The 55857-nt window shown below is 71.7% G+C and carries 58 protein-coding genes and 2 riboswitches (1 of these 60 cut by a window edge); of the genes, 35 read left to right on the top strand and 23 right to left on the bottom strand.

Annotation, left to right across the window (positions count from 1 at the left end; translation table 11 throughout):
- The 8 genes from AC07CM_RS26050 to AC07CM_RS26015 form a co-directional block, all read right to left on the bottom strand.
- Window positions 1–1008, bottom strand: the 5' portion of a protein-coding gene (locus AC07CM_RS26050; RefSeq protein ID WP_478878859.1) for an ABC transporter ATP-binding protein. It extends 432 nt beyond the left edge of the window; the window shows 1008 of its 1440 coding nt (coding positions 1–1008); it begins with the start codon at window positions 1006–1008; its stop codon lies off the left edge, out of view.
- On the bottom strand, window positions 1005–2099 hold the full coding sequence (locus AC07CM_RS26045; protein ID WP_478878858.1) for an ABC transporter ATP-binding protein: 1095 nt from the start codon (window positions 2097–2099) through the stop codon (window positions 1005–1007). The genes AC07CM_RS26050 and AC07CM_RS26045 overlap by 4 nt, the downstream gene beginning before the upstream one ends.
- Window positions 2096–3103 carry an ABC transporter permease gene (locus AC07CM_RS26040; RefSeq protein ID WP_478878857.1) on the bottom strand — a complete coding sequence of 336 codons (1008 nt, stop codon included), beginning with the start codon at window positions 3101–3103 and terminating at the stop codon, window positions 2096–2098. Before AC07CM_RS26040 ends, AC07CM_RS26045 begins: the two co-directional genes overlap by 4 nt.
- A gap of 72 nt (window positions 3104–3175) precedes the next feature.
- Window positions 3176–4927, bottom strand: a complete 1752-nt coding sequence (locus AC07CM_RS26035) for an ABC transporter substrate-binding protein (RefSeq protein WP_478878856.1) — start codon at window positions 4925–4927, stop codon at window positions 3176–3178.
- Between the two features lie 55 nt (window positions 4928–4982).
- The gene (locus AC07CM_RS26030) at window positions 4983–5981 is read right to left on the bottom strand and encodes an ABC transporter permease (RefSeq protein ID WP_478878855.1); all 999 of its coding nucleotides are present in this window, start codon (window positions 5979–5981) and stop codon (window positions 4983–4985) included.
- A 350-nt stretch (window positions 5982–6331) separates the two neighbouring features.
- Window positions 6332–7099 (bottom strand): enhanced serine sensitivity protein SseB C-terminal domain-containing protein, encoded by a 768-nt coding sequence (locus tag AC07CM_RS26025; protein ID WP_478878980.1) that lies wholly within the window; start codon window positions 7097–7099, stop codon window positions 6332–6334.
- Between the two features lie 190 nt (window positions 7100–7289).
- On the bottom strand, window positions 7290–8081 hold the full coding sequence (locus tag AC07CM_RS26020) for an enhanced serine sensitivity protein SseB (RefSeq protein ID WP_478878854.1): 792 nt from the start codon (window positions 8079–8081) through the stop codon (window positions 7290–7292).
- A 73-nt stretch (window positions 8082–8154) separates the two neighbouring features.
- Entirely contained in the window at window positions 8155–8823 is a 669-nt protein-coding gene (locus tag AC07CM_RS26015; protein ID WP_478878853.1) for an AAA family ATPase, read from the bottom strand.
- 177 nt (window positions 8824–9000) lie between these two features.
- A riboswitch (glycine riboswitch) is annotated at window positions 9001–9098 on the top strand.
- Window positions 9099–9212, top strand: a riboswitch (glycine riboswitch).
- Between the two features lie 46 nt (window positions 9213–9258).
- Here AC07CM_RS26015 and gcvT point away from each other — a divergent pair.
- The 11 genes from gcvT (at window position 9259) to AC07CM_RS25960 (ending at window position 20951) form a co-directional block, all read left to right on the top strand.
- Window positions 9259–10386, top strand: coding sequence for a glycine cleavage system aminomethyltransferase GcvT (gcvT, locus tag AC07CM_RS26010; RefSeq protein ID WP_478878852.1), 1128 nt, complete (start codon window positions 9259–9261; stop codon window positions 10384–10386).
- Window positions 10387–10499: 113 nt separating this feature from the next.
- Entirely contained in the window at window positions 10500–10877 is a 378-nt protein-coding gene (gcvH, locus tag AC07CM_RS26005; RefSeq protein WP_478878851.1) for a glycine cleavage system protein GcvH, read from the top strand.
- A gap of 14 nt (window positions 10878–10891) precedes the next feature.
- Window positions 10892–12157, top strand: a complete 1266-nt coding sequence (glyA, locus tag AC07CM_RS26000) for a serine hydroxymethyltransferase (RefSeq protein ID WP_478878850.1) — start codon at window positions 10892–10894, stop codon at window positions 12155–12157.
- 66 nt (window positions 12158–12223) lie between these two features.
- Window positions 12224–13591 carry an L-serine ammonia-lyase gene (locus AC07CM_RS25995; RefSeq protein ID WP_478878849.1) on the top strand — a complete coding sequence of 456 codons (1368 nt, stop codon included), beginning with the start codon at window positions 12224–12226 and terminating at the stop codon, window positions 13589–13591.
- A gap of 27 nt (window positions 13592–13618) precedes the next feature.
- The gene (locus AC07CM_RS25990) at window positions 13619–14269 is read left to right on the top strand and encodes a PadR family transcriptional regulator (protein WP_478878848.1); all 651 of its coding nucleotides are present in this window, start codon (window positions 13619–13621) and stop codon (window positions 14267–14269) included.
- A gap of 124 nt (window positions 14270–14393) precedes the next feature.
- Window positions 14394–15368, top strand: coding sequence for an ATP-binding cassette domain-containing protein (locus AC07CM_RS25985; protein ID WP_478878847.1), 975 nt, complete (start codon window positions 14394–14396; stop codon window positions 15366–15368).
- Window positions 15365–16171: an ABC transporter permease gene (locus AC07CM_RS25980; RefSeq protein ID WP_478878846.1), complete on the top strand. Its 807-nt coding sequence runs from the start codon at window positions 15365–15367 to the stop codon at window positions 16169–16171. The genes AC07CM_RS25985 and AC07CM_RS25980 overlap by 4 nt, the downstream gene beginning before the upstream one ends.
- Window positions 16172–16382: 211 nt before the next feature.
- A complete protein-coding gene (locus AC07CM_RS25975) occupies window positions 16383–17648 on the top strand; it encodes a beta-ketoacyl-[acyl-carrier-protein] synthase family protein (protein ID WP_478878845.1) in 1266 nt (421 codons plus the stop codon).
- A complete protein-coding gene (locus AC07CM_RS25970) occupies window positions 17645–18895 on the top strand; it encodes a beta-ketoacyl synthase N-terminal-like domain-containing protein (RefSeq protein WP_478878844.1) in 1251 nt (416 codons plus the stop codon). Before AC07CM_RS25975 ends, AC07CM_RS25970 begins: the two co-directional genes overlap by 4 nt.
- A 76-nt stretch (window positions 18896–18971) precedes the next feature.
- Entirely contained in the window at window positions 18972–19232 is a 261-nt protein-coding gene (locus AC07CM_RS25965; RefSeq protein WP_478878843.1) for an acyl carrier protein, read from the top strand.
- A 75-nt stretch (window positions 19233–19307) separates the two neighbouring features.
- Complete coding sequence (locus AC07CM_RS25960) at window positions 19308–20951, top strand: FAD-binding oxidoreductase (RefSeq protein ID WP_478878842.1); 1644 nt, start codon at window positions 19308–19310, stop codon at window positions 20949–20951.
- Between the two features lie 71 nt (window positions 20952–21022).
- Here the strand turns inward: AC07CM_RS25960 and AC07CM_RS25955 are convergent, their stop codons facing one another.
- Entirely contained in the window at window positions 21023–21316 is a 294-nt protein-coding gene (locus tag AC07CM_RS25955) for an antibiotic biosynthesis monooxygenase family protein (RefSeq protein WP_478878841.1), read from the bottom strand.
- A 110-nt stretch (window positions 21317–21426) separates the two neighbouring features.
- Between AC07CM_RS25955 and AC07CM_RS25950 the strand changes: the two genes are divergently transcribed.
- The 11 genes from AC07CM_RS25950 to AC07CM_RS25900 all read left to right on the top strand — a co-directional run bounded on the left by AC07CM_RS25950 (window position 21427) and on the right by AC07CM_RS25900 (window position 33127).
- Entirely contained in the window at window positions 21427–24264 is a 2838-nt protein-coding gene (locus tag AC07CM_RS25950; protein ID WP_478878840.1) for a DEAD/DEAH box helicase, read from the top strand.
- Window positions 24261–25595: an SWIM zinc finger family protein gene (locus AC07CM_RS25945; protein ID WP_478878839.1), complete on the top strand. Its 1335-nt coding sequence runs from the start codon at window positions 24261–24263 to the stop codon at window positions 25593–25595. Before AC07CM_RS25950 ends, AC07CM_RS25945 begins: the two co-directional genes overlap by 4 nt.
- A 256-nt stretch (window positions 25596–25851) precedes the next feature.
- Window positions 25852–27360, top strand: a complete 1509-nt coding sequence (locus AC07CM_RS25940; protein ID WP_478878838.1) for an AMP-binding protein — start codon at window positions 25852–25854, stop codon at window positions 27358–27360.
- Window position 27361: 1 nt separating this feature from the next.
- Window positions 27362–27625, top strand: a complete 264-nt coding sequence (locus AC07CM_RS25935) for a phosphopantetheine-binding protein (RefSeq protein ID WP_478878837.1) — start codon at window positions 27362–27364, stop codon at window positions 27623–27625.
- A 2-nt stretch (window positions 27626–27627) separates the two neighbouring features.
- Entirely contained in the window at window positions 27628–28662 is a 1035-nt protein-coding gene (locus AC07CM_RS25930; RefSeq protein ID WP_478878836.1) for a hypothetical protein, read from the top strand.
- Window positions 28655–29503, top strand: a complete 849-nt coding sequence (gene trpA, locus AC07CM_RS25925) for a tryptophan synthase subunit alpha (RefSeq protein WP_478878835.1) — start codon at window positions 28655–28657, stop codon at window positions 29501–29503. Before AC07CM_RS25930 ends, trpA begins: the two co-directional genes overlap by 8 nt.
- Complete coding sequence (locus AC07CM_RS25920; RefSeq protein WP_478878834.1) at window positions 29490–29864, top strand: ectoine synthase; 375 nt, start codon at window positions 29490–29492, stop codon at window positions 29862–29864. Before trpA ends, AC07CM_RS25920 begins: the two co-directional genes overlap by 14 nt.
- Complete coding sequence (locus tag AC07CM_RS25915) at window positions 29864–31003, top strand: acyl-CoA dehydrogenase family protein (RefSeq protein WP_478878833.1); 1140 nt, start codon at window positions 29864–29866, stop codon at window positions 31001–31003. Before AC07CM_RS25920 ends, AC07CM_RS25915 begins: the two co-directional genes overlap by 1 nt.
- A gap of 47 nt (window positions 31004–31050) precedes the next feature.
- Window positions 31051–31746: a transglutaminase-like domain-containing protein gene (locus AC07CM_RS25910; protein ID WP_478878832.1), complete on the top strand. Its 696-nt coding sequence runs from the start codon at window positions 31051–31053 to the stop codon at window positions 31744–31746.
- Window positions 31746–32414 carry a phosphoribosylanthranilate isomerase gene (locus tag AC07CM_RS25905; RefSeq protein WP_478878831.1) on the top strand — a complete coding sequence of 223 codons (669 nt, stop codon included), beginning with the start codon at window positions 31746–31748 and terminating at the stop codon, window positions 32412–32414. The genes AC07CM_RS25910 and AC07CM_RS25905 overlap by 1 nt, the downstream gene beginning before the upstream one ends.
- The gene (locus tag AC07CM_RS25900) at window positions 32411–33127 is read left to right on the top strand and encodes a beta/alpha barrel domain-containing protein (protein ID WP_478878830.1); all 717 of its coding nucleotides are present in this window, start codon (window positions 32411–32413) and stop codon (window positions 33125–33127) included. The genes AC07CM_RS25905 and AC07CM_RS25900 overlap by 4 nt, the downstream gene beginning before the upstream one ends.
- Before the next feature lie 7 nt (window positions 33128–33134).
- Here AC07CM_RS25900 and AC07CM_RS25895 read toward each other — a convergent pair whose 3' ends face one another.
- A complete protein-coding gene (locus tag AC07CM_RS25895; RefSeq protein ID WP_478878829.1) occupies window positions 33135–33725 on the bottom strand; it encodes a DUF2269 domain-containing protein in 591 nt (196 codons plus the stop codon).
- Between the two features lie 125 nt (window positions 33726–33850).
- Here AC07CM_RS25895 and AC07CM_RS25890 point away from each other — a divergent pair, with 125 nt between their 5' ends.
- The 6 genes from AC07CM_RS25890 to AC07CM_RS25865 all read left to right on the top strand — a co-directional run bounded on the left by AC07CM_RS25890 (window position 33851) and on the right by AC07CM_RS25865 (window position 38584).
- Window positions 33851–34636 carry a TetR/AcrR family transcriptional regulator gene (locus AC07CM_RS25890; protein WP_478878828.1) on the top strand — a complete coding sequence of 262 codons (786 nt, stop codon included), beginning with the start codon at window positions 33851–33853 and terminating at the stop codon, window positions 34634–34636.
- A gap of 168 nt (window positions 34637–34804) precedes the next feature.
- Window positions 34805–35632, top strand: a complete 828-nt coding sequence (locus tag AC07CM_RS25885) for an NAD(P)H-binding protein (RefSeq protein WP_478878827.1) — start codon at window positions 34805–34807, stop codon at window positions 35630–35632.
- Window positions 35629–36711 (top strand): zinc-binding dehydrogenase, encoded by a 1083-nt coding sequence (locus tag AC07CM_RS25880; RefSeq protein WP_478878826.1) that lies wholly within the window; start codon window positions 35629–35631, stop codon window positions 36709–36711. The genes AC07CM_RS25885 and AC07CM_RS25880 overlap by 4 nt, the downstream gene beginning before the upstream one ends.
- 104 nt (window positions 36712–36815) lie before the next feature.
- Complete coding sequence (locus tag AC07CM_RS25875; RefSeq protein ID WP_478878825.1) at window positions 36816–37259, top strand: ester cyclase; 444 nt, start codon at window positions 36816–36818, stop codon at window positions 37257–37259.
- Between the two features lie 26 nt (window positions 37260–37285).
- Window positions 37286–38173 carry an MBL fold metallo-hydrolase gene (locus AC07CM_RS25870; protein WP_478878979.1) on the top strand — a complete coding sequence of 296 codons (888 nt, stop codon included), beginning with the start codon at window positions 37286–37288 and terminating at the stop codon, window positions 38171–38173.
- Window positions 38174–38230: 57 nt separating this feature from the next.
- Window positions 38231–38584 carry a hypothetical protein gene (locus AC07CM_RS25865; RefSeq protein ID WP_478878824.1) on the top strand — a complete coding sequence of 118 codons (354 nt, stop codon included), beginning with the start codon at window positions 38231–38233 and terminating at the stop codon, window positions 38582–38584.
- A gap of 67 nt (window positions 38585–38651) precedes the next feature.
- On the opposite strand, the gene AC07CM_RS25860 is transcribed toward AC07CM_RS25865, so the two are convergent.
- From AC07CM_RS25860 to AC07CM_RS25850, 3 genes are read right to left on the bottom strand one after another with little or no spacing between them, the layout of a single operon-like run.
- Window positions 38652–39536 (bottom strand): NmrA/HSCARG family protein, encoded by an 885-nt coding sequence (locus tag AC07CM_RS25860; RefSeq protein WP_478878823.1) that lies wholly within the window; start codon window positions 39534–39536, stop codon window positions 38652–38654.
- A complete protein-coding gene (locus tag AC07CM_RS25855) occupies window positions 39533–40420 on the bottom strand; it encodes an SDR family oxidoreductase (protein ID WP_478878822.1) in 888 nt (295 codons plus the stop codon). The genes AC07CM_RS25860 and AC07CM_RS25855 overlap by 4 nt, the downstream gene beginning before the upstream one ends.
- 3 nt (window positions 40421–40423) lie before the next feature.
- A complete protein-coding gene (locus tag AC07CM_RS25850; protein ID WP_478878821.1) occupies window positions 40424–40858 on the bottom strand; it encodes a SnoaL/DnrD family polyketide biosynthesis methyl ester cyclase in 435 nt (144 codons plus the stop codon).
- Between the two features lie 208 nt (window positions 40859–41066).
- Here AC07CM_RS25850 and AC07CM_RS25845 point away from each other — a divergent pair, with 208 nt between their 5' ends.
- The gene (locus tag AC07CM_RS25845) at window positions 41067–41927 is read left to right on the top strand and encodes a class I SAM-dependent methyltransferase (RefSeq protein WP_478878820.1); all 861 of its coding nucleotides are present in this window, start codon (window positions 41067–41069) and stop codon (window positions 41925–41927) included.
- A 122-nt stretch (window positions 41928–42049) separates the two neighbouring features.
- Here the strand turns inward: AC07CM_RS25845 and AC07CM_RS25840 are convergent, their stop codons facing one another.
- From AC07CM_RS25840 to AC07CM_RS25830, 3 genes are all read right to left on the bottom strand, one after another.
- Entirely contained in the window at window positions 42050–42832 is a 783-nt protein-coding gene (locus AC07CM_RS25840) for an SDR family NAD(P)-dependent oxidoreductase (RefSeq protein ID WP_478878819.1), read from the bottom strand.
- A gap of 10 nt (window positions 42833–42842) precedes the next feature.
- Window positions 42843–43916, bottom strand: a complete 1074-nt coding sequence (locus tag AC07CM_RS25835; RefSeq protein ID WP_478878818.1) for a serine hydrolase domain-containing protein — start codon at window positions 43914–43916, stop codon at window positions 42843–42845.
- 116 nt (window positions 43917–44032) lie between these two features.
- Window positions 44033–44485, bottom strand: coding sequence for a nuclear transport factor 2 family protein (locus tag AC07CM_RS25830; RefSeq protein ID WP_478878817.1), 453 nt, complete (start codon window positions 44483–44485; stop codon window positions 44033–44035).
- A 159-nt stretch (window positions 44486–44644) separates the two neighbouring features.
- On the opposite strand from AC07CM_RS25830, the gene fabG reads away from it, so the two are divergent.
- From fabG to AC07CM_RS25805, 5 genes are all read left to right on the top strand, one after another.
- Window positions 44645–45430 (top strand): 3-oxoacyl-ACP reductase FabG, encoded by a 786-nt coding sequence (gene fabG / locus AC07CM_RS25825; RefSeq protein WP_478878816.1) that lies wholly within the window; start codon window positions 44645–44647, stop codon window positions 45428–45430.
- Between the two features lie 20 nt (window positions 45431–45450).
- On the top strand, window positions 45451–46425 hold the full coding sequence (locus AC07CM_RS25820) for an aromatase/cyclase (RefSeq protein WP_478878815.1): 975 nt from the start codon (window positions 45451–45453) through the stop codon (window positions 46423–46425).
- A 192-nt stretch (window positions 46426–46617) separates the two neighbouring features.
- A complete protein-coding gene (locus AC07CM_RS25815; RefSeq protein WP_478878814.1) occupies window positions 46618–47439 on the top strand; it encodes an AfsR/SARP family transcriptional regulator in 822 nt (273 codons plus the stop codon).
- A 185-nt stretch (window positions 47440–47624) separates the two neighbouring features.
- Window positions 47625–48656, top strand: a complete 1032-nt coding sequence (locus AC07CM_RS25810) for a phosphatidylinositol-specific phospholipase C domain-containing protein (RefSeq protein ID WP_478878813.1) — start codon at window positions 47625–47627, stop codon at window positions 48654–48656.
- 91 nt (window positions 48657–48747) lie between these two features.
- A complete protein-coding gene (locus AC07CM_RS25805) occupies window positions 48748–49302 on the top strand; it encodes a GH25 family lysozyme (protein WP_478878812.1) in 555 nt (184 codons plus the stop codon).
- Between the two features lie 16 nt (window positions 49303–49318).
- Here the strand turns inward: AC07CM_RS25805 and AC07CM_RS25800 are convergent, their stop codons facing one another.
- From AC07CM_RS25800 to AC07CM_RS25790, 3 genes are all read right to left on the bottom strand, one after another.
- Complete coding sequence (locus AC07CM_RS25800; RefSeq protein ID WP_478878811.1) at window positions 49319–49981, bottom strand: NADPH-dependent F420 reductase; 663 nt, start codon at window positions 49979–49981, stop codon at window positions 49319–49321.
- Window positions 49982–50158: 177 nt separating this feature from the next.
- On the bottom strand, window positions 50159–50371 hold the full coding sequence (locus tag AC07CM_RS25795) for an EF-hand domain-containing protein (RefSeq protein ID WP_478878810.1): 213 nt from the start codon (window positions 50369–50371) through the stop codon (window positions 50159–50161).
- 59 nt (window positions 50372–50430) lie between these two features.
- Window positions 50431–51342, bottom strand: a complete 912-nt coding sequence (locus AC07CM_RS25790) for a MerR family transcriptional regulator (protein WP_478878809.1) — start codon at window positions 51340–51342, stop codon at window positions 50431–50433.
- 47 nt (window positions 51343–51389) lie between these two features.
- Here AC07CM_RS25790 and AC07CM_RS25785 point away from each other — a divergent pair, with 47 nt between their 5' ends.
- Window positions 51390–52067: a GNAT family N-acetyltransferase gene (locus tag AC07CM_RS25785; RefSeq protein WP_478878808.1), complete on the top strand. Its 678-nt coding sequence runs from the start codon at window positions 51390–51392 to the stop codon at window positions 52065–52067.
- Here AC07CM_RS25785 and AC07CM_RS25780 read toward each other — a convergent pair.
- The 4 genes from AC07CM_RS25780 to AC07CM_RS25765 form a co-directional block, all read right to left on the bottom strand.
- Window positions 52038–53225 (bottom strand): YncE family protein, encoded by a 1188-nt coding sequence (locus AC07CM_RS25780; RefSeq protein ID WP_478878807.1) that lies wholly within the window; start codon window positions 53223–53225, stop codon window positions 52038–52040. The genes AC07CM_RS25785 and AC07CM_RS25780 overlap by 30 nt on opposite strands.
- The gene (locus tag AC07CM_RS25775) at window positions 53225–54031 is read right to left on the bottom strand and encodes a polysaccharide deacetylase family protein (protein WP_478878806.1); all 807 of its coding nucleotides are present in this window, start codon (window positions 54029–54031) and stop codon (window positions 53225–53227) included. The genes AC07CM_RS25780 and AC07CM_RS25775 overlap by 1 nt, the downstream gene beginning before the upstream one ends.
- Before the next feature lie 92 nt (window positions 54032–54123).
- Window positions 54124–54627, bottom strand: coding sequence for an ATP-binding protein (locus tag AC07CM_RS25770; protein WP_478878805.1), 504 nt, complete (start codon window positions 54625–54627; stop codon window positions 54124–54126).
- A gap of 287 nt (window positions 54628–54914) precedes the next feature.
- A complete protein-coding gene (locus AC07CM_RS25765; RefSeq protein WP_478878804.1) occupies window positions 54915–55682 on the bottom strand; it encodes an enoyl-CoA hydratase/isomerase family protein in 768 nt (255 codons plus the stop codon).
- Window positions 55683–55857 lie beyond the last annotated feature (175 nt).

Here is a 55857-nt window from a genome sequence, read left to right as displayed (position 1 = left end):
CTTCAGCTCCACGAGCTGCGGCTCGGTCGTCTTGCAGATCTCCGTCGCCTTCCAGCAGCGGGTGTGGAACCGGCAGCCGGACGGCGGGGCGATGGGCGAGGGCACGTCGCCGCGCAGCAGGATGCGCTCGCTCTTCTGGCCCCGGCGCTTCGGGTCCGGCACCGGCACGGCCGACATCAGGGCCTTGGTGTACGGGTGCATCGGCGACTCGTACAGCGAGGTGCGGTCGGCGAGTTCGACGATCTTGCCGAGGTACATCACCGCGATGCGGTCCGAGACGTGCCGCACCACGGAGAGGTCGTGGGCGATGATCACGTAGGTGAGGCCGAGCTCCTCCTGGAGGTCGTCCATGAGGTTCACGACCTGCGCCTGGATCGACACGTCCAGCGCGGACACCGGTTCGTCGGCCACCACCAGCTTCGGCTTCAGGGCGAGCGCGCGGGCGATGCCGATGCGCTGGCGCTGACCGCCGGAGAACTCGTGCGGGTAGCGGTTGTAGTGCTCGGGGCTCAGGCCGACCAGTTCGAGGAGCCGCTGGACCTCCTTCTTCACCCCGCCCTCGGGCTCCACGCCCTGCAGCCGGAACGGCGCCGAGACGATCGAGCCGATGGTGTGACGGGGGTTCAGGGAGCCGTACGGGTCCTGGAAGATCATCTGGATGTCGCGGCGCAGCGGACGCATCTGCCCGGTCCGCAGCCGGGTGATGTCCCGCCCGTCGAAGGTGATCCGGCCGCCGGTCGGGTCCTGGAGCCGGGTGATGACCCGGCCCATGGTCGACTTGCCGCAGCCCGACTCGCCGACCACGCCCAGGGTCTCGCCCTTGCGCACCTCGAAGTCGATGCCGTCGACGGCCTTCACCGCGCCGACCTGGCGCTGGAGAATGCCCTTCTTGATCGGGAAGTGCTTGGTCAGGCCCTCGACCTTGAGCAGCACGTCACGGTCCTCGGGAGCGGACGCCTGCTGCGGGATCACGGCCTGGGCCTCGTCCGTCTTCTTGGTCTCACTCACAGCTTCGGCGCAATCTCTTCGGTCCAGATCCGCTCACGGTCCTCGGCCGGGAGGTGGCAGGCGGACCAGTGCCCGGTGCTCACCTGCTCCAGCTCGGGGCGCACCGTGCGGGTGACGTTCCCCTTGGGGATGTCCGCGTACGGGCAGCGCGGGTGGAAGGCGCAGCCCGAGGGGACGTTGATGAGGCTCGGCGGCTGGCCCTTGACCGGGATGAGCCGTTCGGAGGTGTCGCGGTCGATGCGGGGCATCGAGCCGAGCAGACCCCAGGTGTAGGGGTGCTGCGGCTGGTCGAAGACCTCGCCGGCCGGACCGCGCTCCACACACCGGCCGCCGTACATCACGAGGACGTCGTCGGCGATCTCGGCGACCACACCGAGGTCGTGGGTGATCATGATGACCGCGGAGCCGAACTCCTTCTGCAGGTCCCGGATGAGGTCGAGGATCTGCGCCTGGACGGTGACGTCGAGGGCGGTGGTCGGCTCGTCCGCGATGAGCAGCTCGGGGTTGTTCACCAGCGCCATGGCGATCATGGCGCGCTGGCGCATACCGCCGGAGAACTCGTGCGGGTAGCCGTCGACGCGCTTGGCCGGCTCGGGGATGCCGACGCGGTCGAGCATCTCGATGGCCCGCTTGCGGGCGACCTTCCTGCTGACGTCGTGGTGCACCCGGTAGGCCTCGACGATCTGGTCGCCGACCTTGTAGTACGGGTGCATCGCGGACAGCGGGTCCTGGAAGATCATCGCCATCTCACGGCCGCGGAGCTTGCGCACCTCGGCCGGGGCGGCGGAGACCAGTTCCTTGCCGTCCAGCCAGATCTCGCCGGACATCCGCACGTTCTTGCCGCGGGTGCCGAGCCGGTGCAGGCCCATGATGGCCTGCGAGGTGACCGACTTGCCGGATCCGGACTCGCCGACGACGGCGAGGGTCTTGCCCTTCTCCAGCGAGAAACTGAGCCCGTCGACGGACTTGACCAGGCCGTCGTCGGTCGGGAAGTGCACCTTGAGGTCGCGGACCTCGAGGAAGGCCTCGGGCGTCTTGCCGGTGGAGGTGGGCTCGCCCACGGCGGCGCCGGTCTTGGAGAGTTCGGTCACGAGAGCCTCACCCGCGGGTCGGCGGCGGCGTAGAGCACGTCCACCACGAGATTTGCGAAGACGACGAAGAAGGCGGCGAGGAGCGTCACGCCGAGGATCTTGGGCAGGTCGTTGTCGGTGATGCCCTGCACCGCGTACTGGCCGATGCCGGGCAGCGAGAACACCGACTCCGTGATCACGGCACCGCCGAGCAGCAGGCCGAGGTCCATGCCGAAGACCGTGATGATCGGGGTGAGCGCGGCGCGCAGTCCGTGCCGGGTGACGACGGTGCGTTCCCGCAGGCCCTTGGCGCGGGCCGTGCGGATGAAGTCCTCGTTCATCGTCTCCAGCATGCCCGAGCGGGTGAGCCGCGCGTAGATGGCGGAGTACAGCAGGGCGAGCGAACACCACGCCGGGAAGAGGGTGTTGGCCCACTGCGACGGGTTCTCGGTGAACGGGACGTACGTCTTGCCGAAGATCGGCCACTGATAGGTGAAGAGCAGGATCGCCAGGTTGCCCGTGAAGAACATGGGCAGCGAGACGCCGGTGAGCGCGATGCCCATGAAGGCCCGGTCGAGGACCGAGCGCGGCTTCAGCGCGGAGACGACACCGGCCGCCACGCCCGAGACCAGCCACAGCACGGCGGCACCGACGGCCAGCGAGAGGGTGATCGGAATACGCGAGGTGAGCTCCGGCCACACTGCCTGGTGGTTCTTGAAGGAGTAACCGAAGCAGGGTGCGTCGCAGTGCACCGTGGTGGGGCCGAGGTCGTAGGTGGCGCCGGCCACGATCCCCTTGATGAAGTGCCAGTACTGGACGTAGACAGGCTGGTCCAGACCGAGGTTGTGCTTGACAGCGACGATGTCCGCCTTCGACGGGCTCTTGCCGATGTACTGCTGCGCCAACTGGTCCGCTGTCTGGCCGGCGAGTCGCGGCAGCAGGAAGAAGATGGCGAAAGTGACCGCGGAGACGACCAGCAGCAGGATCACTGCCGCGAACGTCCGGCGGAGGATGTACGAGATCACGGGGACCGGCGCTGGTGCCCGCGGGCCGCGAAGCCCGCGGGCACCAATGCCTTCACCTGCCTTCCGGGGCTGCTACTTCGACGCGACGCCGATGTTGAGGTAGTCGTACTGACCGCTGAAGGCCGCCGTGGAAACCAGGTTGGTGTAGTTCTGCGGGCGGGCCAGCAGGACCTTGAAGTAGGTCAGCGGGACGAGGACGGCATCGTCCATGGTCTTCTTGTCGATCTGGGTGTACAGGCCGTTGCGCGCGGTGTCGTCCTGCGTGCCGATGGCCTTGCCCAGAAGGCTGTTGACGTCCTTGTTGTCGTACTGCGACAGGTTGGTGTTGCCGGACTGGCTGATCGCCTTGCCGTTCAGGATCTGCTGCAGGAAGCCGTAGCCGGAGGGCCAGTCGGCACCCCACTGCATCATGATCAGGCCGATGTTCTGCTTCTCGGTGAACTTCGGCACACCCGCGTAGTCGGTGAAGTACTTGCCGGACGGGTACTGCTTCAGGCTGGCGTTGATGCCGACCGTCTTCAGCGAGTTGATGATCGCCGTGGCGGCGTCGATCTCCTGCGGACGGTCCGAGCGGGCCGAGATGTTGGTCGTGATCGACGACTTGCCGCAGGCCTTCAGCTGCTCCTTGGCCTTGGCGGCGTCACCCTTGTTGCCGGTGGTCGCGTAGACGTCGGACTTCGCGTAGCCCGGGATGTCCGGGGGCAGGACCGTGGAGGCGATGTCACCGCGGATCGGGCCGCCCTCGGCGGTCTGCACCGAGACCTTGTCGATCGCGTACTGCACGGCCTTGCGGCACTCGACCTTGTCGAAAGGCTTCACCTTGGTGTTGATCGCCATGTAGACGAGACGGCCACCGTAGGTGTTGTCGGTGCCGGCCTTCTTCGACGTGTCGGTGAGCACCTTGGCCTGCGTGGAGGCCTGGACACCCGTACCGGCCAGGTCGATGGCGTCACCGGCCATGACGTCCTGGTCGATGGTCTCCGGGTTGACCTTCAGCTTGACGACGATCTTGTCCGGCAGCTGCTTGCGCAGCGGGTCGGTCTTCGGGTCCCAGTTCTCGTTGCGCACCAGGACGGCCTGCTTGCCGTCCTCGTAGCTCTGGAACTTGTAGGAGCCCGAGGAGACGATGCTCTTGACGTAGTCGACGCCCTTGTCCTTCGCCTGGGGCACCGGAGCCGTCTGCGGGGCGGCGACCAGGTAGTCGAACTCCTGGAAGGCCTGGTTCAGGTGGAAGACGATCGTGGTGTCGTCCGGCGTCGCGATGGAGGACAGGCCCTTGGCGCTCTTGTCCTTGTAGGGGCCCTTGTACTTGTCGCCTCCGGCCATGAACTGCTGGAAGTAGTTCGGGCCGAGGGAGAGCACGTCACGCGCGAAGTTGGAGCGCTCGACGGCGTACTTGACGTCCTTCGAGGTGATGGCGGTGCCGTCCTCGTACTTCAGACCGGAACGCAGCTTGTACGTCCAGGTCTTGCCGCCGTCGCTCGGAACGCCCTTGCTCGCGGCGAGGTCCGGGACGAGCGTGTTGCCCTTCTCGCCCGCACCGGGCTGGAAGGTCATCAGCGGACGTGCGTAGAGCCGGCTGAGGTTGTACATGTACGCGTAGTACGTGTTGCCGGGGTCGAAGGAGTCCGGCACGTCGGACAGCTCGTAGGTGAGCGTGCCGCCCTTCTTGTCGGAGGCGTTGACGACGCCCTTGGTCGCGGCGTTGGCGCCGGCCGACGCGGTGCCGTTGTCTCCCTTGTTGTCATCGGCCTTGCTGCAGCCTGCCACGAGCAGACTGGCGGAGCCGATGGCCGCGATCGCGGCCAGCGCTGACCTTCGCATGATGGGCGCTTTCCCCTCCATAGTCGGAAACTTGTTGGACTCTCGGCGACAGGCTTCAGCGGCTGCGCGGGTCGAGAGCATCGCGGAGACCGTCGCCGAGCAGGTTGAACGCCAGGACGGTCACGAAGATGGCGAGACCGGGCACGATCATGTACTGAGGATCGACCTGGTAGTAGGTGACTGCCTCGCGGAGCATGCCGCCCCAGGACGCCTGCGGGGGCTGGATGCCGACGCCGAGGAAGCTCAGGGACGCCTCGAAGAGGATGTTGGTCGGGATGAGCAGCGTCGAGTAGACGATGATCGGGCCGACCAGGTTGGGCATCAGCTCCCGGAACAGGATGTACGGGCCCTTGGCGCCCATGCCGCGGGAGGCGTCGACGAACTCGCGCTCACGCAGGGCGAGGGTCTGGCCGCGGACGATCCGGCCCAGGTACGGCCAGTTGAAGAAGCCGATGACGAAGATGAGCACGCTCAGGTGGAGCGGCAGCCCGTTCAGGCCGAACGCGCCGCCCTGCAGGGTGGCGGAGATCGCGATGGCGAAGAGCAGGAGGGGGAAGGCGAGGAAGGTGTCCATCAGGCGGCTGATGATCGAGTCGACCCGCCCGCCGTAGTAACCGGCGACGACACCCATGATCGCGCCGATCACGTTGGACAGGATGGTGGCGCCGAAGGCGACCACCAGCGACACCCAGGAGCCCTCCAGGACGCGGGTGGCGATGTCCCGGCCGAACTTCGGGTCCACGCCGAGCGGGTGGTCCGCGCTCATACCGCCCCAACTGCCCTTGGGCAGCGAGGTGTCGGGGGTGATCAGGTCCTGGTGGAACGCGTTCGGGTCGAGACCGAGCATGGCCTGGATCGGGCGCGAGAGGATCGCGAGGAGGATGAGCAGGAGCACGATGATGCCGCCGGCGACCGCGACTCTGTCCTTCTTGAACCGGGTCCAGGCGATCTGTCCAAGGGAACGACCCTCGATCTGCCCCTTACCGGCACCCTCGAGCACAGCTTCCGGCTGTGCCTCGGCTGCCGCTCCGGTGGTCTCGATCGGTGCGGTCACAGTGACCCGACCCCTCTCGCCGGTGGTGACCGGCCTGCGCCTGCCGCGGTTTGCGGCTTTGTCGACTTGCTCGACATGAGGTCTCGACCTCGCGTCTGAGTCGCGAGTCTTCAGCGTGGCCGCGATCACCCGCCAGAGCTGACGGAGAAAGTATGCGCAACCGTGATGCTGTCCTGGGGATTCCGTTATCCGATCAGTGGGTAACGACTTCCGGACGGGGGGCAGTTGGGGCAGAACTGCTTTTTATGCGCTAATTCGGACGTATCGTCGCCCATCTACGCGCGCAGAAGCCCGTCGGACACATGGATTCTGCCGTACGGTCCAAGGACCGGACCACGCGGGCCGGTTGCTCAGTAGCCGCCGTGGACGGGCGGGTAGCCGTATCCGGCGGCCGGGGCCTGGGGCTGCGGCTGGGGCGCGGGCACGTGGGCCTCGCGGTCGTAGAACGGGCGGGCGTTGTCCCGCATCCACATCACGACCGGGTCGTAGTCGTCGGTCATCGCGACCGTGGACACCGGCAGCCCCTCCGGAACCGCGCCGACGGACTGCTGCATCATCGCGCGCACCGAGTCGACCGCGGCCGGCGAGGTGTCGTACACGTCCAGGCCGATGGCCAGGTACGGCGCCCCGAGCGCGGGCTGCACCCAGGCGCGGCGCAGGGAGCGCAGGGCCGGGGTGCGGTGGGCGTTCTGCGCGAGCATGGCGTAGAACTGGGAGACCTCGACGCCGGGTTCCGACAGGCTCAGCGGGCCGGCGGGCTGGCGGTCCAGGCCGGTGGCGATGCGGCGCAGGTCCAGCCAGGGGACGCCGACGCCGCCGCCCGGGGCGTGCGGGTTGAGCCAGAGCCCGTAGTGGTCGGGGTAGAGGGTGCGGGCGACGTCCAGTCCGTCGACCACCTCGTAGGAGCGGTTCCAGCCGCTCGCCGAGAGTTCCTGCGCGGAGGTCACACAGGGGGCGTAGCTGAAGCCTTCGACCTCCATGTTCCCGTACTGGGCGTCGGGTGAGCCTGCCTGGCCGTGCCACAGCAGCATCCAGATCTGGCCGGAGGAGGGAGTGGCGAGTGCGCGCAGCAGTGCCTCGTAGGCGTCGTAGCGCCCGGGGGTGACCTGGCGCAGCATGTGCTCGACGCTGCCGCTGTGGCTCGCGCTCACCTGTCGTACCGGCCCTTCTGGGAGTTGCCCCGCGTTTGGGGAACAGCTTAAGCGCCCAGTGGCTCAGGGCCTTGTGTTCGTTCGCGGGTGCGGGTTGTTCGTGGCCTGTCGCGCAGTTCCCCGCGCCCCCTCGGACCGGCTGCTCCCGCGTCGGCTTCTAGTGGGCGTGCTGGTAGAAGGGGCGGACGTTCGCCCTGAGCCAGTCGGCCACCGGATCCTGGGCCACGTCCAGGAGGACGAGGTTGACCGCCCACTTGACCGGGACTTTGCCGAGGGCCTTGCCGAGGGCTTCCAGGGGCAGGGCGCGCAGGTCTCCGTCCCACTGGGAGAGTTCCACGCCGACGAACATCACCGGGTCCGCCGTCTCGACGGCGGCGAGGCAGCGGCGGGCGGTGAGGACCACGCCGGTCTCGGCGAACTCGGCCGAGGCGGCGGTGAGGAAGTCGACCGGGTCGTCCTGCCAGTCCGGCTCGAAGAGGCGGACCCGGCCACCGGTGCCGGGGCCGTCCAGCGGGGTGCGGCCCGCGCGGCAGAGTTCGGCCACCGCCTCCGGCGGGAGCGGCACGCCGACGACACCGCCGGGGTTGACGGCGATCCCGGCCTGCGGGGGCAGGCCGCGGGCGAACTCCACCGCCGGGGCGACGGTGTACGACATGTGGGAGCCGGCCGCCTGGCGCAGCTGCTCCTCCGAGCTGAAGACCGGGACGTACACCTGGCCGTCGATCTCCATGCTGGGCAGGTCCAGCGGGCCGCTGTGCGGGCCGCCGCCGTTGGGCAGGGGTACCCAGACGAAGCTGCGGCCCAGGACCTCGAGGATCCGGCCGCCCGCCGAGGGCGTGCCGAGGGAGGCCGAGAGCACCTCCTCCAGCTCGTTGCCGGGCCAACCGCCGTGCGGGTGGGGGTGCGTCTGTGCGGGGAAGTCCGCGGGAAAGTCCGCCGGGAAGTCCATCTGCCTACCGCCTGCTGGGAACCATGCTGTGGATCCGAAGGCTAGCGGGTGTCTGTGACAGCGCCCGGTCCGGTCAGCCCGAGAAGCCGATGCGGTGCAGGACGTCCGCGGCGTCCCGGTCCATCAGCACCGCCGAGCCGCAGCCGGCGGGCAGCTCGCCCCGCTCCACGGCGCGCAGCAGACGGCCGGCCGTACGGCGGTGGCGGCGGAAGGCGTACCGGGACACTCCGCGGCCGCGCTCGCGCTGGCCCTCCCGGGCGGTCTCGGGCGTGACGTCGAGGAGGAGCAGGTGGAGGGTGCCGCCGCGGCGGCGGGCCTCGCGGGCCAGCCAGGCGCGCACCCAGGCCTGGGTGCCGCAGTCGTGCACGACGACCCCCTCGCCGGTGCGCAGGGCGCGGCGCAGTCCGGCGTAGTGGGCGAGGCGGACCAGGGGGCGGTAGAGCGCGTAGGGAAGGAAGCGGGGCGCCCGGGCGGCCCAGCGGTCGCGGGCGTCCTGGGAGTCGACGCGGTGGCCGGGCACCGCGCGGTGCATCAGCGTGGACTTGCCGCTGCCGGGCAGGCCGGTGACCACCACCAGGTCGCGGGGGCCGAACAGCAGGGTGCGCGGGCCGCGGCCGACGCGGTCGCGCAGGTCGCGCACGACCGGGGCCGGGCGGTCCGCGCAGCGCTCGCGAGCCGGGGCGGATGGCTGGTTGGGCACCGCGATGCCGTCGGTGGCGGCGTAGGCCGTCGTCCTGTTCACCGTGATCGTCCTCCCCTGGGGCTCGCCAGATCCCATGCCCTTCGAATGTAAAGAGAAGGTAATGCGCCGTGTCCAGTGGTTCGGTACGCGTACTGCCACAGGTCGGTTACAGATGCGGCCCTGACGGGTGGGGTCGTGGCGTGCAATGATGTGCGCGCCAACTGCATACCGGCCGTTTGAATCCGCGCGGGAGAGTTCCCAGCAGCTTCGCTGGGACGCCGAAGGAGCAAGTCCCTCCCTTGAATCTCTCAGGTCCCCGTTACCGCGCGGGCGAGGCACATCTGAAAAGCGGGCCGCTGCGACAGTGGCTCCACCCAAGGTGCAAGCCGTGACCACTCCTTGCGAGGATCATGGCGAACCTCTCAGGTTCCGATGACAGATGGGGAGGAACGTTCCTCGCCCGCCCCCATGCCTGCCCTGGGAGACGACCGACCGATGAGCAGTACCGAACCCACTGGACTCCGTCATACCGCGCTGGACGCGCTGCACCGCTCGCTCGGTGCGACGATGACCGACTTCGCCGGCTGGGACATGCCCCTGCGCTACGGCTCCGAGCGCGACGAGCACCTCGCGGTGCGCACCAAGGCCGGTCTCTTCGACCTCTCGCACATGGGCGAGATCACGGTGACCGGCGCCGACGCGGCCGCCCTCCTGAACCACGCGCTGGTGGGCAACATCGCCTCCGTCGGCGTCGGGCGCGCCCGCTACACCATGATCTGCCGGGCCGACGGCGGCATCCTGGACGACCTGATCGTCTACCGGCTCGGCGAGACCGAGTACATGGTCGTGGCCAACGCCTCCAACGCCCAGGTGGTGCTGGACGCGCTGACCGAGCGCGCCGAGGGCTTCGACGCCGAGGTGCGCGACGACCGGGACGCCTACGCGCTGATCGCGGTCCAGGGTCCCGAGTCCCCCGGCGTCCTGAAGTCCCTCACGGACGCCGACCTGGACGGCCTGAAGTACTACGCGGGCCTGCCCGGCACGGTCGCCGGCGTCCCCGCGCTGATCGCCCGCACCGGCTACACCGGCGAGGACGGCTTCGAGCTGTTCGTGAAGCCGGAGCACGCGGTCGAGCTGTGGCAGGCGCTGACCAAGGCGGGCGAGGGCGTCGGCCTGGCGCCGTGCGGCCTGTCCTGCCGGGACACCCTGCGCCTCGAGGCGGGCATGCCGCTGTACGGGCACGAGCTGAACACCTCGCTGACGCCGTTCGACGCCGGGCTCGGCCGGGTGGTGAAGTTCGAGAAGGAGGGCGACTTCGTGGGCCGCGAGGCGCTCCGGCAGGCCGCCGAGCGCGCCGCCGCCGCACCGCCCCGCGTCCTCGTCGGCCTCGTCGCCGAGGGCCGTCGCGTACCGCGCGCCGGGTACCCCGTCGTCGCGGGCGGCCAGGTGATCGGCGAGGTCACCTCCGGCGCACCCTCCCCCACCCTGGGCAAGCCGATCGCCATGGCGTACGTCGACGCGGCGCACGCGGCGCCGGGCACCGAGGGCGTCGGTGTGGACATCCGGGGGAGCCACGAGCCGTACGAGGTCGTGGCGCTGCCGTTCTACAAGCGCCAGAAGTAGACACTGGGCGCGGTCCGTCCCGGGACGTGACTCCGCGCACATTCACCTGCTCATCAGCAGTCCCAGCAGTCCCTCATTCACCAGCACTCCCCGCGTACAGGAGAATTCAGGCCATGAGCAACCCCCAGCAGCTGCGCTACAGCAAGGAGCACGAGTGGCTGTCGGCCGCCGAGGACGGCGTCTCGACGGTCGGCATCACCGAGTTCGCGGCCAACGCGCTCGGCGATGTGGTCTACGCCCAGCTCCCCGAGGTCGGCTCCACCGTCGAGGCGGGCGAGACCTGCGGTGAGCTGGAGTCGACGAAGTCGGTCTCCGACCTGTACTCGCCCGTGAGCGGTGAGATCACCGAGATCAACGAGGACGTCGTCAACGACCCGTCGCTGGTGAACTCCGCCCCCTTCGAGGGCGGCTGGCTGTTCAAGGTACGCGTCTCGGAGGAGCCGGCCGACCTGCTCTCCGCCGACGAGTACGCCGCCCACACCGCCGGCTGAGGAGTCGTAGCCGTATGACTGTCCTGAACACGTCCCTGCACGAGCTGGACCCGGAGATCGCCGCCGCGGTCGACGCCGAGCTCGGCCGCCAGCAGTCCACCCTGGAGATGATCGCCTCCGAGAACTTCGCGCCGCTCGCGGTGATGGAGGCCCAGGGCTCGGTCCTGACCAACAAGTACGCCGAGGGCTACCCGGGCCGCCGCTACTACGGCGGCTGCGAGCACGTCGACGTCGCCGAGCAGATCGCCATCGACCGGATCAAGGAGCTGTTCGGCGCCGAGTACGCCAACGTCCAGCCCCATTCCGGCGCCTCCGCGAACCAGGCGGCCCTGTTCGCGCTGGCCCAGCCCGGGGACACCATCCTCGGCCTGGACCTGGCGCACGGCGGCCACCTGACCCACGGCATGCGGCTGAACTTCTCCGGCAAGCAGTTCAACGTGGTCGCGTACCACGTGGACGTCGAGACCGGCCTGGTCGACATGGCCGAGGTCGAGCGGCTCGCCAAGGAGCACCGCCCGAAGGTGATCATCGCCGGCTGGTCGGCGTACCCGCGGCAGCTGGACTTCGCCGAGTTCCGCCGGATCGCCGACGAGGTCGAGGCGTACCTGTGGGTCGACATGGCGCACTTCGCGGGCCTCGTCGCCGCCGGTCTCCACCCGAACCCGGTCGAGCACGCGGACGTGGTCACCTCCACGACCCACAAGACCCTCGGCGGCCCGCGCGGCGGCATCATCCTCGCCAGGAAGGGCTTCGCGAAGAAGCTGAACTCGTCCGTCTTCCCGGGCTTCCAGGGCGGTCCCCTGGAGCACGTGATCGCGGCGAAGGCGGTCTCCTTCAAGGTCGCGGCGGGCGAGGAGTTCAAGGAGCGCCAGCGTCGTACCGTGGAGGGTGCCCGCATCCTCGCCGAGCGCCTGACGGCGGCCGACGCCCGCGAGGCCGGCGTGAACGTGCTCTCCGGCGGCACGGACGTGCACCTGATCCTGGTGGACCTGCGCGAGTCCGAGCTGGACGGTCAGCAGGCCGAGGACCGCCTCCACGAGGTCGGCATCACGGTCAACCGCAACGCCGTCCCGAACGACCCGCGTCCCCCGATGGTCACCTCGGGTCTGCGGATCGGCACGCCCGCCCTCGCGACCCGCGGCTTCACGGCCGAGGACTTCGCCGAGGTCGCGGACGTGATCGCCGAGGCGCTGAAGCCGTCCTACGACGCGGAGGCCCTCAAGGCGCGCGTGAAGGCGCTCGCCGACAAGCACCCGCTGTACCCGGGTCTGAACAAGTAAGTCCCCGGTGGGGCACTCGGGAGGGTGCCCCACCACCCGCTGTTTTTGGCTTTCTGAGGAGTGACCGTGGCCATCTCGGTCTTCGACCTGTTCTCGATCGGCATCGGCCCGTCCAGCTCCCACACGGTCGGTCCGATGCGTGCGGCGCGGATGTTCGCCCGCCGTCTGCGCAATGAAGGGCTGCTGGAAAAGGCCGCCACGGTCCGCACGGAGCTCTACGGCTCCCTGGGCGCGACCGGGCACGGCCACGGCACCCCGAAGGCCGTCCTGCTCGGCCTGACCGGCGACTCGCCGCGCACGGTGGACGTCGAGACGGCGGACGCGCGCATGGAGGCGATCAAGGCCGACGGCCGGATCAGTCTCCTGGGCGAGCACGAGATCCCCTTCGACTTCGACCGGGACCTCGTCCTGCACCGCCGCAAGGCCCTGCCGTACCACGCCAACGGCATGACGCTCTGGGCGTACGACGGCTCCGGCGAGGAACTGCTCTCCAAGACGTACTACTCGGTCGGCGGCGGCTTCGTCGTGGACGAGGACGCGGTCGGCGCGGACCGCATCAAGCTGGACGACACGGCCCTGAAGTACCCCTTCCGCACGGGCGACGAGCTGCTGCGCCTGACGAAGGACACCGGCCTGTCCATCTCCTCCCTGATGCTGGAGAACGAGCGGGCCTGGCGCACGGAGGAGGAGATCCGGGCGGGCCTGCTGGAGATATGGCGCGTGATGCGCGAGTGCGTGCGGCGCGGCATGTCCCGCGAGGGCATCCTGCCCGGCGGTCTGAAGGTTCGCCGCCGCGCGGCCGTCTCGGCCCGCCAGCTGCGCGCCGAGGGCGACCCGCTGGCCCACGCCATGGAGTGGATCACGCTCTACGCGATGGCCGTGAACGAGGAGAACGCGGCGGGCGGCCGGGTCGTCACCGCCCCCACGAACGGCGCGGCGGGCATCATCCCGGCTGTCCTGCACTACTACATCGACTTCGTGCCCGGAGCCGACGAGGACGGAGTCGTCCGCTTCCTCCTGGCCGCCGGCGCGATCGGCATGCTCTTCAAGGAGAACGCCTCCATCTCCGGCGCCGAGGTCGGCTGCCAGGGCGAGGTCGGCTCCGCCTGCTCGATGGCGGCCGGCGCGCTCGCCGAGGTCCTGGGCGGCTCCCCCGAGCAGGTGGAGAACGCCGCCGAGATCGGCATGGAGCACAACCTCGGCCTGACCTGCGACCCGGTCGGCGGCCTGGTCCAGATCCCCTGCATCGAGCGCAACGGCATGGCCGCGGTGAAGGCGGTCACGGCCGCGAAGATGGCGATGCGCGGCGACGGCTCGCACAAGGTGTCCCTGGACAAGGTCATCAAGACCATGAAGGACACGGGCGCCGACATGAGCGTGAAGTACAAGGAGACCGCGCGGGGCGGCCTCGCGGTGAACATCATCGAGTGCTGAGCGGACCAAGGTCATAACCTGGGGCGCATGTCTGCGATCCGTCTTCTCGTGCTGGGCGCGGTCCGTCGGCACGGGCGGGCCCACGGCTACCAGGTCCGCAACGACCTGGAGTACTGGGGCGCGCACGAGTGGTCCAACGCCAAGCCGGGCTCGATCTACCACGCCCTGAAGCAGATGGCGAAGCAGGGACTGCTGCACGAGCACGAGGTCGCCCCGTCCACCGCCGGCGGCCCGCCGCGCACCGAGTACGAGGTGACGGAGCGGGGCACCCAGGAGTACTTCCGGCTGCTGCGCGAGTCGCTCACCGCCTACGGTCAGAAGCCGGACGTCCTGGCCGCGGCGCTCGGCTTCGTCGTCGACCTGGAACGCGAGGAGGCGCTGGAGCTGCTGCGCGACCGGATGCGGGCCATCCAGGAGTGGCGCGGACGGGTCACCGGGTACTACACGCCCGAGGGCGGCCCCGGCCGGCTGGGGCACATCGGCGAGATCATGAACCTGTGGGTCCACTCCGTCGACGGCGGTGCCGAGTGGACCCGGGGGCTCATCGAACGCATAGCGGGCGGCGCGTACACCTTCGCCGGGGAGGGCGAGCCCTTCCTGGGGGTGCACGCGGTACTCGCGGAGGGCGAGCGCAACCCGTACGCGACGGCGGAGCGGCATCCCGGGGACGAACGGTGAGGGCCGCGGCGGCGTGACCCCTCCACACCGCATCACAAGTCAAGTTTGACTAATCGACCGGGCGGGCGTTAACTTTGCCGACGAGGCAGTAGTCAAGTTTGACTACACGAGGTGGAGGAGACGCATGGCCGACGCGATCGTCGTCGAGGGCGTACGCAAGCGATACGGGGAGAAGGCCGCCCTGGACGGGTTGGACCTGCGGGTGCGACGCGGCACCGTGCACGGTCTGCTCGGCCCGAACGGCGCGGGCAAGACCACCACCGTGCGGGTGCTGACCACCCTGCTCCGGCCGGACTCGGGTCACGCGGAGGTGGCCGGACACGACGTTTCGAAGCAGGCCGACCGGGTGCGCGCCCGCATCGGTCTGCTCGGCCAGCACGCCGCGCTCGACGAGGAGCTGGGCGGCCGGCAGAACCTGGAGATGTTCGGGCGGCTGTACCACCTGGGCGCCCGACGGGCGCGCTCCCGGGCCGACGAGCTGCTGGAGCGCTTCGGCCTCACGGACACCGGCAGCAAGCAGGTCAAGCGGTACAGCGGCGGTATGCGGCGCAGGCTCGACCTCGCCGCCTCGCTGATCATCGAGCCGGAAGTGCTGTTCCTGGACGAGCCGACGACCGGACTGGACCCCCGCAGCCGCGCGGAGGTGTGGGCCTCGGTGCGCTCCCTGGTGGGCGGCGGAACCACCGTGCTGCTCACCACCCAGTACCTCGAGGAGGCCGACCAGCTGGCCGACCGCATCTCGGTGGTCGACCGGGGGCGGGTCATCGCCGACGGCACCGCCGACGAGCTGAAGGCCCGCACGGGCGGCGACCGCATCGACGTCGTGCTGCGCGACGCGGGGCAGTTGGGCGCGGCGGTGGCCCTGCTGCCGGTCGCCGCCGACGACGTCTCGGTGGACGTCGACCGCCGGCGGTTCAGCGCGCCGGTCGCCGACCGGATGAGCGCGCTCACCCAGGTCGTACGGGCCCTGGAGACGGCGGGCATCGAGGCGGAGGACATCGCGCTGCGCCGGCCGACCCTGGACGAGGTGTTCCTGCGCCTGACGGGGCGGCCCGAGGAGGCGGCGGTGGACGGGACCAGGGCCAGGGAGGCCGTATGAGCACGGTGAGCACGACGAACGCGGTGCGCGACGGCGGCAACGGCGTCGCCCTCGCCCTGAGCGACTGCTGGACCATGACCCGGCGGGAGCTGGCGCACTGGGGACGACAGCCCGTGCAGGTGGCCGTCGGCGTGGTCTTCCCCGTGATGATCCTGCTGATGTTCGGCTATCTGATCGGCGGCGGCCGGGGGGTCGGCGGCGACTACATCGACTACCTGGTGCCCGGAACTCTCGCGCTGACCATGGCCTTCGGCCTGGAGAGCACGGTGATCGCCGTCACCCAGGACCTCAACAAGGGCGTGATCGACCGGTTCCGGTCCATGCCGATGGCCAACGGGGCCGTCCTCGTGGGCCGTTCGGCGGCCGACATGCTGCAGTCGGTGTTGAGTCTCGCCGTCATGATCGGTGTCGGCTACGCGATCGGCTGGCGCACCCATGCGACGGCCGGTCAGTTCCTCGGCGCCGTCGGCCTGTTGCTGCTGTTCCGGTTCGCGATGCTGTGGATCGGCATCCACCTGGCACTGGTGGCGGGGAAACCGGAACTGGTGCAGGCGGTGCAGATCCTGGTCTGGCCCATCGGTTTCCTCTCCAACGCCATCGCGACGCCCGACTCCATGCCGGACTGGCTGGGCACGGTCGTCCAGTGGAACCCCATGTCCCAGACGGCGACGGCGGTCCGGGACCTGACGGGCAGCGTCGGCGGCGAACCGGGCCACGTCTGGGCGGCCGTGCTGTGGCCGCTGGCCCTGCTGGCGGTGTTCTTCCCGCTGGCGTCACGACGGTTCGCCAGGCTCAGCCACTAGAACCTGCCGGGGCCCGGCGCCGGCCGGGCCCCGGCGGCGGAGGCCGGTGGCCGCATCCCAGTCCCCCGTCAGTGGATGCGGCCACCGGCGCGAACCGCGGCGGACCCTGCCCCGTACCGGGGGCGGACGAAGATTCGAGCGATCCTCCAGCCCCGTGGGTGAGGCTCGGTGTCCGAGTATCCGACCGAGGCTCAGGACTGTGAGGAATCCGATGAAACGGGTCGTCATTACCGGTATGGGGGTCGTCGCCCCGGGCGGTGTGGGCGCCAAGGCGTTCTGGGAACTGCTCACGGCGGGCCGGACTGCCACCCGGGGCATCACCCTGTTCGACGCGGCCCAGTTCCGCTCCCGCATCGCCGCCGAAACCGACTTCGACCCCGCAGCGCACGGATTCACCCCCGAGGAGGCCGCACGTCTCGACCGGGCGGCGCAGTTCGCCGTCGTCAGCGCCCGCGAGGCGATCGCCGACAGCGGCGTCGAGGAGGCGCTCGACCCCCTGCGCACCGGGGTGAGCCTCGGCAGCGCGGTCGGCTGCACCACCGGCCTGGACACCGAGTACGCGGTCGTCAGCGACCACGGGCGCGACTGGACCGTCGACCACACCCGGGCCGTCGCCCACCTCTTCGACTACTTCGTGCCCAGCTCCCTGGCGGCCGAGGTGGCCGGGACCGTCGGCGCGCAGGGCCCGGTCTCGCTCGTGTCCAACGGCTGCACCTCCGGTCTGGACGCGATCGGATACGCCGCCGAGCTGATCCGCGAGGGCAGCGCCGACGTCATGCTGGCCGGCGCCACCGACGCGCCGATCTCCCCGATCACGATCGCCTGCTTCGACGCCATCAAGGCGACCAGCCCGCGCAACGACGATCCGGCGACCGCCTCCCGGCCCTTCGACCGCACGCGCAACGGGTTCGTCCTCGGCGAGGGGTCGGCGGTCCTGGTGCTGGAGGACTTCGAGCGGGCGCGCCGCCGGGGCGCGCGGATGTACGCCGAGATCTCCGGCTTCGCGAGCCGCAGCAACGCCTATCACATGACCGGACTGCGCGCCGACGGCCGCGAGATGGCCGAGGCGATCCGGGCGGCGCTCGACGAGGCACGGCTCGACCGCACCGCCGTCGACTACATCAACGCGCACGGCTCCGGCACCCGGCAGAACGACCGGCACGAGACGGCCGCCTTCAAACGCAGTCTCGGCGGCCACGCCCGGGACGTCCCGGTCAGCTCCATCAAGTCGATGATCGGCCACTCGCTGGGCGCGATCGGCTCGCTGGAGGTGGCCGCCAGCGCGCTGGCCATCACCCACAACACGGTGCCGCCGACCGCCAATCTGCACGAACCCGATCCCGACTGCGACCTGGACTACACCCCGCACACGGCCCGCGAGCAGCGGACCGACACGGTGCTCAGCGTCGGCAGTGGTTTCGGCGGCTTCCAGAGCGCCATCGTCCTCACCCGCCCGCGGCTCGCGGAGGCGGCGTGACCACCGCGGCCCTGTCACCACGGAGGTCGGGTGCCCGTACGGCCGCGGCGGTCGTGACCGGCATCGGAGTCGCCGCACCCAACGGCCTCGGCGCGGCGGCCTGGTGGGCGGCCGTGCTGCGCGGGGAGAGCGGCATCGGTCCCGTCACGCTCTTCGACGCCACCGGCTATCCCGTGCGGCTCGCCGGCGAGGTGCCCGGCTTCGTCGCCGAGGAACACGTGCCCAGCCGACTGCTGCCGCAGACCGACCGGGTGACCCGGCTGTCGCTGGCCGCGGCCGAGGAGGCGCTCGCAGATGCCGGGGTGGATCCGGCGGAGCTTCCCGAGTACAGCGCGGGCGTGGTCACGGCCAGTTCCGCGGGCGGGTTCGAGTTCGGGCAGCGCGAGTTGCAGGCGCTGTGGAGCAGGGGCGGCCGGCATGTCAGCGCGTACCAGTCGTTCGCCTGGTTCTACGCGGTCAACACCGGTCAGATCTCCATCCGGCACGGCATGCGGGGCGCCGGGGCCGCCCTCGTCTCCGAACAGGCGGGCGGTCTCGACGCGGTCGCCCAGGCCCGGCGGCAGATCCGCAGGGGCGCCCGGCTCGTGATCACCGGCGGGGTCGACTCGGCGCTGTGCCCCTGGGGCTGGGCCGCCCATCTGGCGGGCGGGGGGCTGAGCACCGTGGACGACCCGGCGCGCGCCTACCTCCCCTTCGACCCCGCGGCGTCCGGCCATGTGGTGGGTGAGGGCGGTGCTCTGCTGGTCCTCGAGGACGAGACGGCGGCACGGGAACGCGGCGCCGGGGTCTACGGCTCGATCGCCGGGTACGCGGCCACCTTCGACGGCGCCGGTGTCTCGCGCCTGGCCGACGCCGCCCGGCTCGCGCTCGCCGACGCCGGGGTCACGCCCGGCGAGGTCGACGTGGTCTTCGCGGACGCCGCCGGCGACCGTGCCGCGGACCGGGCCGAGGCCGAGGCGGTCGCCGGCCTGTTCGGCGCCTTCGCGGTGCCGGTCACCGCGCCCAAGTCCATGACGGGCCGGCTGCTGGCGGGCGGTGCCTCGCTGGACCTGGCGGCCGCGCTGTTCGCGCTGCGCGAGCAGGTGATCCCGCCGACCTCGGGGACGATGCGCCCGGCCGACGACTGCCCCCTGGACCTGGTGACCGCGACCCCGCGTCACGGTGTCCGGCTGCGCCACGCCCTGGTGCTGGCGCGCGGCCGGGGCGGCTTCAACGCCGCGGCCGTCGTCCGCGGCGGGACGGACTGAGCACCCCCACCCCATCCACCCACCCACCGGCCTCCGGCCCAGGACAAGCGTGCCCGGCACGCGGAGAGACAGCCTCATGAAGCAGCTCGAACTGACGGAACTGACCGCCCTGTTGCGTGAGTGCGCGGGAGAGGAGGAGGGCGTCGACCTGGAGGGCGACGTCCTGGACATCCCCTTCACCGATCTCGGCTACGACTCCCTGGCGATGCTCCAGACCACGGGGCGCATCGAGCGCGACTACGAGGTGACGCTCGACGAGGCGATCGGCGGGGCGGCGACCCCGCGCGAGTACCTGGAGGCGGTCAACCGGGCCCTGTCGGCCCGGGAGACGGCCTGAGCCGTGGCGGAGGCGGCGGCGCGACGCCGTCGCGGGGCCGCTCACGCCACCCACCGCACTTCATCGAGAAGGGGCATGATGACAACTCCAAGCCGTCGGCGCTTCGTCGCCGGTACGTTCGCCACCATCGGTGCCGCCGGACTCGCCGGGACGGGCCTGGAACCCGCCGCGGCGGCCGAGAGGGCCGCCGGTCCGGAGGCGGGCGGTACGTCCGAGCCCGTCGACATCACCCCGGGCGACCCCCGCTACGAGGACCTGGCGACGCGCGGCAACAACAAGCGGTTCACCGCGCGCCCGGCGGCCTTCCGGGTGGCCCGGACCACCGGACACGTCGTCGAAGCAGTCGGCGAGGCCGCCCGGTCCGGGCGGCGTGTCGCGGTGCGCAGCGGCGGCCACTGCTACGAGAACTTCGTGGGCGACCCGGCCGTCCGGCTCGTGATCGACCTCGGGGACATGGACGCCGTCTCGTACGACCCTCGTATGCGCGCCTTCATGGTCGAGGCCGGCGCGCGGCTGATGGACGTGTACCGAAAGCTGCACGACGGCTGGGGTGTCACGCTGCCCGGCGGCGCCAGCGCGACCGTCGGCATCGGCGGGCACATCGCGGGCGGCGGCTACGGAGCGCTGTCCCGCAGGTTCGGTGTCGCCGCCGACCACCTCCACGCCGTCGAGGTCGTCGTCGCCGACGCGTCGGGCCGGGCCCGTGCCGTGGTCGCCACCAGGGAGCCCTCGGACCCGAACCGCGAACTGTGGTGGGCCCACACCGGCGGTGGCGGCGGCAACTTCGGCGTGGTCACCCGCTACTGGTTCCGCTCCCCCGGGGCGACCGGCGACGACCCGGGCCGGCTGCTCCCGCGGCCGCCCGCCACGATCCTCTCCAACGCGGTGATGTACCCGCGCGAGGGCATGGACCGAGCTGCCCTGCGCAGGCTGGTGGGCAACTTCGGCCGGTGGCACGAGCGGCACGGCGGCGCCGACTCGCCGTACGCCGGGCTGTACGGCGGACTCGTGCTGTTCAGCCGGCTCAGGGAGAACGACCCCGGTCAGAGCGCCATCAGCTTCGCCCATGTCGACGGCACCCACCCCGATGCCGAGCGGTTGCTGAAGCGGTACGTGGCGGCCGTGACCGAGGGCGTCGGCGTCACGCCGCACATCACCGACACCGTCCGCTCCCCCTGGCTGACCGCCACGACCGAGCTCGCCGCCTCCCAGGACGCCGACAAGGGCCGGCAGAAGATCAAGTCGGCCTATCTGCGCCGTTCCTTGACGGACCGGCAGATCGACGCCCTGCACACGCACCTGAACAGCGGCGACCACAGCAGCGAGGCGGCGCACGTCTCGCTCCAGTCCTACGGCGGCCGGATCAACTCCGTGCGGCCGTCGGCCACCGCCACCTCGCACCGCGACGCGATCATCAACGTCATCTTCATGAACACCTGGCAGGACCCGCAGGCCGACGGGGAGAACATCGGCTGGCTGCGCCGCGTCTACCGCGACGTGTTCGCCGCGACGGGCGGCGTTCCGGTGCCGGGCCGCGGCAGCGACGGCTGCTACGTCAACTACCCGGACCTCGACATGGCGGACCCCGAGTGGAACACCTCGGGAGTGCCCTGGCACCGGCTGTACTACAAGGACAACTACCCGCGGCTCCAGCGGGTCAAGGCCGACTGGGACCCGCGGAACGTGTTCGGTCACGCGCTGGGCGTGCGGTCCGCCTGATCCGGGTGGGCCGCGAGGAACGGCGAGGAGGGGCGGCGCGCCGAGCGCCGCCCCTCCTCGCCGCGCGCCGTTCAGGACGGGACCCGCTCCAGCAGGGGGGTGTGGAGCTGCGGGTCGCTGCTGCTCAGCGCGCGCAGCGCGGAGCGGTGCGCGTGGAACTCCGGCTGCTCCAGCGCCCGGCGGAAGGACTGCTCGTCCTCCCAGTCGGCCACGTTGACGTAGCGGGTGGGCTCGTCCAGGTGGCGCAGCAGACGGTGCCGTACGAAGCCCGGCTGGGCGGCGAAGAACGCCGAGGTGCTCTCGAAGGCACGCTCGAACTCCTCGACGGAACCGGTGACTTCGAACCGGTTGACTAGTGTGATCACAGAGAGTTCCTTCCGGAGGACGCCGGGAATCGGGGTCACCGTCGCAGACGGCGCTCGAGAAGCCGTGGAACGCGGGTGGGCCGCGAACGGGAATCAAGAAAGCGGGACATATGGAGTGGATGACGCCTGAGCAGGCCGGACGGCTGGCGCGTTGCGCGGTCGCCTTCGAGCCGGGTGATCCGGCCCGTACCGGACGAATGGCCTTCTGGGATCCGGAGGGCGCGGGCCCGCCGGGCCCGCCCCACGGCGTCACGGCGGAGGCGGAGCTCGCCACCGGGGACGGCCTGCGAGTGGTCCCCGTGTCATGGCTCTCCGTCGCCGACGCGCTGCCGGTGCTGACCCTGGCGCGGCGCGGGTACGGCGGCGCGGCCGACGCGGACGCCGTGCACCCGGCGGCGGCCTTCTGGGGTGCAGCCACCGCGCTCGCGCTCCATCTCGCCGCCCGCGAGCGGCTGCTGCCGGGCGTCTCCGCCGGCGGCTACGACGCCTGGCGGGCCGGCCCCCTGGATCCCGAGGACATGCTGCGGCTGCGCGAGCTGGCCGCCGCCGCGCCGCCGGAGGCGCTCGCCGTGCCCGTGGCGCCGGGCAGTGCGCTGCTGCCGGAGCCGGACGGGGCGCTGCGCGCCTTCCTCGACGCGGTCGCCGACGCCCTGCCGCGCACCGCGGCCGCCGAGGCGGCGACCGGCCGTGCCGCGTTCGCCGCCGCCGAGCCCCAGCACGTGCCGCAGCTGCGGGCCTGGGCGGAGGAGATCGCGGTCGGCATCGACTCCGGCGTACGGGTCTCGCTGGCCGTGGGGCTGGTCCAGGGGGAGGACGGCGTGCCCGTGGGGCAGGTGGTGCCCCTCGTGTCGGATCTCGCCGACCCGACGGTGGTCCTGACGGCCGGGGAACTCTTCGACGGCGCCCCGCACGCGCTGGGACCGCTCGCCCAGACCGAGACGGTCCGCGCGGTGCGCCGCGCCGCCACGGTGTGGGAGCCGCTCGCCCGGCTGTTGCCCGTGCCGCGTGAACTCGTGCTCTCCGACGAGGAGTTCAGCCTGCTGCTGGGCGGTGGCGCGGCCCGGTTGCGGGCGCACGGCGTCGACGTTCGGTGGCCCGGCGAGGCGGAACACCGGATGACCGCGCGGGCCGTCCTCGGCGCGGATCGCACCCCGCCCTCCGACCTGCGCTCCGTCCTCGGCGGCGACGGCACCGTCGAACTGCGGTGGCAGCTCCGCCTCGACGGCGATCCGCTCACCGAGGAGGAGACGGCGGCCGTCGCCGGGGCGGGCCGGCCGCTGGTACGGGTGCGCGACCGCTGGGTGTTCCTCGGACCCGAACTCGCCCGCCGGGCCCGGGAGCGCGCGCTGGACCCGCTCACCGCCGTCCAGACGCTCGCCGTCGCCCTCACCGGGTACGCGGAGATCGGCGGCGAGCAGCTGCCGGTCGCCGACAGCCCCTGGCTGCTCGCCGTGCGCTCCCTGCTCGCCGACACCGCCGGTGACGCGCCCGTCGAGCAGCCGGCCGCGCTCGCGGCGACCCTGCGCGACTACCAACTGCGCGGCCTGGGCTGGCTGGCCCGGATGACCTCGCTGGGCCTGGGCGGCTGCCTGGCCGACGACATGGGCCTGGGCAAGACGATCCAGCTCATCGCGCTCCATCTGTTCCGCCAGGAGCACGAGGGCAGTCGCGGCCCCACCCTCGTGGTGTGCCCGGCGTCGCTGCTCGGCAACTGGGAGCGCGAGGTCCTGAGGTTCGCGCCCGGCACACCCGTGCGCCGATTCCACGGCACCGGCCGCAGCCTCGAAGGGGCGGACAGCGGCTTCGTCCTCACCACCTACGGCACCATGCGGCTGGAGACCGAGCGGCTCGGCCGTCATTCCTGGGGCATGGTCGTCGCCGACGAGGCCCAGCACGTCAAGAACGCGTCCTCCGCCACGGCCAGGGCGCTGCGGCTGATCCCGGCGGACGCCAGGATCGCGCTCACCGGCACCCCCGTGGAGAACAGCCTCTCCGAACTGTGGGCCGTGCTCGACTGGACCACCCCCGGACTGCTCGGCGGCCACGCCCACTTCCGCCGCCGCTGGATCGCCCCGATCGAGGCCGAGCGGGCCGGTTCCGGCGCCGCGGATCCCGGAACCGGCAGCCCCAGCGCCCAGCGCCTCGGCCGGCTCGTGCGGCCCTTCCTGCTGCGCCGCCGCAAGTCCGACCCGGGGGTGGCGCCCGAGCTGCCGCCCAAGACCGAGACGGATCGCCCGGTGCCGCTCACCGCGGAGCAGACCGCCCTGTACGAGCAGCAGGTGCGTTCCGTCATGGCCGAGATCAGGTCGACCGAGGGAATCGCCCGCAGCGGCCTGGTCCTCAAGCTGCTGACCGGCCTGAAGCAGATCTGCAACCACCCCGCCCAGTTCCTCAAGGAGGACGAGCCGAAGCTGGCCGGCCGCTCCGGCAAGCTGGCGCTGCTCGACGAACTGCTGGACACGATCCTGGCGGAGGACGGCGCGGCACTGGTCTTCACCCAGTACGTGGCCATGGCCCGGCTGCTGGAGCGGCATCTGGCGGAGCGGGGCGTTCCCGCGCAGCTGCTGCACGGCGGAACGCCCGTGGCCAGACGCGAGGAGCTGGTCCAACGCTTCCAGGACGGCGAAGTGCCGGTGTTCCTGCTGTCGTTGAAGGCGGCGGGCACCGGTCTCAACCTGACCCGGGCCGACCACGTCGTGCACTACGACCGCTGGTGGAACCCGGCCGTCGAGGCGCAGGCCACCGACCGGGCGTACCGCATCGGCCAGACCCGGCCGGTGCAGGTGCACAGGATGATCGCGGAGGGCACGGTGGAGGACCGCATCGCGGCGCTGATGGAGGCCAAGCGGGAGCTCGCGGACGCGGTCGTCGGCAGCGGTGAGCAGGCGCTGGGCCGGCTCGGGAACGACGAGCTGGCGCAACTGGTGGAGCTGAGGAGCGGGGCATGAGCGACGGACACGAGGACCTGGCCCGGGGCTTCGCCGCCTTCCCGCCGCGCAGGGGCGGGCGGGCCCGCGGCCAGTCCTGGTGGGGCAGGGCCTGGGTCGAGTCGATGGAGGACGGCTGGCCGGAGGAGGAGCCCCTGAAGAAGGGGCGGTCCTTCGCGCGCTCCGGGCGGCTCGGTCCCCTGACGGTCGCTCCGGGGCGCGTCACGGCGCAGTGGTACACCGGTGAGGACGAGCCGTACACCGTCGCCTTCGAGCTCCCCGAACTGGACGACGACCGGTGGGACGCGCTCTGGGAGCGGACCGCGGACCGGCCGGCGGAGACGGAGGCGCTGCTCGCCGGGGAGCTCCCGCCCGACCTGCTGGAAGCGGCCGAGGACGCCCGGTTGGGACTGCTGCCCGGCTACGGCGAGCTCGAACCGGAGTGCGACTGCGACGAGCCGGACCACCCGTGCGCGCACGCGGTGGCGCTCGGCTACCAGTTCTCCTGGCTGCTCGACGCGGAGCCGCGGATCCTGCTGTTGGTACGCGGCCGGGACTGGACTCGGGCGCTGGAGGAGCTGAAGTCCGTCCTGCTCGTGCGTGCCCTGACCGTTGCCGCCGACGACCCGGGGGACGGGGAGGAGGGCGAGGAGGGCGACGAGGGCGCTGATGAGGGCGCTGAAGGAGGCGAGGCGGAAGGCGCGGAGCGCCCGGGCGGGCAGGCCCCCCGGCCGGTCGCGGGCATCCCTCTCGCCGAGGCGTACGCACGCCCCGTCACTCCCCTGCCCGCCCTTCCCGCCCTGCCCGAACCGCCGGACGCGGACGCGGAGTCCGTGACCGGCATCGAGGCGGATCCGCTGGAGCGCCTCGTCGCCGACGCGGCCGTACGCGCGCGTGAACTGCTCGCCTACACCAAGGGGTTGACGAGTTCGCCGCCCCGGCCGCTCGAGCCGTGGCCGGACACCGTGCGGATCGCCGCCACCCACCCCGACCCGCGTGTGCCCCGGCGGCTGCGGGAGTCCTGCGGCCGGCCGGACGAACTGGACCGGGCGGTCGAGGCCTGGCGGTTCGGCGGGAGCGCCGGACTGGAGGTGCTCGAACAGGCGTGGGAGCCCCCGCGGCCCCAGGTCGCGCGGGCCCGGACGGCGCTCTCCGCGGGCTGGGAGGACGACGAGCTGCCCGAGGTCGTCGTGCGCGGCAACCACTGGACGCTGGCCGGCCGCGGACTGCAGCTGCGGTACGGGCGCGACGGCCGCTGGTACCCCTACCAGGACCGGTCCGGCACCTGGTGGCCGGCCGGGCCCCCGGCCCACGACCCGGCCCTGGCACTCGCCGACCTCCTCGGCGACTGAGACGGCCACGCCCCGAGATCCTCGGCGACCGGGACCGGCAGCACGCCGAGATCCTCGGCGGCCAGAACCGGCCGCACCGCCACACCGACGGCGGTCGGCCCGGGCCCCTTCTCCGGGGTCCGGGCCGGCCGCCGTCCGCGTGTTCACGGCCCGGCACCCGCCGAGCGAGGCTCTAACGATCCTCCAGGCTCCGGAACCACGATGAGATCGACAAGTCCGCCGGACGTGCGGCGGACGGGGACCGGAGGGGAAGAGCGTGGACGGCATCACCGAAGCGGCCACCGTCGCGGAGCCTCGTTCGTTCGTCGACGCCGTCGTGGACCACGCCCGCCGGACCCCGGAAGCGACCGCCCTGGTCTGGTGGGGGCACGCGATCGGCTACGGGGCGCTGCTGCGCCGCGCGGAGCTGGAGCGGGACCGGATCGCCCGGCTGCCGGCCGGCGAGCCTGTGGCCCTTCCCGCGGTCAAGTCGCCCCGGACGGTCGCCCTGATCCTGGCCTGCCTCCTGGCGCGCCGGCCGCTGCTGCTGCCCTCGCCGACGCTGGGCGCCGACGTCCTGGACCGGCTGTACGCACAGGCCGGGGTGCGTCATGTGCTCGCCCCGGGCAAGCCGCCCCGACGGCCGGCGGCGCCCGGCGGATCCCGGCCGGACCGCCCCGGCCGGACGGACCTCGAGGGGACCGCGCTGCTGCTCACCACCTCGGGCTCCACCGGGCTGCCCAAGATCGTGCCCCTGGGCAGGGCCGCGGTGGACCGGTTCACGGCCTGGGCCGGCGACGCCTTCGGCATCGGTCCCGGCACGACCGTACTGAACTACGCGCCCCTGAACTTCGACGTGAGCCTGCTGGACGTGTGGACGACGCTCGCCCGCGGCGGGCGGGTCGTCCTGGTCGACGCGGACCGCGTTCCCCAGGGCGGCCGTCTCCTCGATCTGGTCGAGCGGGAACGGCCCGAGGTGATCCAGTCCGTGCCGATGTTCTACCGGACACTGGTCGACGCGGCCCGCGCCGAGGGCCGTACGCTCCCGTCCGTCCGGCACGCCGTGTTCACCGGCGACACCATGCCCGCCCCCGTCCTGGCCGCTCTGCCACGGCTGCTGCCCGGCGCGCGGCTGTACAACGTCTACGGCTGCACCGAGACCAACGACAGCTTCCTGCACGAACTGCCCGGTGCCCCGGACCCCGACCGCCCGGTGCCCCTCGGCCGGCCGTTGCCCGGTGTGCGGGCGCTGCTCGTCCGGGGTGACGGCACGGTGCTGGACGGGCCCGGCACCGGCGAGCTGTACGTCTCCACCCCCTTCCAGAGTGCGGGCTATCTCGGCGCGCCGGCCGCCTCCGGCGCGTTCGTCCCGCATCCCGCGGGTGCCGACGGGCGGCGCTGGTTCCGCAGCGGCGACCTGGTGTGCCGCTCCGCCGACGGTGTGCTCACCCTCGTCGGACGCACGGACTTCCAGGTCAAGGTCCGTGGGGTGCGGGTCAATCCGCAGGAGGTCGAGCATCTGCTCCTGGCGCACCCGGGTGTCGCCGAGGCGGCCGTGCTGGCCCTGCCCGACCCGGTGTCCGGCCGGGCGCTGCACGCCGTGGCGCGCCGCGACCCCGGCTCCGGCCTCAACAGCCTGACGCTGCGCGGATATCTGGCGGGCGGCCTGGCCAGGGCCGCCGTCCCCTCGACGCTGCTGATCACCGACGAGCCGCTGCCCCGGACCGCCACGGGAAAGGTCGACCGGGAACGCGCCGTCCGAGTCCACTTCACCAAGGAGAGCTGACATGCGACACGCCCAGACCATCAAGGAGTTCGTGGTCGAGGAGTTCCTGCCGGACGTGCCCGCGGCGGAACTGGCCGACGACTACGACCTGCTGGCGCACGGGGTGATCGACAGCCTCGGGCTGCTCAAGCTGATCGCCTGGGTCGAGGACCGGTTCGACATCGACAGCGAGACGGTCGACCTGCGGCCGGAGTCCTTCAGGTCGGTGGCCGCCATCGACGCGTTCATCGCCCACGCGTCGCCGCAGCGGACGAAGAGCGCGTAGCCGTGCATGACGCCGTCACCGCTCTGCTCCGGCAGGACCGGCCCGTGGAGCTGCCGCTCTGGCGGTCGTTCTGGGACCGGCTCCACGACGGCGCGCTGCACCGGGGTGAGGCGGTGGCCCTGCTCGCCTCGCTGTCCACCCGGATGCCCGAGCGCGCCACCCTGACCGGCCTGCTGGACTCGCTGGCCGAGCGCCGCCCGGCCGACGTGCCCGGCGACATCGGTGCCGCGGTCAACATCGTCGGGACCGGCGGGGGCCCGAGCACCTTCAACGTCTCCACCGCGGCCGCGGTGGTCGCCGCCGCGATGGGGGTCAGGGTCGTGAAGACCGGCTCGCGCGCGTACACCGGCAGCCTCGGCTCCCTGGACCTGCTGGAGCGGCTCGGGATCCCGCCGGTCTCCTCGTACGAGGAGGCCCACGCGTCCCTGGAGCGGCACGGCATCGCCTTCGCCGGTTCCTTCGTCTACCCGGCCGAACTCGCCCTGCTCACCCGGAGCGTGCTGCCCCTGGACATCAGGAAGCTCGGCCGCTTCCTCAACGCCCTCGGCCCCTTCCTCGGCCGCCTCCCGGTCCGTGCGCAGCTGACCGGCGTCGCAGATCCCCGGTTGGTGACCGGACTGCGGCACGCCGCCGCGCATCTGGCCGGCGGGGCGGGCCGCTCGGTGTGGCTGTGCGTCAACGAGCCGGGCGCCGACGAACTCCTGAGCTTCACGCCCAACCGGGTGTACACCTTCGAGGGCGCCGAGGAGGACGAGTTCGTCCTCGACCCGGCCCGGCTGCGGCTGCGCCCCGGCTCGCCGGACGATCTTCGGCCCCAGGGTGCGGACCCCGTCGCGTACTTCCGCGCGGTGCTCTCGGGCAACTGCGTCCCGGCGGCCGAGGAGACCGTCTGCCTGAACGCCGCCGCGCTCGCCGTGGCCGGCCGGCTCACCGGCGACTGGGGCGCGGCACTGGACGCCGCCCGCGGCGTGATCCGGGACGGCCGGGCCCTCGATCTGCTCACCAGGCTCCGCGCGGGGGCGGCGGCCCATGCCTGAGTTCTTCACCCGCCGCCGGCCGGGGCGGCCCGGTCTCGCGGTGTTCCTCAACGCGGGCGACCCGCCGCTGGCCGCACTGCCCGAACTCGCCGCCATGCTCGACGAGAACGAGGTCGACTGCCTCGAACTGGCCGTGCCGTTCCCCGACTCGGCCACCGACGGGCCCATCGTCCGGGCGTCCGCCGCGCGGGCGCTGGCCGGCGGAGTCACCCCGCGGGCCGTCCTGGACGCCGTGGCGGCCGTGCGGCCGGGGCTGCGCCGGCTGCGGATCGCGCTGCTCGCCGACTGGAGCCACACCGTCCGGGGCACCGACCCGTACGACTTCGCCGCGGCCGTCCGTGACGCGGGGTGCGACGGGCTGTTGCTGCACGGCGTGCCGCCCCGGCTGCGCGCGGCCCACTACGCGGCCGTGCACCGGGCGGGACTGCCGCTCGTCACCACCTGCTACGCCACCTCCGGCTCCGACGCCGTGGCCGAAGCGGCGGACCAGGCCTCCGCCTATGTGTACCTGGTCGCCCACTACGGCCGCAGCGGCACCACCGCCGCCCGGGACCCGGAGCGGCTCGGGACAGTCATCGCCACCCTGCGTTCCACCGCCCGCGTGCCCGTGGCCGTCGGCTTCGGGATCAGGACGGGCACCGACGTCGCGCTCCTCGCGACGCTCGGCGCCGACGCCGTGGTCGTCGGCAGCGCCGGGGTGGCCCGCATCGAACAGTCCGGCGCCGCGGGGCGGGACCCCGTCGACGCGCTGCGTTCCTTCGTACGGGAACTGCGCGTCCCCGGCCCGGCCGCACACCGACCGACGCCCGGAAGAGAGGAACCCATCCATGATCGTCCGTAAGCTCGAGGACGTGGCCTGCGTCGACTGGGGGAACGGCCTGAGCCGCCGGTTCCTCACCGAGGGCGACGGCGTCGGCTACACCGTCACCGACACGATCGTCCGGGCGGGCACCAAGTCCCGCCTGGAGTACCGCAATCATCTGGAGAGCTGCTACTGCATAGCGGGCAGCGGCGAGGTGGTCGACGCCGAGGGCACCACCCACCCGATCACGCCCGGGACGCTCTACGCGCTCGACCGGCACGACGCGCACTGGCTCGTGGCGCACCCGGAGGAGGACCTGCGTCTGGTGTGCGTGTTCACCCCCGCCCTGCGCGGCGACGAGCGCCACGACCTCGACTCCGCCGGCTACTCCCACTACTGATGATCGACTGGACCGCGGAACAGCGGGCGCTGCGCGACGGCCTGGCGCCCTGGCTGGAGAAGCTCAACGCCGGTCGCATCGAGCGCGACGCGGCCGCCGCGTTCTCGTACGACAACTGGCGGACCCTGTCCGGTACCGGCATCCTCGGGCTGCCCTTCGACAGGAAGTGGGGCGGCCTCGGCCAGTCGCTGCTGACCACCATGTACGTCCTGGAGGCGCTCGGCGAGGGCTGCCGGGACGCCGGGCTGAGCTTCTCCGTCTGCACCCACATCGTCGCCACGGGGGTGCCGCTGCAGCGCTTCGGCACGGCGGCCCTCAAGGACCGCTATCTGCCGCGCATCTGCTCGGGCGAGCTGATCGGCGCCCATGCCATCAGCGAACCGGACAGCGGTTCGGACGCGCTGGCGATGCGGACCAGGGCGGTGCGCGACGGCGACGACTACGTGCTGAACGGCGCCAAGTCCTTCGTCAGCAACGGGCCGGTCGCCGGCCTGTTCACGGTCTACGCCCGTACCGGCGACGAACCCGGTCCGCTCGGCGTGACCGCGTTCCTGGTGGAGCGTGACACCCCCGGGCTCCGGATCGGCGCGCCGGTGGCGAAGATGGGGCTGCGCACCTCCCCGCTGAGCGAGCTGTACCTCGACGACTGCCGTGTTCCCGCGTCCCGGGTCGTGGGCCGGCCCGGCGGCGGCTTCCTGGTGCTCGACCACGTGATGCGCCGGGAGATCCTCTGTTCCTTCGTCGTCAACGCGGGAGAGATGCGGCACCGGGTCACCCGCTGCGTCGAGTACGCCCGCACCCGCAGGCAGTTCGGCCGGCCCATCGGCGACTACCAGGCCGTCTCCCACAAGATCGTGGACATGGAGATCGGGGTGGAGACGGCCCGGCACTGGCTGTACGGCACCGCCGAACGGATGGCGGCCGGCCAGAACGTGACCCGGGACATCGCCATGGCCAAGCTCGTCACCAGTGAGGCCAACGTCGCCTCCGCCCTCGCCGCCGTGCAGATCTTCGGCGGCTACGGCTACACGGCCGAGTACGGCATCGAGGCGGAGCTGCGCAACGCGGTCGGTTCGACCCTGTACTCGGGCACCTCCGAGATCCAGCGCAACCGCGTCGCGGCCCTGCTCGGCCTGTGACCCGCCGCCCCTTCAGGACCCCTCACCCACGACCGGAGAGACCCCACGTGACCACCCAGCACAGCGAGGATCCCGGCACCCTGCGCGCCACCGCCTTCCTCGACCACGCCTCGCCCGAGGTGCGCGGCTTCGTCGCCGGCGCCCTGCCGCCCGGAGCCGGCACCCCCACCGAACAGGCGGTCGCGCTCTACTACGCGGTGCGCGACTCCGTCCGCTACGAGGTGTACGGGGCGGACCTGTCCCGCGACGGACTGCGGGCGAGCACGGTGGTGCGCACCGGCTCCGGCATGTGCCTGCACAAGTCGGTGCTGTTCGTGGCCGGGCTGCGTTCGCTCGGCATCCCCGCCCGGCTCGGCCTGGCCGACGTGCGCAACCACCTGGCCTCCGAGCGGCTCAAGCGGCTGCTGGGCGGCGACGTCTTCCACATGCACTGCTTCACGACGGTGTACCTCGACGGCCGCTGGATCAAGGCGACCCCGGTGTTCAACCGGACGCTGTGCCGGCTGTACGACATGGCGCCGCTGGACTTCGACGGCACCGCCGACAGCCTGTACCACCCCTTCGACCTGCGGGGCCGGCGGCACATGGAGTTCCTGCGGCACCACGGGGAGTTCGAGGACCTGCCCTACGAGCGGGTCATCGCCGAGCTGAGGGCGGCGCACCCGGGACTGCTGAGGACGGACGGCACCGGGTTCACCGAGGGCTCGCTGGTGGGGGAAGCCGAGCCGTCGGCGGCCGGATAGTGCTCGTCAAGTTCTGCGGGGCGACCACCGCGGCCGAGGTGACGGACCTGGCGGCGGCCGGCGCCGATCTCGTCGGCCTGTGGCACGGCGTCCCGGGCGGCCGGTGCGAACTGACGGCCGCCCGCCTCGCCGCCCTGTCCGCGGTCGCCCTGGACACCGGCCGGCTCAGGCCGGTGCTCGTCACCTTCTCGTCCGACGTCCGGGCCGTGCTGGCGGCCGTGACGGCCGCCCGGGTGCCGTGCGTGCAACTGCACGGCTTCCAGCCTCCCGGCACGGTGCGTGCGCTGCGCCGGGACGGGCCGGCGGACCTCGAGATCATCAAGGTGCTCCACCTGCGGCGGGGCGTGTGTCCGGAGGAACGGCTGATCGGTGCCTACGAGCGGGCCGGCACCGACGGCTTCCTGCTGGACTCGGTCACCGCGGACGGCCGGATCGGCAGTACCGCACAGCCCCTCGACGACGCGGACGTGACCGCCCTCGCCGACCGTACAGGGCTGCCCTTCCTGCTGGCGGGCGGTCTGCACGCCGGCAATCCGGGCGACTTCGCGGGTGCGCGTGCGCATCCGCGCTTTCTCGGAATCGACGTCGACTCGGCGGCGCGCGCCGGCGACGGGCTGCTGCGAGCCGGTCCCGCGTCCGCCGTCACCCGTGCCTGGAGGACCGTGTGAACACCCCCTTCGCCGACGCGCTCGCCACGGCGGCCCGGCCGCTGATCATGGAGGTCAAACGGCGGGACGCGAGCGGCCGGGACCTGCTGGGCGCCTTCGGGGTGGCCGGGACCGTGGAGCGGTTCGAGGCGGCCGGTGCGCCCTGCCTCTCGGTGGTCACGGGGCGCTGGTTCGGAGGTACCGAGGACCTGCTGAGGGAGGTCGCCTCCCGCACCTCGCTGCCGCTGCTGCGCAAGGACTTCGTCACCAGCAGGCGCCAGCTGGAGCGGACCCGCGAGCTGGGCGCCTCCGCCGTCCTGCTGACCGCGAGAGTGCTGCCCGCCGGGGTGCTGGCCCGGCTGACCGATCACGCCCTGGAGCTGGGGCTGACCCCGTTCGTCGAGGTCGCCGACGAGACGGAGGTGGCGACGGTGGCGCGCGGGTCCGAAAGTGTGGTGGCGGTCAACAACAAGGACATCGCCACCCGTGAACGGCTGCCGGGCGACCTCGGCCGCGGCCGGGCGCTGCTGCCCGCGGTGCGTTCCACCGGTACTCCCCTCCCGGTCAGCGCGAGCGGCATCGCCGACCCGGTGACCGCCGCCCACCTGCTGGACGAGGGCTTCGCCGGGCTGCTCATCGGCACGGGCCTGTTGCGGGCCCCCAGTGTGACGACCTGGTGCGCCGCGCTCGACGCAGCGCGGGGCACCTCGGACTGCGGCCGGGCGCGAACCTGACCACGCCTCAGCCGCGCCTGCCGCCGGCCTGGGCGCGTCGTCCGCGGGCGGTGCGCCCCCAGGGCTTGTAGATCGAGACGACGGCGGCGACGGTGAGCAGGGCGAACAGCACGGGGACGCTCCACAGCAGGAAGTCCGCGGCGCCACCGGGGTCCGGCGGGCCGTCGCCCACATCGGCCGTGCGTTCGGTGGCCGTCGTGACGACCGGGTGGATGACGAACCACGCGAAGATCGTCATGAACAGGGTGATGACCCATTTGACGACGATCCACCAGTGCAGCAGCAGCCCCCACTTGGTGCCGCAGGAGAGCAGGACGCCGGTGACCGCGGCGGTGATGCTGAAGACCGTCACGCTGGTGTCGTCGAACACGTACATCGCGTAGTAGACGCCCTTGGCCACGGCGGGGTCGTCCGTGGTGCATCCCATGATCGCCAGGACCGCCATGGAGAGCGAGAGGCCCACCCAGCCGACCGAGGTGACGACGTGGACGGCCAGCGTCGCCTTCCGCGCTTTGCGGCCGAGTTCGAACTTCTTCTTCGTGGGATGCTGCCGGGACGTTCCGGGCTTGGCCTTGGCAGCGGGGACGGAAGCAGGCAAAGCGGCGCCTCGCTTTCAGCTGGGCTCGGGGGTGTGCGCCTTTGCGGCGCTAAACTCTTTACGGTGTACGGAAAACTCTTTACAGCGTACAGGATCACCACTCCGACGCGAGGTCAAGGACTCGAATGGCGAAAGAAACCGGCCGCATGGATGCCGCACGCGTCCTGACTCTTCTGTGGCGCAAAAAGCACGAGCCCGCCCCGCCGGCCCGCGGCCCCCGCCAGGGCCTGTCGGTCGACCGCATCGTGCGGACCGCGATCTCCGTCGCCGACGCGGAGGGGCTGGGCGCCCTGTCGATGCGCAAGGTCGCGGAGCCGCTCGGGGTCTCCGCCATGTCCCTCTACACCTATGTGTCGGGCCGCGCCGAGCTGGTCAACTGCATGCTCGACGAGGTCCTCGCCGAAGCCCCGTCGCTCGAGGGCGCCGACGGCTGGCGGCAGGCGCTGGAGCGCTACGCCCGGGGCGGCATGGACATCGCCCGGCGCCACCCGTGGGTGCCACCGCTGATCTCGTCGCGAATGCTGATGGGCCCCAACGAGACCGCCATGTGGGACGGCGTGTTCGGGGCCCTGACGGGGCTGGGCCTGGACGAGCGGGAGATGCTCGCCGTCGTCCATCTGCTCAACGGCTATGTGCGCGGCGCGACTCAGCAGTCGGCGGACGCCGAGCAGGACGCACGGCGCGCCGGCCTGAGTTACGACGAGTGGTACGAGCAGACGGGGCCGCTGCTGGAGCAGGTGATCTCCGCCGACCGCTACCCGTTCCTCACCAGGGTCTGGATGTCGGGAGTCTTCGAGGAACCGGGCGCGGGGCTCGGGCCGGACGGCGGCTTCGAGTTCGGGCTCCAGCGGGTCCTCGACGGCATCGAGCAGTGCATCGCCGACCGGGCCGCAGGGGGCCCCACCGGCTGAGACACGCTCCGCCGTCCGCACCTCGGGCCCGTGCTCCAGCGACCCTCAGGGGACCCTCCAGTCCGGTTTCCGATCCTGGTGGCGCAACGGACGAAGAAGCCTCACAGGGCTGAGGCCGGACAGGGCGGAGCAGGCGTGACAGTTCTGGTGACAGGAGCGACAGGATCCGTGGGCCGCCTCGTGGCCGGCCACCTCCTCGCCGCGGGCCGGCGGGTGCGGGCGCTGACCCGCGACCCGGCCGCCGCCGCGCTGCCGGACGGGGTCGAGGTGTACGAGGGCGACCTGGTGTATCCCCACACGCTGCGTGCCGCGCTGGACGGCGCCGAGCGCCTCTACCTCTTCCCGGTCCCGGAGACCGCCGGCGAGGTGGTCGCCGCCGCCGCGGAGGCGGGCGTACGCCGGATCGTCGTGCTCTCCTCGTCCTCCGTGCTCGACACCTCGGGCCACAACCACAGCGCGGAGCACCATCGCACCGTGGAGCGCGCCGTCGAGGAGTCCGGTCTGGAGTGGACCTTCGTACGGCCCGACGAGTTCGCGGCCAACGTCCTGTGGCAGTGGGGTCACTCCATTCGCACCGAGGACGTGGTGCGCGCCCCCTACGGCGACGCCCGTCGCGTGCCGGTGCACGAGGCCGACGTCGCCGCCGTGGCCGCGGCCGCCCTGCTGGAGGACGGGCACGCCGGACGCGCGTACGTCCTCACCGGACCCGAGGCGATCACCCAGGTCGATCAGGTGCGAGCGATAGCCGGGGCCGTCGGCCGCCCGATCACCTTCGAGGAGATCACCCCCGAGCGGGCCAGGCGGTCCATGGCGACGGTCATGCCGCCGCCGGTCGTCGAGATGGTGCTGGACTACCTCGCCGACGCCGTCGCCCGCCCGCCCGTGCCCGTGGACACCGTCGAGCGCGTCACCGGCCGCCCGGCCCGGACCTTCGCCCGCTGGGCGGCCGATCACTCCGCCGACTTCGCTCCGCGCCTCGAGGAGTCGGCCGCATGACGACCGAGATCCCCGAGCCCGCGGAGCCGACCGCGCGGACCCTCCCGGCCGGGGCGCCGGCCGGCGGCGCCAACGCCTTCGTCCGGATGACCGGCAGCGGAGAACCCGAGCGGCGGATCGCCCTGGGCGGCGGCGAGCGCCCGGTCGCCGGACGCGGCAAGGTCGTCGTCCGGGTCGAGGCCGCGGGCGTCTCCTACGCGGAGGTGCAGATGCTCCGGCACCTGCACCCCTTCCCGCCCCGCTTCCCCTTCGTGCCGGGCTACGACCTGGTCGGGCGCATCACCGAGGTCGGTCCCGGCGTCTCCGGGCGGCGCGTCGGCGAGCGGGTCGCCGCCATGCCCCGCCAGGGTTCCTGGCAGCAGTACGTGGAGACGTCCGCCCGAACGCTCGCGTCCGTCCCGGAGGACCTGGACGCGGCCGTCGCCGTGGCCCTGGTCACCAACGGAGTGACCGCCTGGCAGATGCTGCACCGGCTCGCCGACGTGCGACCCGGTGACGCCGTCCTGGTGCACGGCGCCAGCGGTGGCGTGGGCACCCTGCTCACACAGCTCGCCGTGCACCACGGGCTGCGCGTTCTGGGCACCGCCTCACCGGCCAAGCACGAGGCCGTCCGCGCGCTCGGGGCGGAGCCGTTCGACTACCGTGCGCCCGGTCTGGCCGCGGCCGTCGGAGAGCGGGTTCCCGGCGGCGTACGGGCCGTCTTCGACCACGTGGGCGGTCGCGGGCTCGACGAGGGCTGGGCCATGCTCGCCGACGGCGGCACCCTGGTCTCCTACGACTCCTCCGTCGCCGGGTACGAACCCGGGCAGTGGTTCCGCCCGCACGTCCCGGCGCTGCGGCGCACGGTGCGGCGCTGGGCGGCCCGGCACCTGGGGCTCACCCGCGGCCGGCGCATGGCGATGTACTACGTCAAGCCGGGCGAGGACTTCGACGCCGACTTCGCCGCGCTCCTCCGGCTCGTCGCCGAGGGCGTTCTCCGGCCCGAGATCGCGGGGCGTCACCGGCTGGACGCGGCCGCGGTCGCCGTGCGCGCCCTGCTCGACGGAAGCACCGTCGGCAAGCACGTCCTGCTGCCCTGACCCCGGTGCGAGCCGCCGCGCACTGCGCCGCCCGGACTCCCCCGGGCCGGCTGCACAGTTCCGACCGATCCGCTTCGACTCCCCTGTTCCGAAAGGAAATCGGCATGTCCGCCACACTCACCGAGAAGTCCGCCCAAGAGCGCAACAAGGAGCTCGCCCTCTCCATGGTCGCGAGCTGGAACCGCTGGGAGCTCCAGGGCATCATCAAGCACTGGGCCCCGGACATCCAGCACTTCTCCGAGGACCGCGAGGTCTCTTCGAAGGCCATGGTGCGGGCCATGGAGGGCGGCCTCGCCGCCTTCCCCGACCTGCACCTCGACGTCAGGAGCATCGTCGCCGAGGGGGACCGCGTCTGCCTGCGGATCACCGTGACGGCCAGTCACGGGGGCGAGTTCCTCGGAAAGGCCCCGACCGGCCGCAAGGTGACCTGGTACATGCTGGAGGAACTGCGCTTCAACGACGCCGGCCAGGTCATCGAGCACTATGACGTCTTCAACTACCTGCCGATGCTGAAGACGTTGGGGCTCGCCCCGGCAGACGCGCTGTGAGCACGGCGGTCCGGGCCGCACCCCACATGGTCGAGGTCGCCGACGGGGTCCACGCGTACGTGCAGCCCGACGGCGGCTGGTGCCTCAACAACGCGGGCCTGGTCGTCGGCGACGACGGCCAGAGCCTGCTGGTGGACACGGCGGCCACCGAGTTCCGCGCCCGGCTGCTGCGCCAGGAGGTGCTGCGCCGGTCCGGGGTCCCGCCGCGCACCGTGGTGAACACCCACTTCCACGGTGACCACACCTTCGGCAACTCCCACTTCCCGGAGGCGCTGATCGTCGCCCACGAGCGCACACGCACCGAGATGGCGGCGGCCGGGCTGCACCTTACCGGCCTGTGGCCCGACGTGCGCTGGGGCGACCTGCGGCTGACCCTGCCGCACGTCACCTACCGCGACACGCTGACCCTGCACATCGGCGGGGTGCGCGCCGACCTGGTCCACCTGGGGCCGGCGCACACCACCAACGACACCGTCGTCTGGCTGCCGGAACGGCGCGTCGTGTTCACCGGCGACCTCGTGATGTCCGGCGTCACGCCGTTCTGCCTGATGGGCTCCGTCTCCGGGTCGCTGCGGGCCATGGAACGGCTGCGCGCGCTCGGCGCCGAGACGGTCGTCCCGGGCCACGGCCCGGTCGGCGGCCCCGAGTTGATCGACCACAGCGAGGCGTACTTCCGCTGGCTCCACGAACAGGCCCGGCGGGGCGTGGCCGCCGGCCTGACCCCGTTCCAGCTCGCCCGCGACCTCGGGGCGGGGCCGTTCGACGGCCTTCTCGACTCCGAGCGCGTGGTGCCGAATCTGCACCGCGGCTACGCGGAGGTGCGCGGTGCGGCGCCCGGCGATCCGCTCGACGTCGGCGCGCTCTTCAAGGAGATGTCCGCGTTCCACGGCGGTCTGCCCGACTGCCACGCCTGATCCCGTCGACAGCAACCACAGGTCGACGACAACACCCACAGAAGGAGCCCGATCCACATGAAGAGCTTCCGTTCCCTGGCCGTCGCCGGTGCGACGCTGGCACTCGTCATCGGCGGCAGTGCGAGCGCGCACGCGTCGGCCAGTCCCCAGAAGCCGTACAAGAGCGGGGGGAAGATCGTGGCGAAGACGTCGTTCGGCAACAACAAGAAGACGTGCGTCTACCTGGAGCTGATCAACCCGACGTGGCCGGCGCCCGTTCCGGTCGCGAGCAAGTGCACCGACGCCAGGTCCGGCACCGTCTCCGCCTCCGCGCGCTGCGGCACCGGCATCTACAACACCAAGGTGCTGTACACGACCCTCGACAACAAGAAGCACGCCAAGGACTCCGGCACCAAGTTCATCTCCTGCTGAGCACGAAACGCGATGCCCCGGACAGGCACACGGCCTGTCCGGGGCATCCTTGTCGCCCGGCTGGGCCCTAGGTGACGTCGATGCCCTTGAGATACGTCGAGAAGCTCATCAGGCCCGGGTGTTCGGCCCGCAGCGCGGGAATGTCCGCGCGATAGCCGTGCTCCTGGAACCACTCGAACATCAGCGAGATCTCGGGCGCGTTGGGGATGTACGGGTTGGCCGCGACGGTGTCCAGCGCAAGCTCCTCGAAGCGCGCGGGCCGGCCGGTGCGCTCCGCGAACGCCTCGGCCAGCCCGGTCGCCGTCAGCTCGTCACCGGCTATCTCCACCGCCCGCCCCAGGTAGTCCCGCGGGCGTTCGAAGGCCTGCGCGGCGAAGAAGCCGATGTCCTCGACCGCGATGAACTGCACCCGGGTGTCCGGCTTCAGGGCCAGCCGTACCACCAGGGTGCCGTCCTCCGACGGCACGCCGTGGGCGGCGAAGTTGTCCATGAAGAAGGTCGGGCGCAGCACGGTGGCCGGAACTCCGAGTCGGGACAGGTACCGCTCGATGCCCCGCTTGGAGTCGAAGTGGGGCACTCCGCTGTGCCGTTCGGCGCCTCCGACCGAGCTGTAGACCAGGTGGTCCACGCCGGCCGCCAGGGCCGCCCGGGCCACGGCGCGGCCCTGCCGCACCTCGCCGCCGAGCCCGGCCGGCGTCATGAAGGTCTGTACCGAGAAGACCCCGCTCACGCCGTCCATCGCGGCGCGCAGCGAGGTCTCGTCGTCCAGGTCCCCGCGGACCAGGGTCACGCCGAGTTCCGCCAGTCTCCGCGCCGCCGCCGACTGAGGGTCGCGCACCAGGGCCACCGTGGCGCGGCCCCGGCGGACGAGCTCGCGCGCCACGGCGCCGCCCTGCAGACCGGTCGCCCCCGTCACGAGGACCGGTCCGGCCGTCTCCCCGCCGCCGTTCATACGGCACTCCTCTCCGAGCCCTCGGCGGCGCCGGTCGGCTCCTGCGCCGCGAACAGCGCCGCGTTCTCCACGGCCCACCGGCGGTACGGGCGCGGCTCGCGCCCAGTGAGGTCACGCACCGCGGTCGTGGGCCTCGACCAGGGCACCTCGGGGCTGCGCAGCGCCGCGACGTTGCGCACCGCGGCGGCGCGGTCGCCGGTGATCCGGGTGAAGACCTCCACGACCTCCTCGGCCGGCGCCACCGAGAAGTCCAGCTCCCGTTCCAGGACCTCGCCGAGGATCCGCGCCTGCTCCCGCGAGGTGAGCGTCTGCGGGCCGGTGAGCAGATACGCCCGGCCCTCGTGGCCGTCCCGGGTGAGCGCCGCCACGGCCGCCGACGCGATGTCGTACTCGTCGACGGGCGCCCCCGGGGTGTTCCCGATCCAGCAGCGCACCGAGCCGCTCTCTCGGATCGTCCCGGCCCACCAGGACGTGTTGGCGTGGAACGGGCCGGGGCGCAGGAACGTCCATGCCGCACCGCAGTCGGCCAGCGCCTCCTCGGCGGCCCGGTGCTCGTCCGCGATGCCGTGCGGCACCGGATGCCGGACGCTCGCCGACGACAGCAGCACGATCCGGCGAAGTCGCGCCCGCCGCGCGGCCACCGCGACGTTGGCGGCCTCCTGCGCGACATCGCCGGAGAGCACGACCAGCGCCGCGCCGACACCGGCGAACGCCCTGTCCAACGAGGCCGGGTCGGCCGGACTGCCCGCGACCACGTCGACACTCGGCGGCAGGCCGGCTTCCTCGGGTTTCCGGCTCAACGCGCGGACGTCCCGGCCCAGTTCGACGAGCTGCCGGGTGGCCTCGCGGCCGACCTTGCCCGTGGCTCCGGCGATCAGGATCATCGGTCAGGCCCTCCAGCCCTGAGGTTCGGGCCACGGCGAGCCGAGCTGCCGGTACGTGCCCTGGTAGTCGGGCCAGTCGCGGTGGTCACGGATCCTGCCGTCGACGAACCGGATGAGATGGATCTGCTCGCCGGAGAAGACGCGCCCGGTCGGGGCCATGCCGACGAGATCGCCGACGTGCCGGCCGTAGAGCACGAGATGGGCCCGGACCCAGTCGCCGCGCTCCTCGATCAGCACCTCTTCGAGGCGGGCCTCCTCGGAGAACGTCATCCGCAGCCACTTCACCGCCATGGCGAAGGACTCGGGCCCGCGCAGATCCATGTGCTCCAGCGTCGCCGGATTCAGGTATTCCGGGTGAATGTATTCGGCGACATCCTCGACGACTCCCGTGTTGTAAGCCCTTATCATTCGACGCACGGCGTCGACATGACCACTCATCGAATTCCTTCCGGACGGCACGAGGTTACTGCGCCATCCTGCGGCACCGCGTTTCCACGGACAAGCCTCGAATTGCCCAGGAAGCCTTTTATTCAAGGGAATTCAAGCAACTGTCGAGTGTTTTTCGAGGAGTTTTCCAGCGTGGTCCGTGCCCGGGCCCGGACGATGAAGGCTCCTGCTCGATTCGCCGTACGGAACCGGAGTGGACATGGACACCGCCGCCTACAAGACGAAAATCACCGACGCCTTCAACTCGGCCGCGGCCACCTACGACCGGATGGGGGTGGAGTTCTTCACGCCCATGGGCCGTCGGCTGGTCGAGCGGGCCGGGCCCCGGCCGGGCGAGCGGGTTCTCGACATCGGCTGCGGACTCGGTGCGACCCTGCTGCCCGCGGCCCGGCTGGTCGCTCCGGCGGGCCACGCCCTGGGCATCGACATCGCCCCCGCGATGATCGCGGAGGCCCGCGGCGAGGCCGACCGGCAGGGCGTCGGCAACGTCGAACTGCGGGTGATGGACGGTGAGCGGCCCGACCTGCCCGCCCGCTCCTTCGATCTGGTGCTCGGCAGCTACAGCGTGATCTTCCTGCCCCACGCGCGGGCCGCGCTCGCCCACTACGCCGGTCTGCTGGCCGACGCCGGCCGTATCGCGTTCACCAGCCCGGTCTTCACCCGGGACACCTTCCCCTTCCTGCCGCCGCTGTTCACCGAGCTGATCCCGCTGACCCTGCTCAGGCACCTGCCCGAGTCCTGGCACCCGGAACAGCTGCACCGGCAGCTGCACTCCTGGCTGGAGCGCCCGGCCGACCTCGAAGCAGCGCTGGAGCAGGCCGGTTTCACGGACGTGGAGATCGTCGACGAGCCGGTGCGGATGACCGCGGTCTCCGGCGAGGCGTGGGTCGACTGGTCGCACACCCAGGGCATGCGGCTGCTGTGGCAGCACCTGCCGCACAGCGAGGCCGCGGCACTGCGCGCCCGCCTCGTCACCGCGCTCGACGCGCTGCGCGAGGGCGACGGCCCGGTGCTGATCGAGGTGCCGGTGCGCTACGTCACCGCCTCGGTCGCCCGCTGACCCGGAACGCGAGAAAGGGGGCGGAGGACCGGAGTCACCCGGTCCTCCGCCCCCCTTCGATACGTGTCGCTGCCCTGGTTCGCCTCGGGTGCCTTGCCTCGCCTCGGGTGCCTTGTGCCGCCTCAGGTCACCGAGAGCGCGCCGTCCACCGCCAGCACGGTGCCGTTGGCGTATCCGGCCGCCGGCCGGGTCAGCTGCAGGATCCACCAGGCGATCTCCTCGGGGCGACCCACCCGGCCGGCCGGAATCCTCTCGGCCATCTGCGCCAGGAACGCCTCGTACGCCTCGGGAGGCATCCCCGCCCGTACCCCGACCCCGGTGTCGACCACCCCGGGGGCGATGCCCACGCAGCGGATGCCGCGCGGGGCAAGCTCCACGGCCCAGGTGCGGGTGAGGAAGTCGAGGGCGGCCTTGGCCATGCCGTACACGGAGTTGTCCGGCCAGGCCCGCCGGCCGAGCGAGCCCGCGGAGCCGACGTTCACCACCGTGCCCCGGGTGGCCTGGAGGGCGTCCAGCGCGCGCTGCGTCAGGAACAGCGGGGCGACCAGATTCGTGCCCAGCTGGGCCTCGACGACCTCCCGGTCGAGACCGGCCAGCGGCCCGAAGCCGGCGACGGCCGCGTTGTTGACGAGGACGTCGATCCGGCCGAACTCCCGCAGCGCTGCCGAGACGATGCGCTCGGGCGCGTCCGGGTCGTGGACGTCCGCGGTGACGCGGCGGATCCTGTCGTGTCCGTCGGCGGTCTCCCTGAGGGTCGCCTCCGAGCGGCCGACGATCAGCACGTGTGCCCCGTCCTCGTGGAACGCGCGCGCGGTCGCCCGGCCGATCCCCGTGCCGCCGCCCGTGACGACGACGGCCCTCTCCCCCGTCTCCCCTGTCTCCGCGTGCTCCGCGGAACCGGTCATGGCGTCGCCCTCAGAAGCAGACGGCGGTGTTGACGCCACGGATGACGGCCTGCTCGGCCTCCTTGGTGAAGTCCTCGTTCAGCGTGATGGACAGCTGGACGCGGATCTCCCGGTCGGGTGTGGTCGCGGCGAAGGTGGCGTACCCGGGGATGCCCGCCCCGTGGCCCCACAGATCCAGGTCCTTGTCGTTCTGCAGCTTCATCAGACCCAGGCCGTAGCCGATGCCCATGGGAAGGTCCCTGATCATCTCGCGGGGCAGCGGAGTGGTCATCTCCTTGAACTCCGGCTCGGCGAGCAGCTCTCCGCCGAACAGGGCCACCAGGAACCGGTCCAGGTCGGCCGTGGTGGAGATGATCTCGCCCGCGCAGCCGGCCTCGGAGGGGTTCATCAGGGTGACGTCCTCGGTGCGGCCGCCGATCCGCATGTAGCCGTGGGCGTGCGGGCCGGGGATCTCCGGGGCGTCGCCCGGGAGCGTGGTCTCCTTCAGCCCGAGCGGCTCCAGGACGCGCTCACGGATCTCGTCGCGGTACGAGCGGCCGGTCACCTTCCCGATGAGCAGACCGATGATGAAGTAGTTGGTGTTGCAGTAGGCGAACTCCCGGCCGGGTTCGAACTCCAGCGGCTTGCCGGCCGCGATGGCGATCAGGTCCTCCGGCTCGTAGTGGTTGTAGCGGTCGCGCAGGAAGCGGTCGCCCGGCTTCTGGAACGAGTCGGCGTAGTTGTAGAGACCGCTGGTGTGCTGCAGCAGGTTGCGGACGGTGATCCGGTCGCCGTGCGGCAGCAGCCCGGGCAGATAGCTCTCCACGGTGCGGTCCAGCTCGATCCGGCCCTCGGCGACCAGCTGCAGCACCACCACCGAGACGAACGGCTTGGTGATGCAGGAGATCCGGAACCGGCCGTCCTCGGGGACCGGCCGATCCGTGCCCAGCTCCGCGACCCCGGAGGTCACGACGAACGTGTGCTGCCCCCGGGTGACCCGGAACTGCACGCCGGCGGCGCCCAGTTCGATGAGACGGTCGGCCGCGCGCCGGACCGCCTCCTTGTGGGCCGAGACCTCCGGCCGTGCGATGGTCGTCTGCGACATGTCGGCACACCCCTCGTGTGGCGGTTGGTTGCATCCCTCTGGGTCCTGCTGACAGGGCCCGGAGGGAGCCTGGCCGTCCGCGATCGAGGCGCGCACGCGAGCCGCTTGAGCGCCGCTCAGGCGAGGTCGTCGCGGGTGACCGTGCGGGCGGCGACCTGGAGCGCGCCGTCCACCCGCACCAGCACGTCGTCACAGACGCACACCCGGTGCACCCGCGAGTCCCCGCCCGTCCGCGAGGCGTACACGATCGCGTACGAGCGCACGCGCAGCGTGCCGTCGGGCCGCTCCGTGACGTCGAACATGCCTACGAAGTGCCGGTGGCGAGTGCCGCTCGCCGCCAGCTCGGCCGCGGTGCGGCCGGTGGCCGCGGCCAGGTCCGCCCGGCCGGTCACCGGCTCGGGCAGGGTCGGGACGGCGAAGGTGGCGTCCTCGGTGAACGTGGCCGCCCACCGCTCGCACTCGCCGAGGTCCAGCAGTTGCATCTGGTGGGCGTAGAACTGCTGCACCTGGGCGTACAGGGCGGCGAACGCGCCGGCGGCCCCGGGCCGGCTCGCGGTTTGGATGGTCATGGACATCTCCGTTCCGTCGTCGGTGCGGCCACTGTGCGGGGTGCGGGTCGAGTGGGCTTCGAAGACTCCTCAAGTCCGCGCCTCGAGCGAGCTTCGTCCGGGCTTCTAGTGCCGCGGGACACGGTCGGACGCATCAATCGCCGCTCGGGAGGAAGACCGATGACGACAGTGACGAACCCGGTGGCCCTGGTCACCGGAGGCACCAGTGGCATCGGGCTCGCCGTGGCCCGGGAACTGGGCCGCCGCGGCCACCGTGTCTTCGTCTGCGCCCGCACCGGGCACAAGGTCGAGCGGACCGTCGAGGAGCTGCGGGAAGAGGGCCTGCCGGTGGCGGGGGCGGAGGCCGACGTGCGCTCCGCCGCCTCGGTGGCGGCCCTGGTCCGCACCGCCGTCGACACCTTCGGCCCGGTCAACGTCCTGGTCAACAACGCGGGACGCAGCGGCGGCGGTCCCACGGCCGGCCTCACGGACGAGCTGTGGTACGACGTCATCGACACCAACCTCAACAGCGTCTTCTTGATGACCCGCGAGGTGCTCACCACCGGGGGGCTGGCGGAGGCCGGGTACGGCCGGATCGTCAACGTCGCCTCGACCGCGGGCAAGCAGGGCGTCCTGCTGGGCGCCCCGTACTCGGCGTCCAAGCACGGCGTGGTCGGCTTCACCAAGGCGCTGGGCAAGGAGCTCGCCCCGGCCGGCATCACCGTCAACGCCGTCTGCCCCGGCTATGTGGAGACCCCGATGGCCGAGCGGGTCCGCCAGGGCTACGCCGCTGCCTGGGGCACCACGCAGGACGACGTACGGGAGCGGTTCGAGGCGAAGATCCCGCTCGGCCGCTACTCCACCCCCGAGGAGGTGGCGGGCCTCGTCGGCTATCTGACCACCGAACAGGCCGCCTCCATCACCGCGCAGGCGCTCAACGTCTGCGGCGGCCTGGGCAACTTCTGATCCGGAAAGAGGCTGTTGAGATGTCTGCTGAGCGAGTGCACCGTACGCGGCACGAGATCGCCGTGGCCGCCCCCGCGAGCGTGGTCTACGGGATCGTCGCCGACGCCGTCAGGTGGCCGCTGTACTTTCCGCCGAACGTCCACGTGGAACAGCTGGAGTCCGACGGCCGGCAGGAACGGCTGCGGATGTGGGCCACGGCCAACGGCCGGACGAAGTCCTGGACCTCGCGCCGCGTCCTGGACGGCGGGCGGCGGCGCGTGGAGTTCCGTCAGGAGCAGTCCGCACCGCCGGTGAAGTCCATGGGGGGCACCTGGATCGTGGAGCCGCTGGGCGACGGGGAGTCGAGACTGGTCCTGCTGCACGACTTCACCGTCGAGGGCGACGCGGCCTCCGACGTGGCGTGGGTGGAACAGGCGACCGACACCAACAGCCGTGCGGAGCTGGGGAGTCTCAAACGGCTCGCCGAGCGCTGGGCGGGCGTGGACGAGCTGCTGCTGTCCTTCGAGGACTCGGTCCGGGTCGCGGGACCCGCCGAGCCGGTCTACGAGTTCCTCTACCGGGTGCGCGACTGGCCGGAGCTGGTCCCGCACGTCTCCCGGCTGGACGTGGTGGAGGAGGAGCCGGGAGTCCAGATCATGTCGATGGACACCCGCACCGCGGACGGCTCCACGCACACCACCGAGTCCGTCCGCGTCTGCTTTCCGCACGCCGGACGCATCGTCTACAAGCAGACCGTGACACCCGCCCTGATGGCGGCCCACATCGGCGAGTGGCAGGTCGTCCCCGACATGTCGGGGGTGACGGTCACCTCGCACCACAGCGTCATCCTGCGCGAGGAGAACATCGAGCGGGTGCTCGGCGAGGGCGCCGGCCCGGCTCAGGCCCGCCGGTACGTGCGCGAGGCACTCGGCCGCAACAGCACCGCGACGCTCAACCTCGCGAAGAAGTACGCGGAGGGGACACCTCCTGAAATGCGAGTCGATGTCAAATCATAGTAAGTGGAACTTGAATCTGTAATGACGATGTGTCCGCCGTGCCGGGCTCCCGCGAATGCGAAGTGGAAAGTCGCTTGAGCGTCGGTGGATAAGCAGGGAACGAAGGAGTGACTCGCACTACCGTGCCCTTGACGACGGGTTTTGACTCATCGTTGACTTGGTGCAGCACGGCAAGAAAAACGGGGAGATACTGTGCAGATTCAGCTTCTGGGCCCCCTGGGGGCAACCGTCCGAGGAGAATCCATCGTCCCGACGGCGGGCAAGCCGCGGCAGATCCTGGCACTCCTCGCCCTCCATCCGGGCAGGGTCTTACCGGTGTCCACGCTCATGGACGAGATCTGGGGCACGGAACCGCCTGCGAGCGCACTGACCACGCTCCAGACGTACATCCTCCAGCTGCGCCGGCGCCTGGGCACCGCGATGGGCCCGGACGCGTCCGGGACGGCGAAGGACGTGCTCGCCACCCGACACGGTGGCTATCTGCTCCAGGTCGAACCGGCGTGCACCGACGTGCGCGAGTACGAACGGCTGGTGAGCGCCGCCCAGAGGGCCTTCGACCAGAACCGCGACGAGCAGGCATCCGGGACGTTCTGCGAGGCGCTGTCCCTGTGGCAGGGACCGGCGCTCGTCGACGTACGCGTCGGACCCGTCCTCGAGATCGAGGTCAGGCGGCTGGAGGAGTCCCGGCTGGTCGCCACGGAACGGCGCATCGACGCGGACCTCCGGCTGGGCAAGCACTCCCAGCTCATCGCCGAGCTGTTCGACCTCATCTCACGTCACCCGCAGCACGAGGGACTGCACTCGCAGGCGATGGTCGCGCTCTACCGCTCCGGCCGGCAGGCGTCCGCCCTCGACGTGTACCGCAGGCTGCGGGGACGGTTGATAGAGGAACTGGGTGTGGAGCCCTCGCCGCAGCTGCAGCGGCTCCACCAGGCGATCCTCACGGTCGATCCGCAGCTCGACGTGCCCGCCGGTGGGCGCCACGGCTCCACCTTCGACCTGTACGCGGCCTGAGGGCAGGGCCCCGCCGGAAGGGGGACGACCACCGGGCCGGAGGCGGAGCACACCCGCTTCCGGCCCGCCCCCGTGCCGCACCGGGTGGGGCTCCTGTTCCCGAGCGTCCCCCCAGGGGCTACCAGGCAGTAATCGACTACCCCTAGTCTGCCGTCAAGTCAGCGACGACATAGGGGAGTTGAGTCATGCGTGCGGTGAGACGACTGGCGGCGCTGCTGGGCGTGGCCGTCATGGCGGTGGCGGTACCGGGGAACGCCCACGCGGCGTCGCCGAAGTTCTCCGAGACGACGGCGATCGGGACGCACAACGCGTACGACAAGGCCAAGTACACCTACTTCGCCCAGGCGTTGGATTCCGGGGCCTCGTTGCTGGAGCTGGACGTGTACGTGGACAGCATCACCCACCGGTGGCGGGTGAGCCACAGCAACCCGTTCGGCAACGACAACAACTGCGAGGCCGCGAAGACTCCGGCAGAGCTGTACAGCAAGAGCCGCAACCAGGATCTCGGCAGCTGTCTGGACAACATCGCGGCCTGGAACCAGCTCCACCCCGACCACCCGCCCATCGTGTTCAAGGTCGAGATGAAGGTCGGCTTCAACAACAACGCGGGCCTCGGCCCCGACGAGTTCGACACGCTCGTGTCGCAGAAGCTCGGCGGCAGCGTGTACAAGCCGGCCGACCTCCTGGGCGGGACCTACCCCTCCCTCGACGCGGCGGCCAGGGCCGACGCGTGGCCGTCCCGCGACTCCCTCAGGGGCAAGTTCCTCTTCGAGCTGATCCCGGGCACGGTCGAGCAGTCCAACCCGTTCGACCACTACTGGACGGACGAGGAGTACGGCGACCATCTGCACGACCTGTACGCCGCGGGGAGGCTCGGCGAGGCACAGGCCTTCCCGGCCGTGCTCGGCGCCGGGAACGGAGACCCGCGCACCAGCCGGTACGACGCCTCGATCCGCCCCTGGTTCGTGTTCTTCGACGGGGACGCGGCGACGTACGTGAACAACGGATACGACACCTCGTTCTACTCCGCCAACCACTACATCCTGATCACGACGGGCGCCGACGGCGTCTCACCGGCGATCTCCTCCACCAACCCGACGGACGCCGAGGTCGCCGCCCGGCTTGCCCTGCTGGCCAAGGACCACGCGAGCCTCATCACCTCCGACTGGTCGGCCAAGTCGGCGTCGGTGCTGAGTTCTGTGACGACCCGAGGCTGAGGTTCCGGGTACGCGGGCGGATCTCCCGTGCCAAGGTGGGGCATACATCAGTCAACTCCTGTCACCCCACTGACACTTCGGGGGAGTCCCCATGCTCCACGGCATCGACGTCAGCGCGTTCCAGTCCTCGTCGTACGACACGGACGGCCTCTCCTTCGTCTTCATCAAGGCGACGGAGGGGCGTTCGTACGTCAACCCGAGACTCGCCGCCCAGACCAGGACGGGCCGCGACGCGGGTCTCGTCGTCGGCTTCTACCACTTCCTGTGGCCGGGCCACATCGCCGCCCAGGCCGAGTACTTCGTCACGCACGCCCCCGAGAAGGCGGGCGACCTGCTCGTCGTCGACTGGGAGACCACCAGCGACGGCACGCACGCCAGCAACGCGGAGAAGGACCTGTTCATCCGGACGGTCAAGGAACTCCGCCCGCACAACAAGGTCCTCCTGTACGCCAACCGCGAGTACTGGCTGAACGTCGACGTCACCTCGTACGCCGGCGACGGCCTGTGGATCGCCGACTACGTGAGCGCGGGCCACCCCCGGATCAAGGCCAAGTGGCGCTTCCACCAGTACAGCAGCGAGCCGCACGACAAGGACGTGGCCGACTTCGCCGACAAGGCGGCACTACGGGCGTGGGCCACGTCCTGAGTCCGCGCGCGACCGTCTAGGCCCGGAAGTCCGCGGAGCGTTCCGGGGACGCCGCCGCCAGGGCGTCGCGCACCGCCTCCAGGCCGGCCCGCAGGCCGTACACCGGGGTGCCGGGCTGCTGGCGCCAGGAGTCGTCGATGCCGCCCGCGTCGACCGTGTCGAAGCCCAGCTCGTCGATGAGGTCGCGGACGACCCGCTTGGCGGCCTCGTCGTCGCCTGCCACCGGCAGGGCCATGCGTTCGGGGTCGCCGGCCGGACGGGGGCGCTCCAGGATGTCCTGGGCGTAGGTGCCGTTGAAGGCCTTGATCACGGGGTGTCCGAGGTGCCGTTCCGTCCAGCGGCTCTCGGTCAGGCCCTCGTCCTCGATACCGGCGATCCGGCCGTCGCGCTGCTGCGGGTAGTAGTTGCCGGTGTCGATCAGCGCGACGCCGTCGGCCGCGCCCTGCAGCAGGCCGGAGGGGAGGTCGGGGACCCGCTTCAGCGGGACGGTGACCACGACGACCTGCGCACCCCTGGCGGCCTCCTCGGCCGGGACCGGCGTCGCTCCGGTCTCCTCGGCCAGTTCCTTCAGGGTCTCGGGGCCGCGTGAGTTGGCCACGGACACGTCGTGGCCGAGGGCGGTGAGCCGCCGGGTGAGGTTGCCGCCGATGTTGCCCGCGCCGATGATGCCGATCTTCATGACAGGCCTTTCCGGGGGTCGATGCATGGCCGACGCACGCGATGGATGCATGTGCATGCGCCTGTGTCCGGCGACAACCCCGCCGCCCCGGGGACTATTCCGCCCCCTGCGGCAACCGGATGACGGCACGACGAAGGGGGTGCCCGCCCTGCCGGCCGGGCACCCCCTTCGGTCGCGTCACTTGTCCAGGTAGGCCCAGAACTCGTCGAACGACAGGACCTTGTCGCCGTTGAGGTCGCGGGTCTTGATGATGGCCTCCGCCACCGTGTCGGTGACGTTCCAGTCACCCTGCTGGGCCAGGGCGGACTTGAACTCGGCGGCAGTGATGAATCCGTCACCGTCCGCGTCGATCCGCTGGAACTGCTTGCGTGCTTCCTCGATGTCCGCCACCGATCCGCCCCTTTTGTTCGTTTTTCTCGTGCCGTGCTGGCGTACTGACGCTGGTCAGATTAACGGCCCGTGCGAGCCTCCAGTGCGGCGACCACCCAGGCGAAGTCCTCCTCGTGGGCGGAGACGGGCATTCCCTTCAGGATGCCGATCAGTTCGCGGTAGCGGGCGAGCCTCGGATTGTGGGAGGCCTTCATCCGTGCCAGGACGGCGGCACGGTCGGCGTTGCCGAGCAGTTCCCGCAGCACCTGCTCGGCCCCCGGCGCCTCGGGCGCGAGGCCGCGCCCGCGCGCCTGCCCGGCCAGCTCGACGAGCCGCTTGAAGAACCACATCGACGCCCCCGGAGGGGTGTCGTGCCCCCGGTCGGCGGCGTTGAACTCGGCGGCGCCACGCATCTGCGCCCGGAACTCCGGGTCCTGGACCATCTCGGCCAGCTCCACCCAGGCGTCGACCTGCTCGGGCGTCGGGCCGTCCGGCAGGTTCAGCGCGGTGTCCCGCATCCGGGCGCGGATCTCCGGGTCCGCGGTGTCGAGCCCGTGGAACGTCTCCTCCACGAACTCCTCCATGATCCGCTTGCGCTCGGCCGCCGACAGCCGTGCCAGTCTGTTCATCAGGGTCGTCTCCTCCGCCGTCGAACCACGTCGCGCCACCGACGACAGCACCGCCCGCGTCACCTTCAGCGACCGGATCTGCGCGTCCAGCGCCGCCACATGGGTGGCCGCGACCTCGGCCACGGTCCGCTCACCGGCCAGCACCCCGTGCACGTCCTCGAGGCCGAGCCCCAGCTCGCGCAGGGTGCGGATCAGCTCGAGGCGGGCCACGCAGGCGGCGTCGTAGAGCCGGTAGCCGCCCGCCGACCGGCCCACCGGGGGCAGGACGCCCTCGTCGGACCAGTAGCGGATGGTGCGAACCGTCAGGCCGGTGGCCCGCGCCAGCTCGCCGATGGTGAGGAGTCCGGTGCCGTCGTCGATCACGTCTGCGAGTCTGGGCCTTCCAGTCGGTGGAGACTCAAGGAGCGGTCGTGGAGACCTTGCGGGACATTCTCGACGCGGCGGCGCGGGGCGTCTTCCCGCCGGCGGACGGCCGTACCACGGTCGTGCCGCAGCACTGCCACCGGGACGCGGGGGTGCTCTCGTTCACCGCGCACTCCGTCGTCTTCACCGACGAGGACCCGCGGTGGGTGCACGCCGCTCTGGACGCCACGGACTGCGACCCGCTCGCCGCGACGATGAACCCCGCCTTCCTCGCCGCCTTCATGGCACGGACGGAACGCAGGGCCGAGACCGTCGACGCGCTGCTGGTCGGCTCGCCGCTGCCCGGCGAGCCGCCGCTGGAGCTGCGGGAGATCGAGGACGCCGGTCATCCGCGGATCCGCTACGCCCGCGGACGGCGCGACGAGGTGCGGGCGTGGACGGCGGACGGCGGAGTGCTGGTCATGGGCCGCGGGGTGGGCGGCCGGCTTGAGGTGTCCGTCGAGGTGGACGAGGGGGTACGGCACCGGGGGCTGGGCCGGGCGCTGGTGACGGCGGCCCGGCAGCTCGCGACGGAGCCGCTGTGGGCGCAGGTCGCGCCCGGGAACGCCCGCAGCACACGGGCGTTCCAGGCGGCCGGTTATCGCGCGGTGGGCGCGGAGGCGCTGCTGCTGGGCGACGCGTCGAGGGGTTCCGGGTCAGCGGAAGATGCCGGTGTGTCCCAGTGAGTAGCGGCCCGGCTGCGGGTAGACGGCGAGGCCGTGCGGACCGCTGCCGACTCTGATGCGGGCGACTTCGGTGCCGGTACGGGTGTCGATGGCGTAGACCTCGGAGTTGTAGCGGCCGGAGAGCCAGAGGACCTTGCCGTCGGCCGAGACGCCGCCCATGTCGGGGCTGCCGCCGCCGGGCAGGTGCCACTTCTTGGTGAGCCGTTTCTGGGTGAAGTCGAAGATGGAGATGGTGCCCTCGCCCCGGTTGGAGATGTACATCTCGCGGGAGTCCCGGCTGATGTACAGCCCGTGCGCGCCCTTGCCGGTGGCGAGGAATTCAGGCTCGGCGAAGGTGTCCCCGTTCAGGATCCACACGCCGTTGGCCATCATGTCGGCGATGTAGAACAGCTTTCCGTCGGGTGAGATCTTGACGTCCTGGGGCATGGCGCCGTGATGCGGCAGCTTCCGCTGGGCGAGGACCTCCATCCTCGCCGTGTCGACCTTGAGCAGTTCCCCGCTGAACTCGCAGGAGACGATGAAGTACCGGCCGTCGATCGAGAAGTCCGCGTGATTGACGCCGTAGCAGCTGACGGGCACGGACTTGACGACCTTCATGGTGTGCGCGTCCCGGAAGACGAGTCGTCGGTCCTTGGAGGCCATGACGACGGCGTACTTGCCGTCGGGGGTGAAGTACAGGTTGTACGGGTCGTGCACGTCGACCGGACGGCCGGCCTTCCCGGTCCGCGGGTCGATGGGGGTGAGGCTGTTGCCGAGGTCGTTGTTGACCCAGAGGGTCTTCAGGTCCCAGGACGGCACCACGTGCTGGGGCTGCCGGCCGACCGGGATGGTCTCGACGATGCGGTAGGTCCGCGGGTCGATGACGGTGACGGTGTCGGAGTTGGTGTTCGGGACGTACACCCGTGACGGGAAGTCCTTGACGACGGGCGAGAGTTGGTTCGGCCGGTCGGCGGCGTAGAGGTCGGCCGCGTCCTGCACCGGAGGCATCCCGGGCAACACGTCCACCTGCTGCTTCTTCACCTGCGGCGGGACCGGCGCCTTGCTGCCGATGGCCTCGTTCTCGCGGTGCTGGGTTCCGCCGCCGCACGCGGACAGCAGGGTCAGGGCGGCGAGGGCGGCTCCGGCGGCGAGGAGGCGGGCGGCTCGTGTGGGTTGCATCAGCTCAGCAGCTCCGTGGTGGTGACCGCGCGCAGCTGGCGCCGGTCGAGTTCGTGGAGTACGGCGGGGAGGGCGGCGGCGGTCTCCGGGTAGCCGAAGTGCAGGCTCACCACCGATCCGCCACGGACTTCGGCGAGGACCTTTCGGGTGATGGCGTCGGCGCCGGGCCGGGTGTAGTCGAGCGAGTCGACGTCGTACGACAGCACGTGCGGGTAGCCCGCGGCGCGGGCGAGCCGGGCGACCAGCGGGGAGGCGGTCGGGGAGCGGGAGGGCCGGAACCAGGTGCCGATGGATCCGGTGAGCCGCTTCAGGCGCTCGGCGCAGTCGGTGATCTCCCTGCGCGCGTCGGTCTCCGCCATGGCGTTGACGGAGACGTGCCGCTGGGTGTGGTTGCCGAGGTCGTGGCCGCCGTCGAGGATGCGGCGGGCGAGAGCGGGGTGTTCGTCCAGCCAGGTGCCGACGGCGAGCACGGTGAGCCGGGCGCCGCGCTGTTCGGCCGCGCCGAGCAGGGACTCGGCGAGGTGGGGATCGCCCTGGCCGTGGAAGGTGAGCGCGACCTGGGGGCGGGTGCGCGGGCCGTGGGTGATCTGGACGGGCTGCCCGGGGTAGGCGCGGGGGGCGGGTGCGGTGCGGGTGGTGGCCGCGGGGTGGCCGGACGCGGGGGCGGTCGGGACGGACGCGGAGGCCGCGGCGGCGGGCGGCGCGGCCTGGCCGGCTCCGCACCCGGCGGCGAGCGCGCCCCCGGCGACGAGCCCGGCTCCCGTGCGCAGCACCTTGCGTCGGTTGGTCGTGGTCACCCACACCATTTAAGGGGGGTCAGGTAAGAAAACCGCCGATTGGCCCGATCTGCGGACCATGTCGGGTCGCGGCGCCCGTACACGCGCGCTCGCGCACCGGCCTAGCGGTCGGCGACTCGCATCTCGAACCAGGTGGTCTTGCCGCGCGGCAGGAGGTCGACGCCCCAGCGGTCGGAGAGCTTGTCCACCAGGAACAGGCCGCGGCCGCTGACGTCCATCTCCTGAACCGGCATCAGACAGGGGAGCCCGCGCGAGGGATCGCGGACCTCGACGCGGATCCAGCCGCGGCGGCGGTGCATGCGGAGGCCGAAGACCCGGGCACCGGTGTGCCGTACGGCGTTGCCGACGAGTTCGGAGACGAGCAGGACCGCGTCCTCGGTCAGCTTGGGGGTCAGCCCCCAATGCCGCAGCACGACGATCTGGGCCAGTCGGCGCGCGGTGGCCGCGGACTCCGGGCGGGACGGCAGCGGCACCTCCGCCTCCGTCGGGTTTCCGAACAGTTCGAGCGCCTTGAGCGCCCGTTCGTCCTCGACCGCGGGCGACCAGCGCGCCGCGGCCGCACGGCTGTGTCCCCGCGGCTGTTCGATGCCCTCCAGCCCCGCCATGCCCCCATGATGGCCGTCCGGAGCCGTCCGCGTGGCCGTTCCGGAGGAATACGCCCCTCGCACAACCCTGTCACACACCGGCCGATCGGCATATGCCGATGGCACGTCGGGGTCCGGAGCAGCCCGGCTGACCTGCGGCGACGTCTCACTTTCGGGCAATCGACAGACTCCCTCGACGAGGCAGGCTTAAGGCTGCGTTAAGGCTCCCATAAACCGCCCCATCGAGGGACCCCGGATCAGACGACGTGTCAATTGCAAGCCGTCTCGGGGGAATCAGTGTGTGACGTTCAGAGGAACTTGGCCTTGCCGGGGCCCTCCTCCACGAAGCTGCGCATGCCCCGCTCGCGGTCCTCGGTGGCGAACAGACCCGCGAACCAGTTGCGCTCGAGGGCGAGTCCGGTGTCGATGTCGGTCTCCAGACCGGTGTCGATGGACTCCTTCGCCGCGCGCAGCGCGATCGCCGGTCCCTGGGCGAGCTTCGCGGCCCAGGCGTGCGCCTGCTCGTACACCTCGGCGGCCGGGACGACCCGGTCCACCAGGCCGAGCGCGAGGGCCTCGTCGGCCTTCACCTGACGGCCCGTGAAGATGAGGTCCTTGGCCTTGGAGGGGCCGACCAACCGGGACAGCCGCTGGGTGCCGCCGGCGCCCGGGATGAGACCGAGCAGGATCTCCGGCTGGCCCAGCTTGGCGTTCTCGGCGGCGATGCGGTAGTCGGCGCACAGGGCCAGCTCGCAGCCGCCGCCGAGCGCGTACCCGGTGACGGCCGCGACGACGGGCTTGGGGATGCGGGCCACGGCGGTGAAGGAGTCCTGCAGGGCGCGGGCGCGCAGGACCATCGCGGTGTGGTCCATGGCCTGCATCTCCTTGATGTCCGCGCCCGCCGCGAACACCCGCTCGCCGCCGTAGATCACCACGGCGCGCACGTCGTCGCGGCGCGTGGCCTCCTCGGCGAGTTCCTTCAGCCGGTCCTGGGTGGCGACGTCCAGCGCGTTCATCGGCGGCCGGTCCAGACGCAGCGTTCCGACGCCTTCGGCGACTTCGAGAGTGACGGTCATGCTCCGCAGGTTAGCGGGCGTTCACGTCGGGGGCAGCACCGGTACGTCGTCACCCGCGGACCGTCTCGGGTTGCCCGGGGGGGTTCCCCCTGCCCCCCAAGGGGGGGGGGGGGGGGGGGGGGGGGGAGGCGGGGGACCGCCCCTTTCTCTGGGACCCGAACACCTTCCGTCCCTC

It is taken from the genome of Streptomyces sp. NPDC044061 (assembly GCF_056434305.1).
This window is presented reverse-complemented; position numbering and strand designations above follow the sequence as displayed.

Coding starts and splice junctions, on each gene's coding strand:
- AC07CM_RS26035 (WP_478878856.1), bottom strand. CDS start 4,927: ATGCGAAGGTCAGCGCTGGCCGCGATCGCGGCCATCGGCTCCGCCAGT.
- AC07CM_RS26025 (WP_478878980.1), bottom strand. CDS start 7,099: ATGCTGCGCCAGGTCACCCCCGGGCGCTACGACGCCTACGAGGCACTG.
- AC07CM_RS26020 (WP_478878854.1), bottom strand. CDS start 8,081: ATGGACTTCCCGGCGGACTTTCCCGCGGACTTCCCCGCACAGACGCAC.
- gcvT (WP_478878852.1), top strand. CDS start 9,259: ATGAGCAGTACCGAACCCACTGGACTCCGTCATACCGCGCTGGACGCG.
- gcvH (WP_478878851.1), top strand. CDS start 10,500: ATGAGCAACCCCCAGCAGCTGCGCTACAGCAAGGAGCACGAGTGGCTG.
- glyA (WP_478878850.1), top strand. CDS start 10,892: ATGACTGTCCTGAACACGTCCCTGCACGAGCTGGACCCGGAGATCGCC.
- AC07CM_RS25990 (WP_478878848.1), top strand. CDS start 13,619: ATGTCTGCGATCCGTCTTCTCGTGCTGGGCGCGGTCCGTCGGCACGGG.
- AC07CM_RS25985 (WP_478878847.1), top strand. CDS start 14,394: ATGGCCGACGCGATCGTCGTCGAGGGCGTACGCAAGCGATACGGGGAG.
- AC07CM_RS25980 (WP_478878846.1), top strand. CDS start 15,365: ATGAGCACGGTGAGCACGACGAACGCGGTGCGCGACGGCGGCAACGGC.
- AC07CM_RS25975 (WP_478878845.1), top strand. CDS start 16,383: ATGAAACGGGTCGTCATTACCGGTATGGGGGTCGTCGCCCCGGGCGGT.
- AC07CM_RS25965 (WP_478878843.1), top strand. CDS start 18,972: ATGAAGCAGCTCGAACTGACGGAACTGACCGCCCTGTTGCGTGAGTGC.
- AC07CM_RS25960 (WP_478878842.1), top strand. CDS start 19,308: ATGATGACAACTCCAAGCCGTCGGCGCTTCGTCGCCGGTACGTTCGCC.
- AC07CM_RS25950 (WP_478878840.1), top strand. CDS start 21,427: ATGGAGTGGATGACGCCTGAGCAGGCCGGACGGCTGGCGCGTTGCGCG.
- AC07CM_RS25945 (WP_478878839.1), top strand. CDS start 24,261: ATGAGCGACGGACACGAGGACCTGGCCCGGGGCTTCGCCGCCTTCCCG.
- AC07CM_RS25935 (WP_478878837.1), top strand. CDS start 27,362: ATGCGACACGCCCAGACCATCAAGGAGTTCGTGGTCGAGGAGTTCCTG.
- trpA (WP_478878835.1), top strand. CDS start 28,655: ATGCCTGAGTTCTTCACCCGCCGCCGGCCGGGGCGGCCCGGTCTCGCG.
- AC07CM_RS25920 (WP_478878834.1), top strand. CDS start 29,490: ATGATCGTCCGTAAGCTCGAGGACGTGGCCTGCGTCGACTGGGGGAAC.
- AC07CM_RS25915 (WP_478878833.1), top strand. CDS start 29,864: ATGATCGACTGGACCGCGGAACAGCGGGCGCTGCGCGACGGCCTGGCG.
- AC07CM_RS25890 (WP_478878828.1), top strand. CDS start 33,851: ATGGCGAAAGAAACCGGCCGCATGGATGCCGCACGCGTCCTGACTCTT.
- AC07CM_RS25880 (WP_478878826.1), top strand. CDS start 35,629: ATGACGACCGAGATCCCCGAGCCCGCGGAGCCGACCGCGCGGACCCTC.
- AC07CM_RS25875 (WP_478878825.1), top strand. CDS start 36,816: ATGTCCGCCACACTCACCGAGAAGTCCGCCCAAGAGCGCAACAAGGAG.
- AC07CM_RS25870 (WP_478878979.1), top strand. CDS start 37,286: ATGGTCGAGGTCGCCGACGGGGTCCACGCGTACGTGCAGCCCGACGGC.
- AC07CM_RS25865 (WP_478878824.1), top strand. CDS start 38,231: ATGAAGAGCTTCCGTTCCCTGGCCGTCGCCGGTGCGACGCTGGCACTC.
- AC07CM_RS25860 (WP_478878823.1), bottom strand. CDS start 39,536: ATGAACGGCGGCGGGGAGACGGCCGGACCGGTCCTCGTGACGGGGGCG.
- AC07CM_RS25855 (WP_478878822.1), bottom strand. CDS start 40,420: ATGATCCTGATCGCCGGAGCCACGGGCAAGGTCGGCCGCGAGGCCACC.
- AC07CM_RS25850 (WP_478878821.1), bottom strand. CDS start 40,858: ATGAGTGGTCATGTCGACGCCGTGCGTCGAATGATAAGGGCTTACAAC.
- AC07CM_RS25845 (WP_478878820.1), top strand. CDS start 41,067: ATGGACACCGCCGCCTACAAGACGAAAATCACCGACGCCTTCAACTCG.
- AC07CM_RS25840 (WP_478878819.1), bottom strand. CDS start 42,832: ATGACCGGTTCCGCGGAGCACGCGGAGACAGGGGAGACGGGGGAGAGG.
- AC07CM_RS25835 (WP_478878818.1), bottom strand. CDS start 43,916: ATGTCGCAGACGACCATCGCACGGCCGGAGGTCTCGGCCCACAAGGAG.
- AC07CM_RS25830 (WP_478878817.1), bottom strand. CDS start 44,485: ATGACCATCCAAACCGCGAGCCGGCCCGGGGCCGCCGGCGCGTTCGCC.
- fabG (WP_478878816.1), top strand. CDS start 44,645: ATGACGACAGTGACGAACCCGGTGGCCCTGGTCACCGGAGGCACCAGT.
- AC07CM_RS25820 (WP_478878815.1), top strand. CDS start 45,451: ATGTCTGCTGAGCGAGTGCACCGTACGCGGCACGAGATCGCCGTGGCC.
- AC07CM_RS25810 (WP_478878813.1), top strand. CDS start 47,625: ATGCGTGCGGTGAGACGACTGGCGGCGCTGCTGGGCGTGGCCGTCATG.
- AC07CM_RS25805 (WP_478878812.1), top strand. CDS start 48,748: ATGCTCCACGGCATCGACGTCAGCGCGTTCCAGTCCTCGTCGTACGAC.
- AC07CM_RS25800 (WP_478878811.1), bottom strand. CDS start 49,981: ATGAAGATCGGCATCATCGGCGCGGGCAACATCGGCGGCAACCTCACC.
- AC07CM_RS25780 (WP_478878807.1), bottom strand. CDS start 53,225: ATGCAACCCACACGAGCCGCCCGCCTCCTCGCCGCCGGAGCCGCCCTC.
- AC07CM_RS25775 (WP_478878806.1), bottom strand. CDS start 54,031: ATGGTGTGGGTGACCACGACCAACCGACGCAAGGTGCTGCGCACGGGA.
- AC07CM_RS25770 (WP_478878805.1), bottom strand. CDS start 54,627: ATGGCGGGGCTGGAGGGCATCGAACAGCCGCGGGGACACAGCCGTGCG.
- AC07CM_RS25765 (WP_478878804.1), bottom strand. CDS start 55,682: ATGACCGTCACTCTCGAAGTCGCCGAAGGCGTCGGAACGCTGCGTCTG.